Source organism: Candidatus Bathyarchaeota archaeon (assembly GCA_026014735.1).
Taxonomy (GTDB): Archaea; Thermoproteota; Bathyarchaeia; order Bathyarchaeales; family Bathycorpusculaceae; genus Bathycorpusculum.
Genome location: JAOZHT010000005.1, coordinates 1 through 57671, shown reverse-complemented (window position 1 = coordinate 57671; position 57671 = coordinate 1). Strand labels below are relative to the sequence as shown.

The 57671-nt window shown below is 49.4% G+C and carries 59 protein-coding genes and 2 tRNA genes (1 of these 61 running past the window's edge); 25 read left to right on the top strand and 36 right to left on the bottom strand.

The features are described 5' to 3' along the window. Positions 1–17 carry the final stretch of a putative toxin-antitoxin system toxin component, PIN family gene (locus NWE93_14810; protein MCW4001499.1) on the top strand. 412 nt of this gene lie to the left of the window's left edge, so only the last 17 of its 429 coding nucleotides appear in the window; its start codon lies beyond the left edge, outside the window; the stop codon is at positions 15–17. 197 nt (positions 18–214) lie between these two features. Here NWE93_14810 and NWE93_14805 read toward each other — a convergent pair whose 3' ends face one another. After that, positions 215–958, bottom strand: coding sequence for a hypothetical protein (locus NWE93_14805; GenBank protein MCW4001498.1), 744 nt, complete (start codon positions 956–958; stop codon positions 215–217). Between the two features lie 428 nt (positions 959–1386). Here NWE93_14805 and NWE93_14800 point away from each other — a divergent pair, with 428 nt between their 5' ends. The 3 genes from NWE93_14800 to NWE93_14790 all read left to right on the top strand — a co-directional run bounded on the left by NWE93_14800 (position 1387) and on the right by NWE93_14790 (position 3363). Further along, on the top strand, positions 1387–1809 hold the full coding sequence (locus NWE93_14800) for a hypothetical protein (protein ID MCW4001497.1): 423 nt from the start codon (positions 1387–1389) through the stop codon (positions 1807–1809). 187 nt (positions 1810–1996) lie between these two features. After that, positions 1997–2464 (top strand): hypothetical protein, encoded by a 468-nt coding sequence (locus NWE93_14795; GenBank protein MCW4001496.1) that lies wholly within the window; start codon positions 1997–1999, stop codon positions 2462–2464. A gap of 158 nt (positions 2465–2622) precedes the next feature. Next, complete coding sequence (locus tag NWE93_14790) at positions 2623–3363, top strand: toll/interleukin-1 receptor domain-containing protein (protein MCW4001495.1); 741 nt, start codon at positions 2623–2625, stop codon at positions 3361–3363. 290 nt (positions 3364–3653) lie between these two features. Here NWE93_14790 and NWE93_14785 read toward each other — a convergent pair. After that, positions 3654–3776: transfer RNA gene (locus tag NWE93_14785), tRNA-Leu, on the bottom strand. Between the two features lie 890 nt (positions 3777–4666). Between NWE93_14785 and NWE93_14780 the strand changes: the two genes are divergently transcribed. After that, positions 4667–5800, top strand: coding sequence for a citrate synthase (locus NWE93_14780; protein MCW4001494.1), 1134 nt, complete (start codon positions 4667–4669; stop codon positions 5798–5800). A 34-nt stretch (positions 5801–5834) separates the two neighbouring features. Here the strand turns inward: NWE93_14780 and NWE93_14775 are convergent, their stop codons facing one another. The 4 genes from NWE93_14775 to NWE93_14760 form a co-directional block, all read right to left on the bottom strand. Beyond that, positions 5835–6062, bottom strand: coding sequence for a hypothetical protein (locus tag NWE93_14775; protein MCW4001493.1), 228 nt, complete (start codon positions 6060–6062; stop codon positions 5835–5837). Positions 6063–6153: 91 nt separating this feature from the next. Further along, a complete protein-coding gene (locus NWE93_14770) occupies positions 6154–6564 on the bottom strand; it encodes a hypothetical protein (GenBank protein MCW4001492.1) in 411 nt (136 codons plus the stop codon). A gap of 337 nt (positions 6565–6901) precedes the next feature. After that, complete coding sequence (locus tag NWE93_14765) at positions 6902–7249, bottom strand: YhaI family protein (GenBank protein ID MCW4001491.1); 348 nt, start codon at positions 7247–7249, stop codon at positions 6902–6904. Between the two features lie 235 nt (positions 7250–7484). Beyond that, a complete protein-coding gene (locus tag NWE93_14760) occupies positions 7485–7691 on the bottom strand; it encodes a dodecin family protein (protein ID MCW4001490.1) in 207 nt (68 codons plus the stop codon). A 278-nt stretch (positions 7692–7969) separates the two neighbouring features. Between NWE93_14760 and NWE93_14755 the strand changes: the two genes are divergently transcribed. The 8 genes from NWE93_14755 to NWE93_14720 all read left to right on the top strand — a co-directional run bounded on the left by NWE93_14755 (position 7970) and on the right by NWE93_14720 (position 15566). Next, the gene (locus NWE93_14755; GenBank protein ID MCW4001489.1) at positions 7970–8959 is read left to right on the top strand and encodes a hypothetical protein; all 990 of its coding nucleotides are present in this window, start codon (positions 7970–7972) and stop codon (positions 8957–8959) included. Between the two features lie 156 nt (positions 8960–9115). Further along, positions 9116–9985, top strand: a complete 870-nt coding sequence (locus NWE93_14750) for an ABC transporter ATP-binding protein (GenBank protein MCW4001488.1) — start codon at positions 9116–9118, stop codon at positions 9983–9985. After that, entirely contained in the window at positions 9975–10727 is a 753-nt protein-coding gene (locus tag NWE93_14745) for an ABC transporter permease (protein ID MCW4001487.1), read from the top strand. Before NWE93_14750 ends, NWE93_14745 begins: the two co-directional genes overlap by 11 nt. Positions 10728–10860: 133 nt before the next feature. Continuing rightward, positions 10861–12537 carry an ATP-binding protein gene (locus tag NWE93_14740; GenBank protein MCW4001486.1) on the top strand — a complete coding sequence of 559 codons (1677 nt, stop codon included), beginning with the start codon at positions 10861–10863 and terminating at the stop codon, positions 12535–12537. A 442-nt stretch (positions 12538–12979) separates the two neighbouring features. Further along, positions 12980–13234 carry a hypothetical protein gene (locus NWE93_14735; GenBank protein ID MCW4001485.1) on the top strand — a complete coding sequence of 85 codons (255 nt, stop codon included), beginning with the start codon at positions 12980–12982 and terminating at the stop codon, positions 13232–13234. 106 nt (positions 13235–13340) lie between these two features. Next, positions 13341–13583: an AbrB/MazE/SpoVT family DNA-binding domain-containing protein gene (locus NWE93_14730; GenBank protein ID MCW4001484.1), complete on the top strand. Its 243-nt coding sequence runs from the start codon at positions 13341–13343 to the stop codon at positions 13581–13583. Next, entirely contained in the window at positions 13580–14026 is a 447-nt protein-coding gene (locus tag NWE93_14725) for a type II toxin-antitoxin system VapC family toxin (protein MCW4001483.1), read from the top strand. Before NWE93_14730 ends, NWE93_14725 begins: the two co-directional genes overlap by 4 nt. Positions 14027–14207: 181 nt before the next feature. Further along, positions 14208–15566: an ATP-binding protein gene (locus tag NWE93_14720; GenBank protein MCW4001482.1), complete on the top strand. Its 1359-nt coding sequence runs from the start codon at positions 14208–14210 to the stop codon at positions 15564–15566. A 160-nt stretch (positions 15567–15726) separates the two neighbouring features. On the opposite strand, the gene NWE93_14715 is transcribed toward NWE93_14720, so the two are convergent. From NWE93_14715 to NWE93_14695, 5 genes are all read right to left on the bottom strand, one after another. Next, entirely contained in the window at positions 15727–17163 is a 1437-nt protein-coding gene (locus tag NWE93_14715; GenBank protein MCW4001481.1) for a hypothetical protein, read from the bottom strand. Between the two features lie 202 nt (positions 17164–17365). Continuing rightward, positions 17366–17590 carry a type II toxin-antitoxin system HicA family toxin gene (locus tag NWE93_14710; GenBank protein MCW4001480.1) on the bottom strand — a complete coding sequence of 75 codons (225 nt, stop codon included), beginning with the start codon at positions 17588–17590 and terminating at the stop codon, positions 17366–17368. After that, positions 17587–17802 (bottom strand): type II toxin-antitoxin system HicB family antitoxin, encoded by a 216-nt coding sequence (locus NWE93_14705; GenBank protein MCW4001479.1) that lies wholly within the window; start codon positions 17800–17802, stop codon positions 17587–17589. The genes NWE93_14710 and NWE93_14705 overlap by 4 nt, the downstream gene beginning before the upstream one ends. A gap of 61 nt (positions 17803–17863) precedes the next feature. Continuing rightward, positions 17864–17941: transfer RNA gene (locus NWE93_14700), tRNA-Arg, on the bottom strand. Between the two features lie 184 nt (positions 17942–18125). Then, positions 18126–19901, bottom strand: coding sequence for a PQQ-binding-like beta-propeller repeat protein (locus tag NWE93_14695; protein MCW4001478.1), 1776 nt, complete (start codon positions 19899–19901; stop codon positions 18126–18128). 331 nt (positions 19902–20232) lie between these two features. Between NWE93_14695 and NWE93_14690 the strand changes: the two genes are divergently transcribed. The 4 genes from NWE93_14690 to NWE93_14675 all read left to right on the top strand — a co-directional run bounded on the left by NWE93_14690 (position 20233) and on the right by NWE93_14675 (position 23327). After that, complete coding sequence (locus NWE93_14690) at positions 20233–20529, top strand: hypothetical protein (protein MCW4001477.1); 297 nt, start codon at positions 20233–20235, stop codon at positions 20527–20529. A gap of 244 nt (positions 20530–20773) precedes the next feature. Further along, positions 20774–21343: a DUF3795 domain-containing protein gene (locus NWE93_14685; protein ID MCW4001476.1), complete on the top strand. Its 570-nt coding sequence runs from the start codon at positions 20774–20776 to the stop codon at positions 21341–21343. A gap of 135 nt (positions 21344–21478) precedes the next feature. Beyond that, positions 21479–22177, top strand: a complete 699-nt coding sequence (locus tag NWE93_14680) for a hypothetical protein (GenBank protein MCW4001475.1) — start codon at positions 21479–21481, stop codon at positions 22175–22177. Between the two features lie 181 nt (positions 22178–22358). Beyond that, positions 22359–23327 (top strand): PLP-dependent cysteine synthase family protein, encoded by a 969-nt coding sequence (locus tag NWE93_14675; protein ID MCW4001474.1) that lies wholly within the window; start codon positions 22359–22361, stop codon positions 23325–23327. A gap of 51 nt (positions 23328–23378) precedes the next feature. Here the strand turns inward: NWE93_14675 and NWE93_14670 are convergent, their stop codons facing one another. Beyond that, positions 23379–23765 (bottom strand): DUF1801 domain-containing protein, encoded by a 387-nt coding sequence (locus tag NWE93_14670; protein ID MCW4001473.1) that lies wholly within the window; start codon positions 23763–23765, stop codon positions 23379–23381. Positions 23766–24137: 372 nt separating this feature from the next. On the opposite strand from NWE93_14670, the gene NWE93_14665 reads away from it, so the two are divergent. After that, entirely contained in the window at positions 24138–24500 is a 363-nt protein-coding gene (locus tag NWE93_14665) for a PadR family transcriptional regulator (GenBank protein MCW4001472.1), read from the top strand. A 600-nt stretch (positions 24501–25100) separates the two neighbouring features. Here the strand turns inward: NWE93_14665 and NWE93_14660 are convergent. The 6 genes from NWE93_14660 to NWE93_14635 form a co-directional block, all read right to left on the bottom strand. Beyond that, positions 25101–25565 (bottom strand): hypothetical protein, encoded by a 465-nt coding sequence (locus NWE93_14660; protein ID MCW4001471.1) that lies wholly within the window; start codon positions 25563–25565, stop codon positions 25101–25103. A gap of 23 nt (positions 25566–25588) precedes the next feature. Then, on the bottom strand, positions 25589–25900 hold the full coding sequence (locus tag NWE93_14655; GenBank protein ID MCW4001470.1) for a hypothetical protein: 312 nt from the start codon (positions 25898–25900) through the stop codon (positions 25589–25591). 78 nt (positions 25901–25978) lie between these two features. Then, the gene (locus tag NWE93_14650; protein ID MCW4001469.1) at positions 25979–26812 is read right to left on the bottom strand and encodes an energy-coupling factor ABC transporter ATP-binding protein; all 834 of its coding nucleotides are present in this window, start codon (positions 26810–26812) and stop codon (positions 25979–25981) included. An 11-nt stretch (positions 26813–26823) separates the two neighbouring features. After that, complete coding sequence (gene cbiQ / locus NWE93_14645) at positions 26824–27636, bottom strand: cobalt ECF transporter T component CbiQ (protein MCW4001468.1); 813 nt, start codon at positions 27634–27636, stop codon at positions 26824–26826. Positions 27637–27647: 11 nt separating this feature from the next. Next, entirely contained in the window at positions 27648–27932 is a 285-nt protein-coding gene (locus tag NWE93_14640; protein MCW4001467.1) for a cobalamin biosynthesis protein CbiN, read from the bottom strand. A 6-nt stretch (positions 27933–27938) separates the two neighbouring features. After that, the gene (locus tag NWE93_14635) at positions 27939–28628 is read right to left on the bottom strand and encodes an energy-coupling factor ABC transporter permease (GenBank protein ID MCW4001466.1); all 690 of its coding nucleotides are present in this window, start codon (positions 28626–28628) and stop codon (positions 27939–27941) included. A gap of 183 nt (positions 28629–28811) precedes the next feature. Here NWE93_14635 and NWE93_14630 point away from each other — a divergent pair, with 183 nt between their 5' ends. Next, positions 28812–29036, top strand: coding sequence for a hypothetical protein (locus NWE93_14630; protein MCW4001465.1), 225 nt, complete (start codon positions 28812–28814; stop codon positions 29034–29036). Positions 29037–29038: 2 nt separating this feature from the next. On the opposite strand, the gene larB is transcribed toward NWE93_14630, so the two are convergent. Continuing rightward, complete coding sequence (gene larB, locus NWE93_14625; protein ID MCW4001464.1) at positions 29039–29812, bottom strand: nickel pincer cofactor biosynthesis protein LarB; 774 nt, start codon at positions 29810–29812, stop codon at positions 29039–29041. An 85-nt stretch (positions 29813–29897) separates the two neighbouring features. Between larB and larC the strand changes: the two genes are divergently transcribed. Together larC and larE are read left to right on the top strand one after the other, a co-directional pair. Next, the gene (larC, locus tag NWE93_14620) at positions 29898–31154 is read left to right on the top strand and encodes a nickel pincer cofactor biosynthesis protein LarC (protein ID MCW4001463.1); all 1257 of its coding nucleotides are present in this window, start codon (positions 29898–29900) and stop codon (positions 31152–31154) included. 2 nt (positions 31155–31156) lie between these two features. Then, positions 31157–31978, top strand: coding sequence for an ATP-dependent sacrificial sulfur transferase LarE (larE, locus tag NWE93_14615; protein MCW4001462.1), 822 nt, complete (start codon positions 31157–31159; stop codon positions 31976–31978). Positions 31979–32274: 296 nt separating this feature from the next. Here the strand turns inward: larE and NWE93_14610 are convergent, their stop codons facing one another. Continuing rightward, positions 32275–33135: a hypothetical protein gene (locus NWE93_14610; GenBank protein MCW4001461.1), complete on the bottom strand. Its 861-nt coding sequence runs from the start codon at positions 33133–33135 to the stop codon at positions 32275–32277. Between the two features lie 9 nt (positions 33136–33144). On the opposite strand from NWE93_14610, the gene NWE93_14605 reads away from it, so the two are divergent. Then, positions 33145–35514 (top strand): PQQ-binding-like beta-propeller repeat protein, encoded by a 2370-nt coding sequence (locus tag NWE93_14605; protein MCW4001460.1) that lies wholly within the window; start codon positions 33145–33147, stop codon positions 35512–35514. A gap of 138 nt (positions 35515–35652) precedes the next feature. Then, positions 35653–37935, top strand: a complete 2283-nt coding sequence (locus NWE93_14600) for a PQQ-binding-like beta-propeller repeat protein (protein MCW4001459.1) — start codon at positions 35653–35655, stop codon at positions 37933–37935. Here the strand turns inward: NWE93_14600 and NWE93_14595 are convergent. From NWE93_14595 to NWE93_14555, 9 genes are all read right to left on the bottom strand, one after another. Beyond that, positions 37913–38059 (bottom strand): hypothetical protein, encoded by a 147-nt coding sequence (locus NWE93_14595; protein MCW4001458.1) that lies wholly within the window; start codon positions 38057–38059, stop codon positions 37913–37915. The two genes, NWE93_14600 and NWE93_14595, sit on opposite strands and share 23 nt — an antisense overlap. 41 nt (positions 38060–38100) lie before the next feature. Continuing rightward, positions 38101–38385 carry a hypothetical protein gene (locus tag NWE93_14590; GenBank protein ID MCW4001457.1) on the bottom strand — a complete coding sequence of 95 codons (285 nt, stop codon included), beginning with the start codon at positions 38383–38385 and terminating at the stop codon, positions 38101–38103. An 81-nt stretch (positions 38386–38466) separates the two neighbouring features. Beyond that, entirely contained in the window at positions 38467–40875 is a 2409-nt protein-coding gene (locus NWE93_14585) for a hypothetical protein (GenBank protein MCW4001456.1), read from the bottom strand. A gap of 59 nt (positions 40876–40934) precedes the next feature. Then, positions 40935–41825 (bottom strand): glycosyltransferase, encoded by an 891-nt coding sequence (locus NWE93_14580; protein ID MCW4001455.1) that lies wholly within the window; start codon positions 41823–41825, stop codon positions 40935–40937. Further along, a complete protein-coding gene (locus NWE93_14575) occupies positions 41825–42886 on the bottom strand; it encodes a glycosyltransferase family 2 protein (protein MCW4001454.1) in 1062 nt (353 codons plus the stop codon). The genes NWE93_14580 and NWE93_14575 overlap by 1 nt, the downstream gene beginning before the upstream one ends. A gap of 55 nt (positions 42887–42941) precedes the next feature. Beyond that, positions 42942–43745 (bottom strand): glycosyltransferase, encoded by an 804-nt coding sequence (locus NWE93_14570; protein MCW4001453.1) that lies wholly within the window; start codon positions 43743–43745, stop codon positions 42942–42944. A 331-nt stretch (positions 43746–44076) separates the two neighbouring features. Further along, positions 44077–45489, bottom strand: a complete 1413-nt coding sequence (locus tag NWE93_14565; protein ID MCW4001452.1) for a hypothetical protein — start codon at positions 45487–45489, stop codon at positions 44077–44079. Between the two features lie 146 nt (positions 45490–45635). After that, complete coding sequence (locus NWE93_14560) at positions 45636–46784, bottom strand: glycosyltransferase (GenBank protein ID MCW4001451.1); 1149 nt, start codon at positions 46782–46784, stop codon at positions 45636–45638. 215 nt (positions 46785–46999) lie between these two features. Continuing rightward, positions 47000–48247, bottom strand: coding sequence for a glycosyltransferase family 2 protein (locus tag NWE93_14555; protein ID MCW4001450.1), 1248 nt, complete (start codon positions 48245–48247; stop codon positions 47000–47002). Positions 48248–48623: 376 nt separating this feature from the next. Here NWE93_14555 and NWE93_14550 point away from each other — a divergent pair, with 376 nt between their 5' ends. After that, positions 48624–49475 (top strand): matrixin family metalloprotease, encoded by an 852-nt coding sequence (locus NWE93_14550; protein ID MCW4001449.1) that lies wholly within the window; start codon positions 48624–48626, stop codon positions 49473–49475. On the opposite strand, the gene NWE93_14545 is transcribed toward NWE93_14550, so the two are convergent. From NWE93_14545 to ligD (NWE93_14515), 7 genes are all read right to left on the bottom strand, one after another. After that, the gene (locus NWE93_14545) at positions 49459–50073 is read right to left on the bottom strand and encodes an MBL fold metallo-hydrolase (protein ID MCW4001448.1); all 615 of its coding nucleotides are present in this window, start codon (positions 50071–50073) and stop codon (positions 49459–49461) included. The genes NWE93_14550 and NWE93_14545 overlap by 17 nt on opposite strands. Before the next feature lie 2 nt (positions 50074–50075). Beyond that, a complete protein-coding gene (locus tag NWE93_14540) occupies positions 50076–50570 on the bottom strand; it encodes an HD domain-containing protein (protein MCW4001447.1) in 495 nt (164 codons plus the stop codon). A gap of 202 nt (positions 50571–50772) precedes the next feature. Beyond that, positions 50773–51525: a DUF72 domain-containing protein gene (locus tag NWE93_14535; GenBank protein ID MCW4001446.1), complete on the bottom strand. Its 753-nt coding sequence runs from the start codon at positions 51523–51525 to the stop codon at positions 50773–50775. Then, positions 51512–52948, bottom strand: coding sequence for a non-homologous end-joining DNA ligase (ligD, locus tag NWE93_14530; protein ID MCW4001445.1), 1437 nt, complete (start codon positions 52946–52948; stop codon positions 51512–51514). The genes NWE93_14535 and ligD (NWE93_14530) overlap by 14 nt, the downstream gene beginning before the upstream one ends. After that, complete coding sequence (locus NWE93_14525; protein MCW4001444.1) at positions 52945–53787, bottom strand: Ku protein; 843 nt, start codon at positions 53785–53787, stop codon at positions 52945–52947. The genes ligD (NWE93_14530) and NWE93_14525 overlap by 4 nt, the downstream gene beginning before the upstream one ends. Positions 53788–53920: 133 nt before the next feature. Then, the gene (locus tag NWE93_14520; GenBank protein MCW4001443.1) at positions 53921–55060 is read right to left on the bottom strand and encodes an aldo/keto reductase; all 1140 of its coding nucleotides are present in this window, start codon (positions 55058–55060) and stop codon (positions 53921–53923) included. Between the two features lie 68 nt (positions 55061–55128). Then, positions 55129–56010 carry a non-homologous end-joining DNA ligase gene (gene ligD / locus NWE93_14515; GenBank protein ID MCW4001442.1) on the bottom strand — a complete coding sequence of 294 codons (882 nt, stop codon included), beginning with the start codon at positions 56008–56010 and terminating at the stop codon, positions 55129–55131. A gap of 264 nt (positions 56011–56274) precedes the next feature. Between ligD (NWE93_14515) and NWE93_14510 the strand changes: the two genes are divergently transcribed. Further along, on the top strand, positions 56275–56898 hold the full coding sequence (locus tag NWE93_14510; GenBank protein ID MCW4001441.1) for a hypothetical protein: 624 nt from the start codon (positions 56275–56277) through the stop codon (positions 56896–56898). The last annotated feature ends 773 nt before the right edge of the window (positions 56899–57671 follow it).

Genomic DNA, 57671 nt, shown 5'->3' with positions numbered 1-57671 from the left:
CGAATCCTGTGGAGTAGCGAAAGAATGATTGGGTACGCCTCTAGTGGCAAAGACGGATTGGGGCTATTGTTTAACTAAACCGAAATCCATAGACCAGCGAATATAGAAGATACATCAACAGAACAGCTGCCTTTATAGAAACAAAGCATTGCCAAACTGGTAATGGTTAGACGTTCCAAGGTTCACTGATTCTTTTTTCTAATGATTTTTTATATTAAGAGCTTGTTTCATTATTACTTGATATGTTTCCTGTTCGGTGATTAGTGCTGCCTTGTGGTGGTTGATTGATGTGCTGGTCTCTCTTTCTCTTTACACTTTTCTTATTATTTTTACGGTAACGCAGAAAGTTTAGACCTAAAACACCAAAATTAATAGCAACGCTTACAACACTAACTAAGATTGCTATCGAGGCTAAGGTATTAGACCAATCGCTGGAGTTTTGTTGATTCAGATACATCATTTCTGAATTAATCTGCATATTAGCTTCTTGAGCGTTAGTTACAGTCTGGAAGGAGTAAGTGGCAAACATTCTTGTATTATTGGAAGATGCCGTGACGAGCCAAAGACCTGTATAAGAAATAGTTTGGCGTAAGTATCGGTTATATTCGGATTTTGCAGAGATATTTATGTTCTCAGTGTATACTATGTTATCATTGCCAATTATGGATAACTTAACCTCCAAAGTATCATTTGTATAGTTGTATGTGGTAATATCGAACGATGCTTCTTCATTCAAGATAGCTAAATTATTTTGGGGAGAATAGATACTTGGAGAAATGTTGATACCAGAAACATTACATTCAACAGAATTTGAAGAAATCAGTTCGTAATGCTGTTCAGTGGTTTTAAGGTAAAGAAAGGCCGCTATCAGTAAAAAAGAAATTATGACTACTACTGAAAGCGCAATCTTAGCGTTCTCCTTAGTCAAATGCTTTCTAAACTTGTCAGTTTTAATCATAACTAACTAATTGTCATTAAACTGAATTTAAGATTTTTTTAAACAAAAAAATGTACAAAATATTTATCCGATGCCACAAGCATCTTCTACAAAAGCATAGGCAATAAGTCCAGATATAGCGCTACTCTTGTGGGTACGTTATGGCGCGGGGAAATAGCGTAAGAATAGGTCATTATAAAGGCTACAGGGATGGGACATCACTATTTGAGTGGCATGAGGTAGATTCAGTCATTTTGGTAAGGGTATGGTAAAGAAAAACCCTTTTTAAGCTATAGACGAAAAGAGCAGAAGCACATCCAATACGTTTGTGTGGCTTGTTGCGGCATAATTGGGCTATATTTGAGTTGATGGTAAACTGGTAATATAGGATCTTGTAATTATTTATAGGGTACCATATAATCTACCGATTGATGGCTATGGTAGAAATAATGAGTGTTGCACTCATAGACTTGGAAACTGGCAAAAAAACACCTTTAACTCGAAAGAAGAGTTGGAGTGGAAAAAAGGACAGCAGATGTTTCTTTATGGAAGGGATTCATTACAAGAACTATAGTATCCAGTTAAGACTCGACCCTAACGATAACCCAAGTGTTGACCCAGTGTTAGATGCCAACATATATGACCAAGCTGGAAACGAAATCGAAAAAGGCTCATGGCATCATACCGAAAAAGAGTACAACTCTGAAACAAATAGCCGTATCTACACGTTCAAGTTTGAAGAGCTTCAACTATTGTTAAAGTTTGCGATAGGCTATCATCAAGCACTCACTGAAGCAGTTGGTCTGGTTGATAATTTTATTGTGAAAGTAGTCAGAGGTAACTTGCAAGAGAAAAAAGACCCGCCCTCTTGACTTTTTACTATCTTCATCTTAAATTTGTCTGTTAGAGGAAAACTGGATTAAAGGCGCTGCAAGTTCGCGTTAGAGCAAAAAAGAAAACGGCTAGGTAGTAGGTCTGAATCTATAGATAAATTTTTAGAAGTCTATATTCAATAAAGCGATAAATATTCCGCCTTATAGATAATTTGTGGCGATATTATTGACAACTAATGAGGGGTCTCTTGACGTTATTATTGGGTTTGAGACTGACAAAGAAAGCGACGAGTTCAGCCCTTGGAATCAAGGTGCTTTGCGGGAACTTACCTTGGGGGGCGCCATAACCCCTGTAGATTGGACATTTCATGTTACTGGTAATCTTTATGAAGTACCAGACATCGCTAGGGCAAAACATCGGTGTGCGGGTAGCATAAATTTCAACGGAATAGACCCTGTTACAGGTGATAGTTTAAGCCTTTCTCATGTTTTTTATTACGATGAGACATTGCACAACGGCTCTTTGCATTGGAATCATGAAATTTATTTTAAACGAAACGATGGCGATTGGATACTTTATGACAAGTCCAATACTGAACACCATATTATTGACGACGCAAATTGCTTGGTGCTTTGGGCTAGGGATTCCAATAATCGCTCCGAGCGTTGTACAGTACAAATAACCAACCCATGAACAAAGATTTCTTTGTCAGGTTAGGCGTTAGTTCATGTTTACGTAGGCAAAAACTAAAAGCGATAGGTAGTACGTCTGAATCGATAAGATAATTAGGACTTTAAATTAGTGATAAGTTTTTTAGCGCAGTAGAGACTATTAGACAAATTATGCCTAGAATGTCTCTGGAAGATTTTAAGAAGGGTTGGGAGAACCAAATTGCTAAGATTGAGAGTGAAGCAACTGGACTCGATGAAAGGGCCGTTCAGTCTATAAAATTGCAGTTCGACATTGATAGAAGTTACTTTGAAATGGTTGCCGATAGAACAACTGAAACTTCAGATGTTTATATGGAACTAACCATGCTTGATGCTCGATTAAACACCGCTCTTGAAGCTGCTCGCTCTAGAAATCACGCATACAAAAAAGATGATACAACTAAGACACCAAATATCCCGGGTTTCGGAAAAGTGAAATTAATACGAGTGGCTAGTTCAAAAAGATTTTTTATATCCCACAGTTCTAAGGATGAGACACTTATAGGTCTTACAAATCTGGCTTTTAAGAATAATGAACTACAGCCTTATTTTGCAGGCAAAGAGATAGAAGCTAAGAATCCCGTTGAAAAAATTATTCAAGCCATTGATAGTTCTTTTGCTTTGTTTGCCTATATTACTCCAAACGTGGTAAGTGATAAGCACACTAGGGATTGGGTAAATTTTGAATTAGGTGCGGCTAAAATGAAAGGCTTGCCCATTGTTTGTTTAATTGATGAGAACGTTTCTAGTCAAGGTTCATTTCCTGAATTAGTCAAGAACCTCACTGACTATGAGAAGTTTGACTGTACTAATCAAGATAGTTGCATTCGCATTGTTAATATGATTCGTGAAAAAGCAGCTCAATTGAATAGCAAGCAATAGGGATTATGTAACAGCAAAATCATTCACACTCCCTTATACTACTGAAGGGTAGGTTATCGATGATGAGTAAGAAAATAAAACAACAATTGATGAAATACTTCCATCATAGAAACGAAAGCCAAACAAAAGAAGTCTTTCCAGAATTTTGAAAACAGATTGAAAGCAATAGAATTAAGAGCAATGAGAAATGGAAAACGAAAACAGAAAGCACTCAAACAATCTTTCGATAAAGGGTACAGCGAATGGCAATCTAAGAAATACTGGCGATTTTACTTTCGTGGGTTGAGTAGTGGTGGCGGGGGTGGGACTTGAACCCACGAAGGCCTGCGCCAGAGGATCTTAAGTCCTCCTCCATATCTTAGGGGCAAATAGGTTGATCTGGCCCTATTTAGACCTGGCTCGGATACCCCGCCACCAGCACCGATACAGTTCAGCATGGTTCTGTTTAAGTTTTCCGATTCTGTATGCTGCTCCATGACGCCCACATAATATTATATTCGATGTTTGGGCGTGTACTGTTGCAGGTTGAGGAACACGCTTCAACTGGCAGATGTACAGACCAAAAGCAGCTATTAAAGAACCTGACCGAGAGAAATCGAGGATATGGTCTTGATGTGAGCTTCTGGTGAAATACCTACCAATTGAGGTTTAGACTTAACCTGCATGTCGGCTGAGGAACATGCTTCACGTCGACGCCAAACCTGCGTTTGGGTGACCGTAGAAGACCTAATCTGAGATTGCATCAAGGAAAACGGCTTTGAAACGTACCCGGGGCAGACGGTGATCGCGTGGGGTTTAGACTCAGCCGACAACCCCTCTCGAAAAACCTAAACGCCTCCTTGGGATGAGTCTCCGCCGGATGCTCATTGGTGTAAGGCGAAGGCGCAACGTTGTCCTTTCTGTAACGTCAAAATTTTTTGTTTTACTTGTGGCGGGCTCCACAACCAGCCTGCAATGTACCCCTTGGTCCGTTTCCAAAAAGCATTGATTCTGGCAATCCGCAGGTTGTTGTTGTGTAAAGAGGGGTACCCCATACCAACTAACAAAAAGCTCTGCGAAGTCTGCTCTACCGGTAGCAGGGCTAGCTCAAATTTAATATCGGCGGTAGATGTAGCGCCGAATAGGCATTGACGCAGCCAAGTTAGCGGTTTTTTCGATGGTAACCAAACATTTGTAGAGAAAACAGGGGGTTTCCGCTGATATTTTACTGTTTTTTCATCGCTAAACTAAAATAAGATTACCTCTTAAAGGCACTCGGAAGGCTCCTTAGCGGGCTTAGGGGCCTTGTCTGGGGGAGAATATCTTGTGTGAAAAAGAAGAGAAAACTGTAACCCGAGGACTACGCGATGTCCATGCAGCAGAAACAAGAATCAGCTTCGTGGACCCAAAAGGCAAACTCTACTATCTAGGCTACGATATAGATGATTTAGTAGAGAACGTCTGCTACGAAGAAGTCGCCTACCTATTCTTCAACAAGAAACTACCCAACCAAAAAGAACTCGACGAGTTCAGGCAACTGCTGGTCTCCGAGATGACACTGCCCGACACCACCATAGAAACCCTTCAGGCGACCCCAAAAAGCTGCCACCCCATGGATGTTCTACGCACCGAGGTTTCACGGCTCTGCCAAGATGACCCTGACTGCTGCGATAACACACTTGCGGCTAACCAGAAAAGAGCCATTCGCCTAGTTGCGCGTGTTCCAACTTTGGTGGCGGCGCTCTACAGAACCCGCATGAACCTGCAACCCCTCGAATCGCAACCTAACATGGGCGTCGCAGAAAACTTTCTCTACATGTTCCGCGGCTACGAGGCAGACGGCGAAGAGAAAAACGCCATTGACCGCTTCATGACGCTGCATGCCGACCACGGATTTAACGCCTCCACCTTTGCCGCCCGCGTCACCGCCAGCACCAACAGCGACGTGTACTCCGCGGTTACCTCCGCTATAGGTACGCTTAAGGGGCCTCTGCATGGCGGCGCCAGCGAGAAAGTCATGCTTATGCTCGACGACATAAACACCGAGGAAGAAGTGGAAGATTACATCCAAGGCATGCTGGATGACCAGAAAAAAATCATGGGGTTCGGCCACCGCATCTACAAGACCGAGGATCCCCGAACCAAGCATCTGCGGGGAATCGCTGAGCAACTCTGCCACAACAAAAGCAACCTAACCATCTACAACCTTTCCATAAAAATCGAAAACGTTGTCCACGAAAAGAAGAAGATTTTCCCCAACGTGGACTTCTATGCTGCAGTCACCCTTAACTCGCTGGGTGTGCCCTCAGAGTTTTTCACGCCGTTTTTTGCCTCCAGCCGCATCTCAGGATGGGTGGCTCATGTTCTTGAGCAGTATGAGGATGCAGTGCTGCTTAGGCCTTCCTCGCATTACGTTGGAGAATTCGGTAAACCCTTCCTCCCCATTAACCAGAGGTAACACATCTTAAGAGAAATCGGTTAACCGGCAGGTTTTAGCGGTGCCTGTAGAGCTGGGCAAAAATTACGCTGACGACAAGCAAAACCAAGCCGGCTGCCATAAGCACAAGGCCCTCTATTGTCGCTGGAGCAGTGTAGCCTACTCCTGACGTTTTAGGCACGTAGAACTGTGGAAACAGCATATATGGAAGAACAAGAAGACAAAACGCCATGATGCCTGATGCTAACGCTGTTACTCCAAGGGCACGATGTGAAAGCTTCATTTACGTTGAATCCCCAATTGTTTGGAGCTAAAAACGGGTTAGCGCTAATAAATGTTGATCTAAGCTTGACATTAGCCAAGCTAAGAATCTTCTATCCCGTACTTTCTGCCTTGAACTCGATTTTGCCGCAGACCCGACAAACATACACTAGGACAGACAAATCTTTAACATCTAACCCTTCGACGGCAAGTTTGGTTTTGCCACAGTTCATCTCGCCATTGCAGCAAGGACAAACCATCGCTGATGCAGCAGTAGAAACCTCTTTCTCGCCGAGGGGTTTGGGCGTCTGCATTTCTGGTGCAGCCTGATCCGTTTCGATCCGCCCCAGATACCTGCAACTGATGGCGCATGTTGGTCTGGATGGGCAGATATAGCAGCAGGTTGTCTTCTGGGGGTTTTCGCAGTTAAGTTGTCTGCTTTCTTTTGCTTTTTCGCTTTCGAAAACCGCTAAGCACTCTTTATCGGGTGTTAGGTACTCGCAACTGTTGGCTATCGCCGACATTCCTCTTTCCTCTGCTGTCTGAATGTTTGTTTTTGCCTAAGTGTGTTATGGTTAAGCTATTGCTTTGCCACCGTAAGCGTGGGTTTTGAACATATCGAGTTTGGGTTTAGGTATGGTTTGGTTATACTGTTAGTTCTGAAAAAACATTCATATTCAGATTGTGAGTAGTTTGTGGTGGGTTAACAACATGACAGAATGCCCCTACTGCACCAGCAAAAACTGCAAACCAACCGACCAATTCGAAGATGACCCGTTGATACAAGAGTACCTCTGCAAACAATGCAACCACAAATTTATAGTCAAAAGGGAAAAATAGAAAAAAGTAAGCCGCTGAAGTCTAAATCTCTATGCCTTGATCCCTAAACTTCTTGGCGCAGATTAGAAATTTGTGTTCCTTGTTTAACGCCTTTACGATTGATTTAACGAAGTGAGAATCATTCCTTTTTGAGGGCACAATAGTTATGAGTTCTTCCTCAAACTGGTGATAACTCATCTCGTTAGGAGTATTATTGAGGTTTTCAGCTTCACTTATTAAAGCAAGAATTTTGTCCACTTGAGCAAGGTCCAGGTCAGCGTCCAAGCAGGCGCAGATAAATGGATACTTCTCATAGTCCGTCACGGAAACAAGCATAGCTATTTTGCCCTCAAGCTTTTTCAATCTATCTTCAACTGTATAAACAGCCAAACTGCCTACCCAAGGCGTCAAATTTCCCGATCAAGTATATAATTTCTTCCCAAATTTTCCCTAAAAACTTTTTTTATATTGATAATCAAAATATGATAATATTTATTTTCCCAAAAGTTTCCCTTCGGCTTCTGAAATCGAGTGATTCTTCAACCGAGATGCGAGATGGAAAAAATCAACAATATAGTAACTTCTATTATTTCGAAGTATTAAAGAAATCACAAGAAAGGAGCTTTTAGCTGCCTTCGACTACGAACGCAATTTTAACTATAGCATGGTATTCCTTGATTTGGTTGTTTTCGATGGTTGCTTTGCAGCTTTTGACGTAGATGGATTTGATGTTCTTGAGGGTCTTGGCGGCTTGAGCTAATGCGTTTTTGGCGGCGTCTTCCCAGCTAGTCGGCGAAGCACCAATTAACTCTATAATTTTCACAACAGTCATGTTTTTCACGTTAAGAACTATCTTGGGCAGTGGATATGAACGTCTGTGGCTGCAAAAGGATACAACTAGAAAGCCTTGGGGTTTAAGAGGCGTTTAGTAATGGCTGCAAATCTCTGCATCGTTACCACCAAAGTTTAGTCTTTAGGCTGGAGGGATTGGTGGCTGCTGCTTTTGGAGATAACTCGTCGTTTCGTTTAAATTAGCTTTTGCAGTACAGTTTATCTAACTTCTTTTGCCCTTATTAATCGGCGACGCTTCTATTGGATTGGCGAATAGAGATGAACAAGATCATAGCGGCATCTCTTACTATAATACTGCTTTCTTTTATGGTAGCTGCCCCCATGAAACTCGCCGACGCAGTAGGCGCGTTCTCAGACAACTTTTCAAGCGGCAACTTTAACCAATGGAGCCGATCATTCGTGATATCTGGCGCAAGCCAAACCGTCAGCGACCAAACAGCACGCTTCATCGTTCCCCCTCCAGTTGCCGGAGCCAGCACCTACTCCTACCTAGTAAAGGACGGTTTCACCTCAACCGTGAACAGCACCATAGTTGCCTCACAGGATGTCTTAGTCACCAACGTTCCTAACGGCTGCACACAGGGAAACGGCGCAATATTTTTCCTCTACATATGCGATTCCACTAATCTTAACGGTAACTACGGCAACGTCGGCGTAGGTATAGACGGATCAACTGCCTGGTCACTATGGATAGGGGGCAGCGCCGTGTACACCTATATCTTCCAGACCGCGGGTTCTCCCCCAGTCAGCAACACCTGGTACCATCTTGTCTTAACCATCAACAATGACGCAAAAACAGTGTCCTTAGCAGTGAACGGTGCAGTGGTCATAGCTGCGTCTCAGCAGCAGTTCACCGACAAAACACACCCCATTAGCCTCATGTCGGGGCTGGGCGAGAATTGGTGGAGCAACAGCAAGGAACAACTGGAACTTCAAGTTGACAACGTAGTGCTGGATATCTCAGATTCAGATGCATTGCCCACCACAGTGACGACGCCGCAGCCAGCCCAAGCCACCGCGCCTACCCAGGCCCCCTTGCCTCCGCCGACCAAAACCATAACCCAGACACCAACCGCCACCTCCGCCTCACCCATGCCAACCCATGCAACCCCAACTCCCCCCCAAGATTTTACCTTGCCACTCATACAGCCCGTTGATGGAATAACCTGTTACCTCACAGTTCTGCAGGTTACGATTTTGGCGGTGCTGATTGCTCTTTTAGCTGTAATGTTATGGTATAAGCGGTAAGCAGCTTAGTAGGCGGCAAAGGGGTTGCTTCTAGTTGGATGTCTGATGCAATCTGGTTTTGGGATCTTTTGGATTCTTTTTTATTGATTGTTGAAAACTTTATGAGCTTTCAGGTTAAGATAGTAATTCCATCGGTCATCTATGGGGCAAAGGGCGTTGGATGAGGCAATCCTAACCAGCAATCTCACTAAGCAATACAGAGATGTCTGTGCAGTAGAAAACCTAAACCTCAGCGTACATACAGGCGAAATCTTTGGGTTTTTGGGGCCCAACGGCGCAGGCAAAACCACCACCATCCGCGCCCTCACAGGCTTAACAAGGCCCACCTCAGGAGGCATATGGGTCAGAGGGTACGATGTGGAAAAGGAACCTGACAAAGTCAAAAGAGTCATCGGGGTAGTTCAGCAGCATCTCACCTTTGATTTAGACCTGAACCTGCGGGAAAACATGGACCTGCACGCACGCCTACACCACATCAGCGTCGACGAACGCAGGCAACGAATCAGTGAACTGCTGGAATTCGTTGGTTTAACCAAGCAAAGTGAAAAGATGGTTGAGGACCTATCCGGAGGCATGAAGAAGGCGGCGATGATCGCCCGAGCCCTGCTTCACAGACCCCAAGTGCTCTTTTTAGATGAACCCACAGTGGGGTTGGATGTTCAGGTACGACGCAAAATGTGGGATTTGATACGCAACTTAAGACGAGCAGGCACCACCATATTTCTGACCACGCATTACATAGAGGAAGCTGAGGCCCTCTGCCAGCGGGTAGGCATCGTTAATCAGGGGCGCCTGATCGCCTTGGGTTCGCCCTGGGAGCTTAGAGCGGCAGTTGGCATGGTAACGGTGGAGACGGTTGATGAGGGAGAAGTCACCCATTACGAGCACTTTGCGGAACGACAGACGGCTATACGGTATATCGAGGGCTTGCCATCTAATGTTAAGGCGGCGATCCGCGACTCCAACCTGGAGGATGTCTTTGTAAAGTTAACCGGCAAAAAGGTGGGGGCAGAAAATGTTGCTTGAAACCCTGCAGGATATAGGCACAGTTGTATGGGTTGATCTGCGTTTTCTGCGCCGAAACATAGGCAAAACCATGGCCTTAACCCTCATCGCGCCCATACTTTATCTGCTGGCGTTCGGATACGGCTTAGGCAGAGGCACCAGCATCGAAGGCTACAGCTACCTTGACTTCGTAATCCCGGGAATCATAGCTTTAACGGCGATGACCACTGCCTTTAACACCTCAGGACTTAAACTGCATGTTGACCGCCTATTCTACAAATGCTTCGACGAAACCCTGATGGCGCCTGTGAGTGCTTTTTCGATTATCGTGGGTAAATCCCTAATCGGTGTACTGCGGGGGCTCTTAAGCTCCGCTGCGTTGCTGGCGGTAGCGCTGCTGTTTTCGCCGCTGCCCGCGATGAACCTTCTTTTCGTCTTAACGCTTGTGTTAACCTGCTTTGTCTTTGCTTTTCTGGGCGTCACCGTGGCGTTGCAGGCTAAGACCCATCAGGACATGACGTTGTTTATGAGCCTAGTGATTTTGCCCATGTCTTTTCTAAGCGGCACCTTTTTCTCGCTAAACCAGATTCCCCCTGCCCTAAGCGTAGCCCTATATGCTTCACCGCTAACCCATGCCTGCAATTGTCTGCGGGCATCCGCGCTTGGACAAGCCTTCCCCTGGATTTCACTTCTGGTTCTAGCGGCGTTTGGCGTGGTGTTTTTTGCGCTCTGTTTTGTCGCCTTAAAAAAAGCCATCCGATAAGGCCTCTGGGACCGAAAAATTGTGACCAGATTGCTGCCAAGCATGCAGATTATTGGAGTTAAAATCTGTATCTTGGAACACTTAGAGTTATATTCAGTTTCCGAATAGAGCTTTTGGGCTTCCATGGGGACTCATGATGAAGATTAGGACAAAAAGTCTACTGACGATAGGGCTCCTTACGCTATTGGTTTTCGTAGGCTTTCATGCCTTCAGCGTCTACATGAGGCTTCCAAGCTATGAAAAAGTGGATCAAAGAGAAATAGAGAAGAACCTCGCCCAAGTCATTAACGCCTTTGGTTACCAAAAAGAAAACTTGGCAGTAGCTCTTGTTGATTATTCATCGTGGGATGAAACCTACCGTTTTGCCCTGGGGTCCAACCCTCTATATGTTGATGAGAACTTTGGGGAGGGGACATTTCAAAACTTAAAACTCCACTTCATAGCTATAATAGATAACGATCGGAAGATAATGTATTGTCAATTCTATGATCTTGACGAGTCCCAAAAAGTTGACGCCCCCGATGAATTAATACAGCTCTTAGAAACCGATGCAGTCTTCTCTCCACCAACAGTCGATGCCTCCGTAGTTACAGGTTTCGCCACCTTAAACAATGAACCATTCATAATCGCAAGTGCCCCCATACTTACAAGCCAAAACCAAGGTCCAATCGTGGGCAGAATGATTTTTGGAGAATCTTTAAGCGACCAAATCGGCAGATTGGAGAAAATCTTGAACTTTCATGCCTCAATAGTTTCCCTAACTGATTTTGAGGCTGACAACAACGAAATTGCTCAGCGCCTGCTTTCAGACCCCACTCAGAGAGTAGTGAAAAACAACGATGACCTTATACTGTCAGGTTACGTTTTAGTTAATGATATTCACTCTAACCCCCTTCTTGTTTTGCAGGTAACTAATGAGCGAGTTGCATTTCAGGAAGCAAAGAGCCAGAGTTTCCTTTTTTTGGGGGGATCAATCGTTTTGGCGGTTATCTTAGGAATTGGTTTATCGATTCTCATCGAGACATCGGTGATTAGGCCAATCAAAAGACTTGCCTCAGCGGTAAAGTCAACATCGTTGAATGCTAAGCAACCCCAACAATTCAGTAAAGTCGGTTCAGATGAACTAAACCTCGTTTACAGCGCCGTGCATGAGACTCTGGATAAGAAATTCGAAGCCATGAAGGAGGTTTCTGTGATGGTTGCGCATGACCTGCGCAATCCTTTGGCTGGAATCAAAAACGCCGTTTACGTTATCGGCAAAAGAAACACCAATTTAGATGCCGAGAGCAAAGCGATGCTAAAGACCATCAACGAATGCGTCGATTACTCAGACAAAATAGTTTCTGATTTGCTTGATTTCTCCACTGAAATAAAGTTGGAGAAGAAGCGGTACCCGCTTAAGGAGTTAGTTGATACTTCCCTGCGGCAATTCTCACCCCCCGGCAACATCGCGGTTGCTAATATGACCGGCCCCGAGGTTGAAGTGCTTGTTGACCATGAAAAAATCATTCGTGTGTTCTCTAACCTCGTCAAGAATGCTTTTGACGCCATGCCAGATGGTGGAATGTTATCGATATCGAGTAGAAAAGCAAGAAAGCAAGTTGTCGTTGAGTTTGCTGATTCGGGAGTGGGCATGTCAAAGCAGACTTTGGAGAAGCTTTGGACGCCTTTCTTCACCACTAAAGCTAAGGGTATGGGGGTTGGGTTGCCTATTTGTAAAAAGATTGTGGAGGCTCATGGGGGGAGAATTGAGGTTGAGAGCGCCCTGGGTAAAGGCACGATCTTTAGGGTTTTTCTGGCTTCGGATTGATGCTGGCTCTTGCAGAAGTAGCTGTTAGGAGGAAGAGTTAGGTCTTAAGGCTTAAGTCATGTTAATGGTGACATATTTCGTAATTCGAAATATCCCTTTTAAGCAAAAACGCGCTTATCCTATTCTTGTAAGAAAGGAGCACAACTCACACACACGGGATAGCCAAGTTAAGCGGATCTGGCTGTTAGCAGAAAAGAAGGCGAGCCACACCTACTACTTTTACGCCTCTTATCTGCCAACGCAAGGCTAAATCCGCTTATCCAAACCTTCTACGCTTCTAGAAAAAGCCGCCCGCTTGTTTGCGTTAGTTGCCGCTCTTAGTTAAGTGCAGTTCTCTATGCCGCATATTCGCCTTGACTAAAAAGCAAATTAGCGTTCGCAAGAAACGTTATCTAAAATAAAGCCGCCTTTTAAACTGCGCCAGGCAGCATGGGGCTATTGGATGGATAGAACTCAAGCGATTAATCTCTGCAGAGAAATCCAGTCAAGCGTTCCAGAGTTATCTCCCCAAGGCATCTCCTTTTTGGAGTCCGGACCAAACAATTCCATATCCCTGGGCTACACCATCAACCTCACCGGCGTATGTGCTGAATGCCGAAGGAAAATCCGGCAGCTAATCAAAAATTATCCCTTGGAAGTTAACGAGGGAGACAATTACTTAATCATATACACGCCAAGAGCCATCAAAAACATTTGAGTTGGCGAGGGAGAGTTTTTAGGGCTGCAAGCTGGCTTAAGAGGCTCCGAATTTAGACATTTGCGAGAAAGATTATTAAGCGAATCTGTGGCAATGGTAAATGGTGATGCCATTGGAAGTAGCGATTGACAAGCAAGGACGCATAGTCATCCCTAAAGAAATCAGGGAGAAATACGGCCTGTCAGATGACGGCCGCCTAGAATTAGTTGCGAAAGAGGATTCCATCGAGCTGATTCCATTGGTTGAAGAGGACGATTTAGCAACCCGCTCCCTAAGAGAACCCTGCAAAACAGGCAAATCAGAGGCGCGTGATAAGGTTTTCTCGCGGGAAAAGGCTTGGAAAAGATGAGGCTAATCGACGCAGACATCCTTTCCTATGCGCTCTTCCAGAAACATGACGCTCACCCATACTGCTGGCCGCTGCTCCAGGATGCAGTTCATGGAAAATTAAGCGCCGCAGTCACCGCTGCCAACCTGATGGAAGCATATCATGCATTGGTGGAGGATTATGGTGTGGAAAGAGAAGAAGCCCAATACAAACTTGACGGGTTAACCAGAAGCACCAAAATACGTTTTCTACCTCTGACAGTCGATACTGCCCGAAAAGCCCTTGAAATAGCTAAACTCCACAAGGTCCGGTCATTTGATGCAACCCTAATAGCGTCTGCGGAAACAAACAATATCTCTGTGGTTGTAAGTAACGACGCACACATAGCTAGATTATGCAGAGAACGGGGGTTAATCATCGAAAACCCCATACCTAAAGAGGCATCCAAAAGAATGAGGCTTTAAACGAAGAGGGCAAGGTTGCTTGGCGGGTGGACGGGGATTTGGAGTCTTGACCCCTAACTGAGGATATGATGTATGTTCCGCCCTCAGTTATCCTTCACATGTGTTTCAAGGCAGCTGTTATACTTAAAACCTTAAATAGTTAGTGAACCAAAAAAGGTTAGCAGTCAACTCAGGGTCATCTTTGTTTAATAAACCGTTGTTTGGGTTAAATTACTTAGAGGAAAGACAGTACCGAACCTGGTATGCTAAGGAAGACATCAAACTCGCAAGGTATGGGTTGATCATTGCAGTTGCAGCGTGGATTGCTTTTGCCTTCAACGATTACCAAATTCTGGGGTTGTCTCAAGTTTTCTTCTTCTCGCTAGCAATAAGGGTTGCATTGTCTGCAGTAGCCATATCCGTAGCGGTGTACCTGGCTAAAGTGAACAGTTACCAAGTCTACGATAAAGTGCTGTTCGTTTTGGCTTTTGCTTTAATCATTGCTATGTTGACGTTTAATGCCACTCGCCCCCAGAGTTTCCTTACCCATTCCGTGATTACTGCAGCGGTGATTCTGCTTGTGGGGCTTTACATACCAACCAAGCTTGTCAGCCAAATTATTCTGTCGGCAACTGCCTGTGCAGGCGAGATAATTGTGGTTTCTTCAGGGTTGCCTTGGGATTATGGCTTATTTACCGTCGTGTTCAGTTTGGTAACTGCCTTTTTTGTTACTGTGATTTGCTCGTATAATCTGCAGCTCTTTCGCAGAAGAGACTTCAAGAATATGGCTAACCTATCAGAGATGAAAGTTAAGGTTGAAAAACATTCAAAAGAACTGGAGAGGGTTGTGGAGGAAAAAACCTTGCAGCTTAAGAATTCCGAGAGGCTTAGCGCCATAGGCATGACCGCGGGAATGATTGGCCATGACATCCGTAATCCCCTGCAAGCAATAGAGGGCGATATCTACCTTCTTAGGACCGGTTTAGATGAGATGCCCCAAAGCAGCGTAAAAGAGGAATTGCAGGAAAGCATCCAGGGCATCGAAGACAACATTTCGTATATTAACAAAATCGTTGCTGACCTGCAGGATTTTGCTCGCCCCCTCAACCCCAGTTGTGTCCAAGTGGATTTTCGGGAACAGGTTTTCAAAACCATCGGTGGAATAAAGTTTCCTAAAAACATAGAAATACAAACAGACGTCGATATCCATGAACCGGTGGAAGTGGACCCTGAGTTTTTTAGGCGAGTACTCACTAACCTGGTTCTTAACGGGATTCAAGCGATGCCTAACGGGGGAATCTTAACGGTTCGGGCTCTGGAGAAAGACGGAAACGTAGAGGTTTACGTGGGGGACACCGGTTTGGGTATTCCTGAGGAAATCAAGCCCAAGCTGTTTACTCCGATGGTGACAACCAAGTCTAAGGGTCAAGGGTTAGGCTTAGCGGTTGTTAAACGACTCGTTGAAGCGTTAGGTGGAACAATAACCTATACGAGCCAGAAGGGGAAGGGAACCACCTTTGAAGTTAGGATTCCTTTAAAGCAGAAACAAATCATAGCTTAATTATCCAAGTGGCGGAGTGGCGGGCGGGGAGAGATTTGAACCCCTGCTCGGCTCGAGATTTTGCTTGCGGAGATAACATCACTCAACAACTTCCCTCTTTTCTATGTCTTTAATAGGCCTTCAGGTTTTCTTAGCTGAGTGATGTCTATCGGTGTTAAGGTTAACTGAGTGTCAGTGAAGATAACAAGGGGGTAAAGTCTTTGGTAATATCAGCGGCTGATAGTTCATCTGAGCGCATCTTGAGAATCCTATCTAAAACGCTCGTGGTATGAGTGTTTGTTGCGCGTTTTCTCAAGTTGGCACAGATTGCTAAGAATCGAGAGGCGCAAGCAGTATTCTGCATACGCGAAAATACTTCCTTATCCAGTAATAAACGCGCAACTTGTTGGATCTCGACTTCTTGAAAGCGAGAGATTAACTCGTCATAGTAATCGCTTGCAGCCCATGATAATCCATAGAAGTTTCCAATGCGACACAATATCAGAGTCTTAACATATTCAGCCCTTATAGATTTAGGGATTTTTCCAGTCTTTGGAACTTGTTCGGCTAGCATTTTTGCATGCGATGTTTCATTGTAGAAGTTATTCATTCCGTAGTGTGCGGTGAGCAAATTCTGTACCTTTTCCTGCAATTCCCTTGCAAGGGTTTCTGTAGGAAGGTAGGACATACCTTCTGAGATTTCTAGGAACTCCCTTGCTGCGTCGCGGCGCGTAATATCGGCGTTTGCATCAAATGTTGCAAATTTTAATCCTACTTCGTATCTCCGTTCATCTGGTGATACGTCCCATACCGCTTTGGCAATAAGTTTAATGTTATTCTTGGCGGATGCCGTCATTGCCGGATCAGTGTACATTCCGAAAATTGTTCGCAGGAGCGATGAAGCCATTTCTATGGAAAGATTTTGAACATTTGCGATTGTTGCTTTTACATCTGGAGAACTTAAAACTTTTGTTCTAATATTTTCAAGAAGGAGCCGTATTTGTATAGCTGGTCCCGAGGGTTCTTTACCAATTACTTCTTTAATACAAGTCTCTAGCCAAGTAACAACTTGCAGGCCAGTCAATTGATTCTGATTGGGATGAGCCGCACTAGCCCAATTTCTTACATCTCTTATATAATCAAGATGTTTAAACCCAATGTCCGAGAGTATTCCGGTTAATTGGCAACCTCTGACTAGTTCCCAATCTTCAAGTTTCTCAAGATCTTCAGCGGTATGTAGCTTTGAGCGCCGATTTTGATCTGTCACAACACTACTAAAGAAGAACTCTAGATCAAATCGTGAAGCCTTTTCACGAAGGCTTGCGATTGTTTCATCCCATAGAAAATTTAGTGCTGCATCAAATAGTCCGACTGCACATGCTGCCGTAAATTTCGATATGTAGACTGAACTACTCCTAGCTAAAGGATCGAGACGTTCAACAACCGACGGTAAGTTATTAATGACATTTTTCCTTTCCGGTATTGCTACCAAGACATTTGTAGATGGCAAGCCCAAGGTATTGAGATAAGTCGTTAACTCGCTTGTAAATTCATCAACGTTTTTTTGTATTTGCCCAGGCTGATATGTTGTAATATTAGTTTTTTCTTGGTTAGCCAAATGTAACCCTGCTTTGTGTACTGTCTATCGCCTAAACATTTAGGTCTTACGGTTAGAGCATATGCAACGTTGGTTTCCCCAATAAATAGACTAAAGTTATACAAAGATCCTGTGCGCTTTACACATTAAGGAAAGGCGTATGGGATTGTGGGTGGCGGGCGGGGAGGGATTTGAACCCTCGACCCCCAACTCTGGCGACTGGCTATTTGAGTAATTCTAGGAATTCTTCTTTTGAAAGACCCGTATCTTTGATGATTTTTGTTAGCAACCCTGGGCCTATATCTTCGCCTGGATGCACTGGAACAACGGTAACTTGTCCGTCTGCATTTTTGAGAACAACATGGCTGCCATGCTGCCTCACGATTCTAAAACCTATTTTAGAAAGCGCTTTGATGATTTTTGTTGCTGGTTGGGGCTTCAAACTCATTCAGCTGAAACCTCAACGAATTGAACACCGACCAACTCGGTGCGGCTACGTCTTTGGGCGCCTTCAGCCATTAAACAGGCTTCGATTGCTTCCTTGATGCGCTTCATAACTTCATCAAGCGTTTTAGCTTGTGTATGGCAACCCGGTAACTCGGGAACAGAAGCAACATAATAGCCGTATTCGTCTTTTTCCACAACTACTCCAAACTTCACAGTTATGACCTCTGGATTACCTCATGAGAAACTATTACTAAAGTTTTGTTACCGTAAAGGGTGGCGGGCGGGGAGGGATTTGAACCCTCGACCCCCAACTTAGGAGGCTGGTGCTCTATCCGTACTGAGCTACTCGCCCACGCCGAATGCAACTGATAAAGCCACTTAAATATACAAACCCTTCTATGACAAACAAAAAGCCCTCTGCGATAAACGCTCCGGCGCCCCTGGCTGAGGAAAAGAGCGTTCAAGGGAGCAATAACGTTAGGTTTTGTTGGAATAGTCCCGTATTCGTAACAGCTGTTTATAGCTCAATTTTGCGATTATTCTTCTTTATCGGTTCTTTTTGTTTGAGTCTTTTCGCCCCTTCGGATTACAACCACTAACAAAGCAGTAATGATGCCCACAATAACTATGCCAACCGCTGCCCCACCGATTATCTGCGTTAAACTGAATCCCTGCGCCCACGGTACCTCAGGCGACACAGTTGTATTCGCAGAATCCGTTGAGAAGATTATAGATAATTGGTGGCTACTGAAGTGCGTCGTGTACCAAACGTAGTAGTTAACAGCGTCTTGCGCGTAGCCCTGCTGTTCAGCTGGTTGCCCATCGATAAAAACGGCAAGTGAGTTTCCGTAAGAGGCAGCATTTTTTGGAATTGTGATATTGCTAAACCCTATGGTTCCACTCTGACCAGTCAAGTTAAACGACAACTGGGTGGTTTTGGCAGATTGATTTGTGGTTATAACAGCACTTGAAATCTGTGAACCTGTTATGTTTCCTTTAATTGTGAAGTTAAGCAAAGCTCCAGTGTTTGTGGCCACTTGTATTGTGGATGGCTGCGACTGCGGCTTTGGAGTCGGTGTTTGTTTTGGAGTATTTTCTTGTGACGGAGAATTCGTAGCCGCGGTTGTTGGGTTTGTTTTAGGCGTTGGTTCAGGGGAACCAGGGGAACCAACAAAAGCATAGAGCACATCAAACGAATTGGCGTAGACAATTCCGTTGGCAATAGCAGGCGATGTGCCAACATACGTTTGTGTATCGTAACTCCAAATCACCCAGCCTTCATTAGCATTCAAACAGTATATTTTGTGGTCGTATGATCCAATGTAGACTTTACCATTAGCAACCGCAGGCGAAGCCCCCGCAATCGTGTCCCCCGTGGTATAGGTCCAGATCGCCTCGCCAGTTTTTGCATCCAAACAGTATAGTTTGTGGTCCCAGGAGCCAAAGTAAACCTTACCGTCTACCACTGCCGGCGCCCCTGTGATACTGCTGCCGGCGACATGGATCCATACGAAGGTGCCCTTAGAAGCATCTAAGCAGATGAAACTGCCATCTTTTGTTCCGAAGTAAATTTTTCCTTCTGAAAAAGTCGGTGAGCTGTCAACGATGAAACCGGCATTGCGAATCCATATCATTTCACCGCTACTTGCGTTTAACGCATAAAAGTTATAGTCATGGGATCCAAAGTAAACTATATCATTTGCTACAATGGGGGAAGCTATAACGAAGCTGCCTGTTGTAAAGTTCCATATCAGACTTCCTGTGACTGCATCCAAGCAATACATGTTCTTATCGATTGATCCTATGTATACTCTGCCGCTGATAACCGCTGGAGATGACTGAGTTATGCCTGCACCCGTAGTATATTTCCATATTTGGGAACCTTGAGAGGCATTTAAGCAGTAAACACTTTCGCCTGCCCCTATGTACAACTTGCCGTCCACAACAGTGGGAACTACAGCTTGCATGATATTTGTTTTATTCATATAAACGCTCCAGACCAGAGTTCCCGTTAATGCGTTTAGGCAATAGATGTATCCATTTATCGAGGCAATGAAGACACAGCCATTAGCTAAAACTGGACTTGAATAAGAACTGTGAGTTGTGTAGTTCCATAGAGTAACGTTCGTGTATGGCGCATTTGAAGAGGAATACCCCGAATGAGTTACGTCATGCTGAAGCATTTTCCACTCATCATCAGCCACGGCGTCCGCCACCCCAAAATCTACATCAGGTAAGGTTCCAATTGCCACCAAAAGAAGGAACGCTGAAGCAAACATCACTCTGAACATCGTTTTCTTCATTGCACTCATCTGCGTCTTAAACTTAATTGTTTGGAGAGTAAAAAGCTTATTTGTAGGTTTTTTGACCGAAAATACTCAAAGAAACCTACGAATATATTCAATGATACACTGAAGATCGAGAAAGGGGGAAACCCAATTTTCCGCCCAGTATCTCAGTAAGTTTATCGGAAGTAATAACTCTAAGGTTTAAGTCAGCAAGCAATTGAGAATACAATTCAAGATAACGACTTGTAGTGACTATAACTACTTCAAGGTTTAGCTAGATAATGACCATTAGAAGAAGTTCTGTATGGTCAAGTTTTTTTAATGTATAGTTTGATTTGATATTGGGGACTTAGATATGCATGAGTTTAGGCAAGTCTTCTTGTTGGGTTTGATAGCGGGAGTCAGTATTGAAATATTTGGTGTTGCTGCCCTATCTATCTACTTTAGCGGCAATCAAACAGCTGCATATCTAACAGGAGGAGTTTGCTCTGTTGTTGTAGGCATCATGTTTCTAGCAAAAAGCGTCCCCGTGTTTATTCCAATCAAAAAGCAACCATTTACCCCAAACATTTGCCCTAATTGTGGCTCCATTCAAAATGCAAATGCAACCATCTGTGATATATGTAAACAACAGCTTGAGCAGGATTGTTAGCTGGTGCAGCTGCCTAGCTCTTACAGTATATGCTGTATAGAGTAATCTTTGTACTGGGTCAAATTGGGCAACTTAGAGGCTGATGCTCTATCCGTACTGAGCAACTCGCCAACAATCGGCCACTTGTAGAAGCCCCATAAATAAACAAACTCTTCTATGTCAAAGAGCATCTCGGCGGCGCTCTAAAGGGCAAGCTATGCTAAGTAATTTAAGCCCACTCTGCCAAATAGTTTAGCGAAAGAAGTTGAATCCGAAATATGTTGAGGTGGGCGTCTGCGGGTTATCCTGCAGGCTCTGCCCTTCCTATAACTCGCAAGCTCAAAGCCGCTGTGGAGGCTGCAAATCCCCCGAGAGGATGCAGGTGGGTTGCCCATTCATCACTTGCGCAGTTAAGAAAAAAGGGCTGGATTTCTGCTGGGAATGCAAAGAGAGCTCTTCATGTGAGAAGTGGAGAGCGCATCGCGATGCAAGCAGGGCGGCGGATTCTTTTAAGTGCTATCAAACCTTAGAAGCAGATATCAAATTTGTCCTGCAGCATGGAATTGACTGCTTTGAGGAGCAGCAGAAAGTCAGATGGCGACTACTCAATGAGATGCTATGCGAGTTTAATGAGGGGCGCTCCAAGAGCCTTTTTTGTGTTGTGGCAACGGTGTTTTCCGTTGAGGAGTTAGAGCAAATCCTCACTGCGGCGAGGGGTAACTCGAAGGGGTTGCAGATAAAAGAGAAAGCTAGGGTTATGCATTCGATCATCCAAGGGGTTGCCGATAAGAGAGGTTACTGCTTAAAGCTCAGAAAAAACACAACTACGCTTTAGGTAATTAACGAGGTTGGTTGCCTAAGACGCCGCTGGGCAGATAGTCAAAAAAGTTTGACCCCCATCGGTTTGTTAGTCAAGGTTCCTTGACGAAAACCAATTTAAAACCGCAAAATCCCCTCCAAAGCGATACCCATGAAGAGACTCGCCGCCATACTCTTAGTAGCCGCTATCCTTGTCTGCGCGGTTGCCGCTCCCAAACCCGCACATGGCAAGGTTGCGGTTGGCGTCAAAGAGGGCGACTGGATTGAATACTCCCTGAGCATGAGGGGGCCGCCTCTGGATGTGGAAAGGAACCTGACGTGGTATCGAATGGAGATTTTAAGCGTGGAGGGTGCGGTGTTGGAGGTGAACAAGACGGCGTTGTCGGTGAATGGGACGTTTTCGAGTTCGGTTTGGAGCTTTAACTTGGCTGAGGGGCTAACTTTTGGGTGGGTGATTATTCCCGCTGGTCTTGGCATGGGGGATGTGTTTTTTGATGCCTCAAAATCCGCCAACGTAACCGTCGAGGGCGAAACACAACGGACCCTGCTGGGCGTAAGCCGCACCGTGACTTATGCAAGTGACCCCGGAAGGCTCTACCGGGAATGGGATAAAGCCACAGGCGTCTACGTGTACTCCTTGGAAAACACAACAAGCTACACGGTGCAAGCAAACCTTGTTGCCACCAACCTGTGGAGCCTGCCTAGCCAAGAGCAAACCCAAACCCAGGTCTGGCTGATAGCTGCAGTTGCTGGCGTGGTGACAGCGGCGGCTATGGCTTTAGCGGTAATTCTTGCACGCAAAAAAGAAAAAGCAAACCCCTCTGCGGCAAGTGTCCACAGAAAAACCTGAATACAGCACATCCAAAAACAAAACACCGCTAAACCCCAACAGACGCATCTAGCCAGCAGCTAGGTCTCTGCAGTTGCCTAGACTATAAATAGAGGGGGGGTAGAGAGAGAAGCGCGCATCAGACATCGAGAATTTTATAAGCTCAGCGCTGCATTGCTACAGTTGCTTAGGCGGCATAGCGTTGAGTAGAAGCATCCTTGATTTAATCGGCAACACTCCGCTGGTGAAGATACAGCGTTTAAATCCCAATCCGGATGTGGAGATTTACCTGAAACTGGAGAAGGCCAATCCTGGCGGCAGCAGCAAGGACCGCATAGCCAAATACATGATTGAGCAAGCTGAGGTTTCGGGGCAGCTTTCGGCGGGTAAAACCGTGATTGAAGCCACCTCAGGCAACACGGGAATCGGCATCGCTTTGGTGTGCCGCGCCAAGGGCTATGATGCAGTCATCGTGATGCCGGAAAGCATGAGTATGGAGCGCCGCCAAATCCTCATCGCGCTCGGCGCCAAGGTGCTGCTCAGCGACGCCAAACTGGGGATGGATGGCGCAGAGGACCTTGCCCGCCAAATCGCCGCCCAGAACCCCCAGCGGTACTTTTTAACTAACCAGTTCGCTAACCAAGCCAACGTGCAAGCCCACTACGAAACCACGGCACAGGAGATTTGGCACGACACAGAGGGCAAAGTCACCCATGTCGTCGCAGGTTTAGGCACCACAGGCACGCTTATGGGCATCGCTAAACGCCTCAAAGAACAAAACCCTGCCGTGCAAGCCATTGGGGTGCAGCCGCAGACCGGCACACAGATTCAGGGACTCAAGGACCTAAGCACCCAGCATGTGCCAAAGATCTGGAATCCAGCGCTGGTAGATGAGGTTGCCAGGGTGCATCCGAAGGTAGCTGACGAAAACGCAAGGCTGCTGGCGCTGCAGGAAGGGTTGTTTGTGGGTCCAAGCTCTGGCGCAGCATTCTATGTTGCCCACGAGAAAGCCAAGACGCTTAAGCAGGGCGTAATCGTGTGTATCGCGCCTGATGGCGGCGAACGTTACCTGAGCACGACGCTGTGTGATCCGGCGCTGTGCCTTGAGTGCGTCAAGAAGCACGGCATCAAATGCAGCTACCGAGATGGCGATCCCATGCAGAAAGCCTAAGGCGCCCCAACAGCGGCTAATCATCCATGGCTTCTTCATCCTGTGTTTTTCTTACCGGGTTTGGCAATGCTCAAAACCCAGCGCCGCCGCATCCCGCAAAAGCCGCGTCAACTCCGCCTTTTCCCCACTGAAATCCGCGACGGAGGCATGCCGCACCATCTCGCTCTTCTCGGCGACGCCACGGTTTCTAAGCAGATTCGAACTTAGGCTTGCCCCCATCGCAAACTCCAAATCCACATGATCCACAAAGGCGTCAATCCAAACGAAATCCTTCTCCGCTAGCTTGTAGACGATTCTGCCTTGCTTAATCAGCTCGACGGTTTCGGGAACGGTGTCTTGGATGAGTTTGCGTAGGTTCTGCACGGTTTTTCGCTGGCGGGGTTGTAGGCTGCCTAGGACTTCCTCGAGGGTTTGATGCTTCTCTTTTGGTCGTAACATAGTAAATACTGGGGTCTGGATTTTATATTGCTGTTGACGCATAAGCGCTTGCCCCGGTTTGCTGCTGCCATGCCTCCTAAGGCGCACTTAACCCTCTCTATGCCCTTTTAGGCGCCTGAAATGCGTTTCGCCGCGTTTATGCGGGCAGCTGGCCGGAAAAAGCGGGGTATTTGGGGTTTGGTGTAGTATTGTTCTACAGGTTGTTTAGGATTATTTCCTGAGTGGAAATACTGTTTTTTAATCCATCAGGCATGTTGCGTGGCTGTATTTGTGTTGTACAGGACCTGTTTTGGGTATGCTTTGGTTATGTAAGAGGCTTTATCTACTAAAATAGCGATAAAGAAGACACAAGACTAACTGGTGAAATCGGAAATGAACGCAAAAAACCAAAAAGAAGCGCAGACAAAACTCACAAAAGGCCTGCTAGACATGATTATCCTGCAGTACCTAGAAAAAGAGGGCATGCACGGCTACCAATTAATCACAAGCATCCGCAAAGGCTACGGCATCTACTTTGGCCCCAGCACCGTTTACCCGCTGCTTGGTCAACTAGAAAAGAAGGGCTATGTGAAGAGCGCATGGAACATGACTTCTGAGAGGCCACGCAAAGTCTATCAGCTAACCGAGCAGGGAAAAGAGCTCCTCAACGCAACCCAGAACTCGCTGCTTATGATCTGCCAGAGAATCAGCCCAGAACTCACCGTCAAAACCCCACAGGCACTCATTTTAGCGTAACCCAAAAAAGGGTTCATCCCTAAATCCCTTGAACGATAGATTCCTAAGCCGCAGCAAAGTTATCGTCTAGGCGCAGCTTTTGTATGTGTGTAGCCAAAGAGCGCAGCGGCAGCCAACCAGATCCAGCCCAGAGTTTGTTTGCGAAAAAGCGCGAAGGCACCTGCTAACCCAACCTGCCAAAACCAGGCCTTTTGCAGCTCTTCCCTTTCTATCCCTCTATTGCAGAGACACAGCACAGGACTCTGTTGCTCCACCAACCTATACCCCCCTCTATTTATACCCTCAACAAACGCGGACACCCCGCCAATCCAGCAACACACCTGCCCAGCTGCAGCAAGAAAAAAAGGGCAACCGCACATAAAACAACCTCTCCACTAGGCATCTGAAACACAAACCCTCACCGGCAGACCGGCCACTGCTGCTCTCAAAGATCCCTCTCTAAAGAAAACAAGCCGTTATCTGCCAGGCTTTAAAGACACAGCGATCAGCAAAATTCGCCCATCAGAAAGTTAATGATGTTTAGTTCTCAGGATTTTTTTAGAGCCTCTTTGCCCTCCGCTACCATAAACGGCACCGAGTCAATCAGCCGGCTGGTGATCTTTAGGCATGTCTTTGGCTCCTTATTAGAATCAGCGCCGCAGCAGCAATCAGCCCCAAGGCAGCCACAACCAAAACCACAACAATGCCGCTTACTGTCCAATCCTGAAATGAAGGAGGGGGTGTCGGGGTTGGAGGCTGAGGTGTGGGGGTAGGAGGGGTTGTGGGTGTTGGTGATGGGGACGGCGTGGGCGCAACAGGGTAGTCCAGCACGGTTGCGCTGGAAGCGGGGGCGGGTACAGTTATGCTTTGCGGGTCGCTCCATGCGCTTTCAGTGCCAATGAAACCGGGTACGTCACCATTTTCTGTGCCTATCATTGCTTTTACCTCAATAAACTCTTCGTTACCAATCGACAGCCACATTTCCTTTCCCGTCACACAGCCTGGAAGGTAACTTTGGGGTCTTAAACGGAAAGAAACAACGGTTTGGTTGCCCTCAGAGGCATTAAAGTAGACTGGATGGTACATTTTGTGCCACTCTTTTTCGCTTATCATTTTGTATTGAAAAGTGTATCCCAGTAACTCGAGTAGGCGCTGTCGATTTGGGGATTTGTTATGGTTATCTCGATTGTTTTCCATTCGTAGTGCATAGCTGGCATGCCAGCGTATCCGGGCTCATCGTAGGCATGGTTGGCAGTTTTCAGGGTAAATTCCGGCACGGGTGGAATGGGAAGGGGCTCTGGAGTTGGCGTGGGTGTGGGTTCCGGGGGAAGGGACTGTTCATTAACGCTTAAAAGCCACGCCGCTGTAGCCAACAAAACGATGGCGCATATGCATAGTGGAAGAGCCAGGGCTTTATTCAATTGACATCAAACTATCGGCGATTTTTGCAGATATTAAATTTACGGAATAACAATGGGTCAAAAAACTTGTCGGAGAGACTACTGCTTTTTCAAAAGCTTAGCCAGCGCCGCTTTACCCTCGGCAAGCGTCAGGGGCACCTCGTCCACTAGACCCCGTGCCTTGAGTTCCCCAAACAGGTCCACAATCGTAGGCGGCTCCAAACCTGACGCCTCCAGCATCTTCTTATCCTGCAGCACCTCGGCGGTTTTGCCTTCGCAGAGTTTGCCGCCGTGGCTAATGACGACGATGCGGTCGGCAAGTTCAGGGATGGCTTCGGCGTCATGGGTGGAGACGATGATGGTTGTGCCGGAGCGGCTGAGCTCGTTTAGGGTATCGATTAAGCCGCGGCGACTGACCAAATCAAGGTTGGCGGTGGGTTCGTCGAGGATTAGCAGCTCGGGTTTTAGCACCAGCGCCGTTGCCAGAGAAACTTTCTTTTTCTCGCCAAAACTCAAGCGGTGCGGCGGACGATCCTTAAGATGCATGATCCCCATCTGCTCGAGCACATGAGTACTTCGGGCTTTGATGTCTCCGTCGGGCAGCTTGAGGTTTTTGGGACCGTACTCGATGTCCTCGATTACGCTGGGGGTGAAGAGTTGGTCGTCAGGGTCCTGAAAAACTATACCGATGCGGCTGCGCAGCTTTTGAAAGTTTTTGCTGGTTGTTTTTTCGCCGAAAACCGTGATTTCTCCCGCGGTAGGTGTCAGTAACCCCGCGATGAGTAGAATCAGGGTGGATTTGCCTGAGCCGTTGGGGCCCAATAGTGCCAGTCGCTGGCCCGGCTCAACCTGCAGCGAGACGCCCTTGAGTGCGGAGACGCCTGCGGGATAAGTAAATTTAACATCAACGACGGAAACGATGGGTTGAGCCATGCTGCAGCCTTCTATAGCAACGCAAGATACGCAAACGCCACTATTAATGATGCCGCAAACGCGACATCCCAAACATGCATCTTAGGTATGGCAAGCCGCGTGTCGCTGCTGACTTCAAAGCCCCGGGCTTTCATCGCCAAATACACGCGCTCGGATCGCTCATAGGTGCGGATGAAAAGCGAGGAGAGCACGGAGCCGAGGTCGCGGAGGGATTGAAGGTTAAAGGTTTTCTTATGTACGTAGGTGCGGGCTTCCTTGCCTATGAGCACGCTCTGCGCCTCGTGGAGGGACACGAAGAAGTAGCGGTAGGTTAAACTGAAAAGCTGAATGACCACAGCAGGCACTCTTAGCGAGGAAAGAAGCTTGAGAGTGCGGTCAAAGCCCATCGAGAGCACCATGGTAATCAGGGAGGCAACACAGAACCAAACGCGAACCACGAAAACCGCGAAGCTCATCAACCCCCCGGAGGTTACGGCAAGATGCCAGCCGCCGACGGTTGCTGACCACACCGCTGTGCCTTCACCCCCAAATATCCAGGGCACCGCGATGAAGGCGGAAAACAGCGTTACCATAGCAGTTCGGGAAAGCATCTGTTTTAGCGGAATCCGTGAAGCCACCGCCAAAAACAACGGGACCACACATATCAGAAGCAGAATGGAGAGATTAAAAATGCAGAGGGAAGCCACAATCATCGCGACTGTGGCAACCAGCTTTGCGAGGGGATTTATGGTTTGCAGGAGCCCTTTTTTGTTGCTTAAGTCTTCAAGATACACTAACGATTCGGCTGCTTCGATTAAGTCACGGAGGGACTGCGGAACCTTCATGCTGGCCTTCTCTATTTTTTCTTTTTCAGGAGCACAGCGGCGCCTAAGCCCACCCCGAACAGCAACAGCGTACTTGTAATCCCGAGCAGCAAAGCGCCCCATTCATTTTCCAGACCGGGTATGGTGTAGTCAGGTAGCGGCGGTTCATAGACGGGCTGTTCTTCTGCGCCGAGTTCTTCTGCTTTCACATCAAGCGTCTCCATCGCATAGGAGAAGCAGAAGACTCCCAGAATAACAAAGATTATGGCAACGGTTAAGCCGACGAGCAGGGTTTTTTTGTTTTTACTTGACATCATGTTTTATCACTCCGGAACCTCTTTTTTGCTTTTGAACATGGCGAGTTTTCCCAAGACGGGGCTATTCTCCAATACGTCGGGACGCAGCTTTAGCAGGGTAGCGACGAGGATGACGGTGACTATGCCTTCTGCAACGCCGATTACTGAATGGTTAATTGCCATGGCGGGAACGGTGATGCTTAAGCCATACTGGAAAACCGGCTGGGACAAACCTAACTCGGTGCCAGCAGAAATAGCCGCAAGCACATCTCCAAGGAACGCAGCGACGAAAACCGTCACGAACAGCGAAGTGGTAGTTTTGATTTTGAAGGCTTTGTTAGCCAAGAGGAACACCAACACGGGTACGAAGACGCCGATTACACCCATGTTTAAGACGTTGGCGCCAAGCGCGGTTAATCCGCCGTCTCCAAAGAGAAGCGCCTGCAGCACCAGAATTATCGTCATGGAGATGCAGCCTGCGAAGGGTCCAAGGATTAGGCCGATTGCTGCGCCGCCTAGCAGGTGCGCGGTGGTTCCGCCCATGATTGGGTAGTTCATCATCATGGCTGCGAAGAATAGCGCTGTTAGAAGTCCCATCATGGGGACTTGATGTTCGGTGAGTTTGATTTTTTTGAGCGATAGTAACCAGAAGAGTATGGTTATTGTAAACGCGGGGATAATTACGTATAGACTTAGGAATCCATCAGGTATGTGCATATGTTTCTCCCAACTCCAAGTAATACGAATATTTACTGCGGTGTTACCCAGTATTAAAGCCTTGCGATTTGTTGCTACCAAACCACCATACCAAACCTAAAAAACCCAAATTTTCCCCACAAACAGCCCACCAGCAAAACTAATAAACCAGTATTACGCTTACTAACAATGGTGCTACTGAGCATGAACGCTAAACCACAAACCATCAAACAACGCGAACACCAACGCATCTTCGACTCAATAGACGACGAACTAGAACTCATAACCGCCAACACCAAATACCACTATACCACATGCAAAATCAACCAAACAACCCTAAACCTAACCCTAAGCTACATCGAAGACACCAAAAAAATCCTCAACCTCCTCAAAGCCCGCATCAACATCCTCCAAGAAACCGCCATCTAAGGTTACATACGATATTTTGCAGCGCGATTCGCAATCAGCGCAGCCACCGCACCTGCCGCCACGCCGCCATCGATGTTAACCACCGCCAGCCCCAGCGAGCAAGACTGCAGCATAGCCATAAGCGTACCCACCCCGCCCGCGCCAAAGCCGTAGCTGTTGGAGGTAGGCACCGCAATCACGGGTACATCAACCAAACCAGAAACCACCGACGCCAACGCGCCCTCACGGCCCGCCACCACCACAACCACATCGCAGTCGTGGTCGATGATTTGTTTTATGGGTTCAAGCAACCTGTGGATGCCCGCCACGCCCACGTCAAAGAAGCAAAAGACGCTGCAGCCCATTTCCTGCGCGACGATTTGGGCTTCCTGCGCGATGGGGATGTCGCTGGTGCCAGCAGTCAAAATTGCGACGCGTCCCCCGTTTGTGGAGGCAACGAAGGCTTTAGTTCTAAGAACCGCCATCCGCGCTTTTTCGTTGACTTCCACAACTGCGTCTTCGGAGGCAAGGGCACGTATGGCTTGGATGTGCTCGCTGCCTGCTCGGCTCACAATTACCCTGCCGCCGGCAAGAAGCATTCTTCTGCAGATCTCAGCGACATCGGAGGCGGTTTTGCCTTCTGCCATGATCACTTCGGGGACGCCCTTGCGCAATTCGCGGTTACCATCGAGCCTTGCGATGCAGCCCAGTTCATCCACGGCTAGGAGCTTGAGTTTTTTTTCTGCTTCCGCTACCGAAATTTCCCCACAAGAAACCTTTTCTAGGATTTCACGCAGCGTCTGCATAAACAGACATACTTAAAAAAGCACTTGCAATATATCTATTATGCCTGCTTGGTTAAACATGCTTTTGTGAGGGAAAATGACTAAAAAGATTCTGATCGTGGACTGCAATGCCTCAGGAATCGCCGGAGACATGCTTTTGGGGGCGCTGCTGGATTTAGGCGCCAACGTGGAGCGGGTGATCTCCGCAATAAAAACCCTCCAAGCACCCGAGTTCGGCTACGGGCACATCGATGTAGCCATCGAGGAGGTGATGCGGGGCGAATTCCGCGCAACCCAAATCGACGTAACCTCAACCGCCACCCAAAAACGCCACGGCAGCCAACTAATCGAAGTCGTGGAGAAAGCCGCCGCAGGCATCTACATGACAGAGAAAGCCCGGCTGTTCGCCTCCAAAGTTATCCGTTCCCTGATTGAGGCAGAAGCCGACCTGCACCAAACCAGCTTTGATGAGGCGCATCTCCATGAGGTGGCGCTGGTGGATACGGCGGCGGAAATCATCGGTTGCGCGGTAGCTCTGGATGATTTGCATCTCTTCGAGGAGAACGCGGAGGTTTATTCGACTCCGCTGGCGGTGGGCGGCGGCGTAATCAAGTTTTCCCACGGCATCGTCTCGGTTCCTGCACCGGCTACACTGGCTATTTTGAAATCCAAAAGTTTCCCGTTCCACGGGGGCCCCATAGAGCAGGAACTCGCCACCCCCACGGGTGCGGCGTTGCTGGTTAATTTGGCTGCGGAGGCAGGGAGCTTTTATCCTTCGATGGCGCCGTTGAAGGTGGGTTATGGCGCGGGGACACGGGAGTTCAAGGAGTTGCCTGCGGTGCTGCGGTTGACTCTGGGCAGGTCAGTTGAGTCGGAGGCTTTAGGCGAGCAAGTTGCGGTTTTGGAAACCAACATCGACGACGTGTCAGGCGAGGTGTTAGGCTACACCATAGATAAGCTGCTTTCGGAGGGCGCAAAAGACGTCACCGTAATCCCCGCCGTCACCAAGAAGAGCCGCCCCGCCCACGTCGTCAAAGTCATCGCTGACCAAAAAGACGCGGCGCATCTCTCAGAGGTGCTCATTGCGGAAACAGGCACTTTGGGCGTGAGGGTGTACTTTTGCCAGCGCCACATCATCAATCGCGAGGTGGCTTCGGTGGATTTGACGTTGCTGGGTAACCGCGAATCCGTGCAGGTTAAAATCTCAAGAGACGCCAGGGGCAAGGTGGTTCGGGTTAAACCTGAGTTTGAGGACCTTAAGCGGCTTGCAGAGAAAACTAATCGGCCGCTGCGTGAACTCTTAGATCTTGCCACTTCTAAAGCACAGGAACTGTACCTTAAAGGGGAGGATTAGGCATGGGTGAAAACTTAAAACGTAAACTCGACGAACTTAAAGCCTACATAGCAGACAAGGGCAAAGACGGCGTAGTAATCGCTTTTTCAGGCGGCGTAGACAGCACCACGTTGGCGGCGGTTACGCATCAGGTGCTGGGCAAAAAAGCCGTCGCCGTCATCGCGCATTCCCCCACCTACACCGAGGAGGAGATGCGTAGCGCCAAACGAACCGCGCTCTCGATAGGCATAAAACTCTATGTCACCTTAACCCATGAACTGCAAAACGAGGACTTCGCCAAAAACCCCGAGAACCGCTGCTACTTCTGCAAAAGAGAACTCCTCGAAAAACTCTCAGTGTTTGCCCGCGACCACGGCTTTGGCGCGGTTTTCGACGGCACCAACTACAGTGACCTTGGCGAGCACCGACCCGGCTTTAAAGCCATCCAGGAAGCCAAGGGAGTCTATACGCCCTGGGTGTTCTGTAAATTCAGCAAAAACGAAATCCGAGCACTCGCCAAACAGATGGGCCTCAGCGTGCATGATCGACCCGCTTCGCCGTGCCTTGCCTCGCGGATTCCCTACAACGAACGCATAACCGCCGAGAAGCTGGCGCGCATCGAGAAGGCTGAGGAGGCAATTCGGCAAATCGTAAATGTACAGGAGCTGAGGGTCCGCGACCACGAAGGCTTGGCCCGAATCGAGGTGGCTGCGCTTGAGCGGAAACTGTTCTTTGACCAAGATGTGCTCGACAGGGTTGCCGCTGCCCTCAAGAAGCTGGGGTACCGGTATGTGGCGTTGGATCTGGAGGGCTACCAAAGAGGCAACATGCTAAGGGCGCTCTAGCCGCGGCTGTTTCTATTTCGCCCCTTGTTTTCGGGTAGATAATCCTGCGTGACTGTTATTGTTTAGTTGTGGTTGTGGGGGACCCCTCTTTACACAACAACTACCCTCGGACTGAGAAAAACAAAGGGTTTCTGCGTCAGGCGTTTTGGCGCATTGCAAGCTGGTTGTGGAGCCCCCACAAGCAGAACCAAAATTTATTCCACTGCCAAGACAAACGCACAAATTCCCAAGACAGCCCTCCCACTTCCATGCTGCCCAAGAAAGCCCCGGCAATAGGGGCACAGCAGCAACCCGCCCTAGCCCACGCGGCGCTTCCCCAAAAACACAACCAACAACACCAACAACACCACAACCACACAAAGCAGCACAAGGATAGCCATACCTACCCAATCCAGACCAGACAACACCGACGTGCCAACGTTAGGCTCCAGAGGCGTCTGCGTAGGAGATAGCGGCGAATCAGATGGATTCAGAGTTGCAGACGAAGGAGCGGGCGTAGACGATGCCTCAATTATTGTTAAGGTGTGGGTGGCACTCCAGCCGCTTGTTTCACCATCAAAAACCCACGGAAACTTGTCGAGTATGTTTGTTGCGCTGCCGTTCGATATCCTGTGGACATAACCTACAAGCGCTTGGACTTGAAAATCAATTTTAGAGTTCGAAGAAAACTCCCCAAAAGATATCACTGTATATTCAGAGTTTTCTTGAGCGTAATAGGGAGTAACTGTCGGATTGTAAAGGGTTACCCAGTCATCACCATAATGCCCCTTCATACGAACATTATAGAAGAAAGAAGTATTCCAGCCGTCGCTATTTGTAGAGACAAAGGGTTGATTCTTTATCACCAATTCAACGGTTCTGTTTGTAACATGGTGACCAGGATGAGTTACAGTAACTCCTGTGTAAGGGTCTATTGAGTAAGTCGTGGGTACATCATACGAATTATCTACTTGTTTTATGGTGAATTCTGGAACGGACGGCCGTGGAATAGCGGTTGCTGATCCAGCCATGGCAAAACTTGGTAGCGCCAAGCAAACGGCAAGCAGCAACACGACTAAGCCGCGCATAACAACCTCTCTATCGCAGGCAGATATATAATTTCCCAAAAAAGCCCCGCCTAAACCAGCGATGCCAAATTTAATATCTACCCTAAACAATGGAGAACTATGCCTGCGCAAAAATGCATGCTTCTGCTTCTTCTAATCGGAATTCTAGTCCTATCCTCCACAGTTGCCGCCGCATCAGCTGAGGATTGGCTGATGTTTCGCCATGACCTAAACCGCAGCGGAGATGCGGAGGGCACGGTGGGCAACGCAGCGGGGCTACGGTGGGCGGCGAACATGTCGGCGTCGGTGTTGTCTTCCCCCGCGGTTTCCGAAGGCTGCGTGGTGGTGGGCTGCAGAGATAACGTTACCTACTGCTTTAACGCATCCAGCAGCAGGATGATTTGGAGTTTTAGGATGGGTTGGGAAGTGGATTCTTCGCCCGCCATCGCCTACGGCTGCGTTTTTGTCGGCTGCGAGGACGGCTGGCTTTACTGCTTAAACTTCAGCTCTGGCTACCCGGTATGGATTTCCAAGGTCGGAGGATATGTCCATTCAAGCCCCGCAGTCGCCGATGGACGAGTCTATGTGGGCTCGATGGATTACGATTTTTTCTGCTACAACGCCGCCGACGGGGCGTTGCTCTGGAGCTTTCCGACGCGCGCTCGCATCAACGCCTCACCCGCCATCGATAACGGAACAGTCTATGTTGCCAGCCACGACGGATTTGTCTATGCCCTCAACTGCAGCAGCGGCGAAGAAATCTGGCGCAACAAAGCCTCAGCGGGCGACAGTTCCCCCTGCATAAGCGGCGGCTGCCTCTACATCGGCGGATTCAACGGCTACCTCTACTGCCTAAACGCCTCTACGGGAGAGGAAAACTGGAGGACGCTGACGGGGGACACGGTTGGTTCCTCGCCGGCGGCTGCGGACGGGCGGGTTTATGTGGGTTCAGACGACTGCAACGTCTACTGCTTCAACGCTTCTTCAGGTGAGATAATTTGGCGGTTTAAGACGGGGTTTTGGGTTTGGTCCTCCCCCGCCGTGGCTGACGGCAGAGTATATGTGGGCTCGCAGGACTACCGCATCTGGTGCCTCGACGCCGCCTCGGGCGAAGAAGTGTGGAGTTACCAGACCGGAGGCATCGTGGAGTCATCCCCCGCCGTGGCAGACAACATGCTCTACGTGGGCTCCCATGACCGCAACCTCTACGCCTTCAGCCTAAATGAAACCGCATATTCGCTGCCCCAAACCGCCCAGAACCTGCCATGGGGAACAATCGTTTTTGACGCCTTAGCCTGCTTGGTTGCCGCCATAATCGCTGTTACGGGTGCACGCTATATCCAAGCATTCCGGCAGAACCAGAGAACCCAAACGCCCAAAACACAGAGAAGCCTCAAGCGCCTCTTAACCAACCAACAACTGCTCTGCGGCCTGCTCATCTTAGCCTTCATCATTTTATTCTACCAAAACCTCAACCTGGGCCCCCTCTGGTCAGCGGACGAGAAAACCTATTCCCAGATCGCCTACAGCATGGTCAAGCGGGGCGATTACCTGGTGCCCTACACGTATGGGGAAAGCGGGTTGTGGACGGGGAAGCCGCCTCTGCTGATGTGGATGATGGCGCTGGGCTACCAGATGTTTGGCTTTAGCATTTTCGCCGCAAGGTTCTGGCTGCCACTTTTTGGCGGCTTATCGTTGGCTGCAGTGTTCTTTTTAGGCAAAAAACTCTACGGCGCCAACGCGGGGTTGCTGTCGGTTCTGGTTCTGGGGACGATGGCGACGTTTTGGGCTTTTTCAAGTCACGCCATGACTGATGTTCCCCTGCTGTTCTTTATGCTCTCAAGCCTCTACTTCATGATAGAGGCGCAGCAAAAGCAGCAAAGCAGCAGCCGCTACGCCGTGCTGGGCGGACTCTTCTTTGGGCTGGCGTTTCTAACTAAGCAGGTGGAAGCCCTGCTTATCCCAATCCTAGTCATAGCCTACTTTGTCATTAAAGGCAAAAGCGTCAGGGCCATCTTGACTAAGGAGCTTGCGGTTTTCTCGGCGTCGGCGCTGGCGGTTTTCGGTCCCTACCTGGCATATATGGGCTTCTCGTTTAGGGAGTTCTGGAGCTACTATTTTGGCTACTGCGTCTATACCCGCTCTGTTACACCCATCGAGGGACATGTGGGGGATTGGCTGTTTTACTTTAACTATCTGTCCTCAAAGGAGACTCAGCTCTGGATGCTTCTGCTTGTCCCCGCGGCGGCGCTGTGTGTTTACAAGGCACTCAGACGCTCCAAGTCGGACCTGTTGATTATTGTATGGATTGTGGTTGTGCTGGGGATTTTCACGTTAGCTCAAACCAAACTGTACTGGTACATATTACCCGCCATGCCAGCGTTTGCCCTTGCATTAGGCAGCCTCTTAGCCCAAACAGGAAACGCCGTTTGGACTCTGCTAAAGAAAACCGTGGGCTGGTATCGGGGACGCAGGTTACCGATGCGTTAGGCTATAGGCGCCAAATTTAATATCAGACGCCGCTCAATGGAGCCTCATGCGTGCATTTAAGTGGCTGCTGATGGCGTTTACAGTCGGTATCTTGGTCCAATCATGTGCAGCTGCCCCCGCTACGGCGGATAGCTGGAGATGTTCCGCCATGACGCCGCCCATAGCGGAGTTGTATCGGAGGAAAACGGAGGCGACTCGATGCGGCTTTGTTGGGCAGCGCCAACCTATGCATCGGTTATGTCCTCTCCGGCGGTTACGGACGGCTGGGTGGTGTTCGGAAGCAAAAACGGCGCCGTCTACTGCCTCAACAGTAGCAGCGGCGAAGAAAAATGGAGTTTTAAGACATGCGGCGAAGTGGATTCTTCCCCCGCAGTCGCCTATGGCTGCGTGTTTGTGGGCAGCGACGATGGCTGGCTCTACTGCCTAAACTTCACCTCGGGCTATCCGCAATGGATCTCTTGGGTCGGCGGGCTAGTGCGCTCCAGCCCCGCAGTTGATGATGACCGCGTCTTTGTGGGCAGCCGCAACCATGACCTGCTCTGCTTTAACGCCTCCGACGGCGCCCAACTCTGGACTTTCCCCACCGAGCATGCCGTGGAATCTTCGCCGGCAGTACACAACGGCGTGGTTTACTTTGCCAGCACAAGCGAATTCATCTACGCCCTAAACGGCACCAGCGGAACGGAAATCTGGCGTCACCCAGCTATAACGGAGCTCAGCTCGCCCTGTATAAGCGGCGGTTTACTCTACATCGGCTCATACAACGGTTTAGTGCACTGTATCAACGCTTCGAGTGGCGAGGGAATCTGGGTTTATCAGACGCAGGACACCGTCGGCTCTTCACCTGCGGTGGCGTATGGACGGGTTTATGTGGGCTCGCAGGACTGCAACGTCTACTGTTTTAACGCTTCCAGCGGCGAAAAGCTATGGCAGTTCACCACAGGCTATTGGGTGTGGTCTTCGCCTGCAGTGGCAAACGGGAACGTGTATGTGGGTTCGCAAGACTACAGCCTCTACTGCCTCGACGCCGCCACGGGCGCAGAGAATTGGCGCTATACAACCGGGTGCATAATCGAATCTTCACCGGCCATCGCAGACGACATGCTCTATGTGGGCTCCTCTGACTACCACCTCTACGCCTTGAGCCTAAACGCCACCGAGCCACCGCCTGCCGCCGCCACCGAATCTGCGCCGCTAGGCACAATCGTCTTTGACGCACTTGCCATCCTCATCTTCGCAGCTTCAGTTATCATTGTCGCACGTCACCTTCAAGCAGCACGGAAAAAGCGAGGGCCAAATCAGCTCCCGGCGAAACAGCCCCTTAACCTAAACTGGCTTCTATCCCAAACGGGCATCTTTTGCGCTCTGCTGATTGTAGCCTTCATGATCTTGTGGTACCTGAATTTGGGGGCGGGTCAGCTTTGGAACGCCGACGAAAAAGCCTACGCCCAAATTGCCTACAGCATGCTAAAACGCGGTGACTACCTTTACCCGTGGGCATACGGTGAACAAGCCATCTGGGCAGGCAAGCCGCCTCTGATGATGTGGTTTACCTCGCTGTCCTATCAGGCACTGGGACCCACATGCTTTGCGGCGCGGTTTTGGAGCCCCGTTTTTGGCGCTTTATCGCTGGTTGCGGTGTACTTTATCGGTAAAAAACTGTTAGGCGCCCACGTGGGATTGCTGTCCGTTCTGGTTTTGGGCTCGTTTGCGACGTTTGGAGCGTTTGCGTCGCATGCCATGACGGATATTTACCTGCTGTTCTTCATGCTGGCAAGCATGTACTGTATGCTGCTTAGCACTGAAAACCCAAGCGGCACCCGATATGCAGTGTTTGCAGGGCTGTTTTTTGGGTTAGCGCTGATGACAAAGCAGCTGGAAGCTCTGCTTATACCCCTAATATTGGTTCCCTACCTCGTCGTCTCTAAACGCAGCCTCCGATTCCTTATTACACGGCGTTTTCTGCTTTTCGCCGCCGTTGCCCTCGCAATCTTCTTGCCCTACGTTATCTACATGGGTTTGAACTTCAAGGATTTCTGGGACTGCTACTTCGGCTACGCCATTTTGCAGCGGACGATTTCGACGGTGGAGGGACACACGGGGAACCTGCTGTTCTACTTTAACTACTTAGCCCAAAACGAAAGCTTGCTCTGGATGACGCTGCTGGTCCCCGCCACGGCTCTATGCCTATTTAGGGCGGCAACTAAGCGTTCAAAACCGGATATGCTGGTTGCATGGTGGATACTTGCTGTGCTAGGCTTCTTCACTGCCGCGCAGACTAAACTTTACTGGTATATTCTACCCGCCATGCCCGCCTTCGCCTTCGCCATCGCCAGCCTCCTCCACCAAGCCCTCCACACAGCAAACCACATAGTCAGATGCAAACTGCCAAAGCAGGCTAGTTTAGGTGGCGGTGGCTAACTGCGGCGCCGCCGATTTGCATGTTGACAAGGCAAGCCATGAAGGCAGGATGCAGAAGCTCTAAATGAACCATTAATCCCTCGGCGGAGGCGAATTGTTCAAGGCAGCAAAAACAGAGAAACATCTAGACTCCAAACCCCTGGGGCTATGCGCTGTTTTCGGCGGCTATGCGGGGCTGGCGGCATTTATCGCCTGAGGCGTCTTCATGGGGCGGTAAACGATTACCGTCCATTTGTCTTCGCTGACGTGGACTTTGCAGCCGTACTGCTCCGCAACGATCTGCAGGCACTTTAGGCGCTGGGGCGTAGCCTTCATTACCAGATGCACTTGGTAGCCCTTTGACAGCGGATTCTTCTTGGTGGGCTCCATAAGCATGATGGATGTGCCGCGGATGTCCTGACATTCATCATTGATTTCCCGGATAAGATTCACCGCTTCGGTTCTATTCAACGCAAACGCCACATAGATTAGGCATAGACGGCTTTATTTTCGCTTGTTGGAAACAACCCGCGACAATAGGCTAATCCATGGTCAAACAGGTTTTTTGCGTATCAACGGCAAAGATAGCAGCGCAACCGCAAAGGGCACCAGGGCAGCGAAGTAAACGGGCAGCAGATAGTAGCCTTCCCCACGTGCAGACAGCGCAAGCTGGTTAAGCTGCAGCGAGAAGCCATAGACTCCCGAGGATAATTTGCCGAAAGCCACCCAATCCGCCCCCGCCGAGGTGTAGGTGTGTTTCTGGTAAGTTACCGTGCAGTTTTGGGCGGTCCCGATGAAGGAGAAGTTTATGCTGCCGCTGCCCAGAGCGGCCGAGAACCCGCTGCCCGAGTCGTCCTCAACAAAGAAAACCCGAGAGGACTCATCTGGCTTAGAGGGGCCACTGTAGAGCTGTGTGACGTTGCCGCCCAGCCAAAAATCTTCCTGACCCTCAGCTGATGTCACCGTCAAGCTTGTGGTTTCGGAGCGGAAAAAGCCGCCGGGCAGGCTAAGCGACTGATTGTTTATCCAGCAGTATAAGCCGTTGAAGGCGGGGGTGAATTTGAGCAGGTTGTAGCCTTCGAGGCGACTGTAGGTGGTGGAGGCTGAGGTGACGCTTTGGGCGGCGAAGTCGTAGCTGGATAGGGTGGCGTGGCTGCCGCTGAGGCTAAGCTGCAGTAGGCACTGAGGGTTTCTAAAATAGAGCATGATGCGCTCGGTGGAGCTGGCGTTTTGGAGTTTGAAGGCTAAAACGTAGGTTTCCCCAGTTGAGGAGCCGTTGAGGTTGTAATTGATGTATGTGCCGGCGCCGACGGGGTAGATGGGAACCGGCGAATCAAGCAATGAAAGTTCATGGCTGGAGGGGGCGCTGCTGCTGGAGACTACGGTAGCCGCCGTCAAATCGGAGAGTTGGAGCCGCGGCGCAACCGACACCCCCACCGTCAAATTATCAGCTTTTAGCAGCGGATAACTGCCGTAGTAGTTGGTCTGCAAATCAAAACTCAAATCTAAATTCAGGTTCTGCTGGCTTAAGCTATGGTTAAAGGCAATGGGACGGGACCAGTCGTTGAAGCCCACTTTGCCTGCCCAAGCAAGATAGTAGGTGCTAAACATCGGCGAGGAATCATACGTGTCTGAGGGGGGAAAGATGCCGAGGGGAAAAACCGCGCTGTCCGAGGCAACAATCGGCTCAGCATAGGAGGCGTCAAAGACAAAACCCAGACCAAGCAGCAGCAGAACCGCCGCGGTAAGCAGCGCCGACATTTTTGCATTAAGCCGCTTGGGCCAGCGCCATAGACGCGGCGGATCAGATGGGGGGGCGCCTGTGCGGGGTGATTTGGCTAAGCAGTAGGCTGCGGCAGCCGCCACTGAGGCAAGCAAAAACACGTTGAAGACCCAGAGCCAAGCGGAGTAGGTTTCCCAGGTTGAGAAGAACACAATGTTTTGCTGCAGCATCGGATAGGTGAAGTAGAAGATGCCGGCTTGCTCGCCGGTTCCGATGATGAAGCTGATGAAGAATAAGCCCACAAAGATAGGCAGGTTTGTGAGCAGCAGCCACCTGTTAAACTGGCGCCTAGAAGTAGCCGTCAACGCCAACAACACGCCCAGCGGGTAAAGCCACAGGTAATAATCGGGCAACTGCACCATCGCCGTGTAGATGAAGAGTAGCAGAACAAAAAACAGCACCGCCGATTCGTCCAGACGCATATGCTTGAAAAGCAGGGGAGCAGCAACCGCCAACGTAACCAGCAAGGCAAGGTAAGGCAACTGGGGCAGCTGCATCCAGTACTGGAAACCCTCCCACGCGGAATTATCGATAACTGAACCCGACAAGGCACCCAGAAAATCGTAGAATCCCCCGCGGAAAAACATGAACTCGAACCCGAAGAAAACAGCGACCATGCCGACGGCTATGGCAAAACCGGAGAGTTTGCTGCGCAGCGAGGCGGCGTCGAAGAAGAGCAAGGTGGGTATGAGGATAAGGGTGTAGCGGTAGATGAAGGCGCTGATAACAATGGGTAATAGCGCGATGAAGTAGCGCTTTTGGTTGTTGCCGCCGAAGTCCACGTTACGCAGCAACGTGTAGCCTAAAACAAAAAAGAAAACGGGCAGAATGTCGACTTGCGCCCAGAAGTAGTTGACGTAGAGCACCGCGGGGTTAAGCAGCGTAAAAAGCAGCACTGCCTCCGCGTAGGCCGGCTTAATCTTCTGTGCTATACGGTAGAGCAGAAGCGCAGTGAGCAAGGTGAAGAAGAACAGAATCACCTTGAGTGTCACCACCGAGAAGTAGAGGTTAAACCCAGAGGAGAGGTAGGCGAAGTGGAGAGGAACAAAGAACATAAACGAGAAGAAGCCGCCGGGCCAGGGGCTATGCGCCATCGTGGGTACAGCACCGTTTATGGAGCTGCCAACCGATACCCAGCAGCGGATATTCATCGAGTCGTAGGTGGGAAGAAGAGCCAACGCTATGTTTACAGCTACCGCGACAAGCAACAGGACAAGGAATCTCTGTTTTATTCACTTCAACTCCGAGTTGGATAAAGGATTTCTCTGCGCAGAACCCGCGAGAGAAAAACGTGTTGAAACAGAATCATAAGCAACCGAAAACGCGAATCACCCATGCCGGCCTGCCGAAGCGACCAAACCCCGTTGTCGCTTAAGCTGCGGTAGCGGGAAGGGGAATACAGCGAATACGCCGTGGTGAACGTGTTGGATTTATTGAGTTTTAGGCTTATCAGGGAATAGGATTTTACTGCTGCGTTTATGATGCGGCTGAGGAAGCCTCCGCTGAGGCTGCGCCCAAAATCCTGATGGATAAGCACCTCGTTGAGGCGCACGACAAGGTAGCCGCCGTTTCTGATTCTTCGGTTAAACTCTAGGTCCGCCCAATCTACAAAGTATGCGGGGTCATAGCCGCCGCAGCGATTAAACACCGAGGTCGTGGTGAAGAACCCCGAAGTGATGCCCCAGGAGATGACGGAGTAGGGGGTTTTTATGCCCAAGTTTGAGTTAACGTATTTTTCGTCGTTGGAGATTATGGGAACTAAAAGCCCCACAGGCACCCCTGATGCCTCAAGCCATCGCCAGGCGGCTTGGGCTTTAATCAGCCACTCTGCGTCGAAGTGGGCGTCGTCGTCGAAGAAGTAGAGCCAATAAGCGCCCAGCGCCGCCGCATAGGAGACGGCTTTGTTGTAGGCTTTGGAGATACCGAGGTTTTCATGGTTTTTTATCAACACAAACTGGGGGTGGCAGCGGCAGTACTCGTCTAGGCGAGAGGTTACTTGCTTGTCGGTGCTGTTGTCGCAGATAACTACATAATCCACCATCGGCGATGCAGCTTCAAAGCATGAGAAGTCAGGCACCTTATTGTAGGTCACCGTGATGATGGCGCTTTTACCTGAAGCATCAGACACTAAAGTAGCAGCCTCCTCAGTATGCCTAAAGCGTAAGCTAAATCCAGCAGCGCCACATAGGCGCCTGAATCCAATGCCGCAGCTAACTTCCTGCTGTGCCGCCAAAACCGCCAAAACCCAATCCTAAACAGAACCACCTGTGTGTAGAGCAAACCAAAAACCAGCATCGCAGCCAGTATCGGAGCCATCAATGCGCCCCCGACCAAGAAATTAAGCAGCAACGCCGCCAACGCCACTGCCTCAAAGAACAGAAAGAGCACCCGGTAAAGTTTTTCTTTGAAGTACGCGGTGGATTTTAGCCAGTTCTTGTTGGAGTATCGCCAGGCATCCAGCACGGATTTGCCATAGAGGAATTCCTTTTTGAGGAAAAAAGACAGCGTGTCAGGGTCACTTAGTCCCACCTCGCAGGCTGTTGCGTCGCTGGTTACGAGTTTACCGTTTGTCTGCGCGATGGAGGTTAAGATTATGTCTTGAGCGGTGAAGGAGTTGGCGGAGCCTTGGGAAAACAATTCGCTGAGGACTTGTTTGCTGAGTAAGTCGGCTTTTGTGAAGGCAATCTCGGCTTCTACTGCATGATTTGGCTCTGAGTCAGGGCTGACTGCGGGGTCAAAGACTTCAAGGTTAGCGATGCGACGCTTATAGAACACATATTTTTTGTAGTCGGTTTCGGCGTCGATAACCAGCTTGGAGGTAACGATGTTGGAGGGAGAAGCATCTAAAAGCTCCATAAGCCGCATCAAATATTTTCTGCTCAGCGGAACAATATCCTGCTCCAACACCAAGATGTCGTCGTATAGGCAGTACTTGAGGTTCTCTTTGATGGAGTTGTAGAGTCCCAGCTGAGAGGGGTTATTTCTGAACAGAAAGGGCACCTCGCCGAAGGGCACCATACCGGAGATTTCATCGTAAAAGTCGACGCCGTCGTTGGCGATTATAACCTCGAAGCGGCGGTATTCCTGGTTGGCAAGAGCACCTAGAATCTGGCGTATATCCTCTATATCGGGGTTATACGTGGGGATCAGGACCGATATTCCCCTTTCTAAACCAGGTTTCTCGCTCATCCAGTTTATCTCCTAACTAACTCGCCTAAACTACACCGAACCGCAAAATTTTCCATCAACTTTTTGACCACATATAAAACAGCGCAAACAACCAACTGAACCGCCGGGAATACAGAACCCGCCGGGCACGGCTATAGTAGAGTCTAAGCCGCAGCAACGAAAAAGCCATAACCACAGAGTGCTTGCCAAAAGAGCCTGACATTTTGCTGCCGTCGCGTTCCATCCAGCTTATGCCGACTTCTTTTACTTTAAAACCGCAGCTCAGCGCCGAATAGATGAAGTTCACGTCGAAGGCAAAGCCCGTTATCAAGAAATCGTTTTTTATGGCGTCGATTAGGCGGCGGCTGAACACTTTGACGCCGCATTGGGTATCTTTGATGGGATGCAGGTTCCAAAACATCAGTTTCGCAACTACATTGAAGGCGCGGCTAAGCAGCGTGCGCTTAAGTGACCGCTTCTTAGGCAGCCTCGAGTCGCTGCTGTAGCGTGAACCAATCACTAAGTCGTAGTCATCTGCCATCTTGATTAGCCGCCGCAGCTCCGAGGCAGGAATAGAGCCGTCTGCATCGACAAAAGCAATCACGTCGCCTTGGGTGTGCTTTAGGGCTTCCATGATTGCTCCGCCCTTACCCAGCCGAGAAGGAAAAACCAGCGCCGCCGCGCAGGGGTTGGCGCCGATTATCTCCTTAACGATTTTGGGGGTGTCATCGGTGCAGCCGTCCATCACCACCAGCACCTCGCATGGGCGATCAAAGAGGGAGGGGTCCTTGAGGATTAGCTCATTTAATGTGAGCCCTATACGTTCGGCTTCGTTATAAGCTGGAACAACCACTGAAAGCTGAGGCTTAACATCTAACATCAAAAAGGGCATCCGTAAAAGTATTCACTCTAAAACCGTGGATTAAACAGGCAATCTTGACGCTGAAAAACAATGGCAAGAACTTAAAATTCACCTTCACAGAACGGGGTAGCTCAAAACACGGGGAGCTACATTAAATGAAAGCGTTTACGAAAACATAAAGGCTTTGATTGGGCACCCTAGGGGTTTACATCAAAACCTCCTTGGGCAGCATCAAGATTTTGCTAAATATGCACTCCGAGCCTTTTTTGAATCCTATACAACCCACGAAATCGGCGCATGGAAAAGAGATGAACCCATTAATGGAGCGTCAATGTAGAAAACGCTGCAGCTAGGGCGTGTATGTGTAAACCGCTATGTCGCCGCTACGGTAGACTTCACTGAACATGGGGGGCACCGATGGTAGTCCATACCAACCTTCATTGGGCACCCACCAAATCAAGAAAACTTTTCCGCTTTGCGTATCCGCCACGGAGGGCGCCACATCGGCGGGGTTATCGTACTCGTAGAGGTGAACCTGATCAGGGCTCAGCTCAGTGAGTGCCCAGCCATAGAAAGCCCGATGCGTCAACAAAACATCGCCCTCACCCATATTTGTTTTAAGCCAATGTACCGCGTCGGCGGCGCCGGGGCAGTCGCTGATAGAGACGGTGTTTTGAAGCATAGAGGAGGGAATCTGGTAGATGTGACTGTTAAATCCGCTTCCAGACGAGAAATAGGTGAAAGGTGTCTCAGGTGGCAATACCATGAAGCCTAAACTGAAAACTGCAGTGACCACCGCCAAATAAACCAGTCCAACCCTCATCAAGCTGCCCTTGAAGCGCCAGAAGCGGCGGGTTTTAAGCAGGCTTAAAGCATCAGTGACGTAGAACGCTAACGGATAAACCAGTAGCATAAGCAGACGCAGGTTGCTGGGGCTAACCATAGGAATAAAAAACGCAGCTAAAACCACTATTGCCCACGCCTGCATTTGGAAGTTTTGGAAGCGGCGAATACTCAGAACCGCTAGGGGCAGAAGCGGCAGGAAACAGAACAGCAGAAAAATGGCTTCGCTTCCGAGCATTTCGGGGTAGGAGGCGTAACCGAATAGGGCAAGCCAACCGTCAGGCGAACTGGGGAAGCCGAAGATTAATCGGTACTCGGGGACGGCGGGGCTGAAGAAGAAAACCGCCAGGAAAAACAGGATGCTAGGCAGCATAAACGCACCTAAACGTAAGGATGCGGAGCGGTTGCCCCGCAGAAACATGTAGATTAAGCTGAAGAATACCACTGCTAACGCAAGAACCGCCACCACCTGATTTGACAGCACAACTGCAAGCAGCGCCAAAGAAAACAGCAGGGTGTTCTTCCAGGAATGTTTGGCTTGGGCTTGAAGGAGCAGAGTGAGGGCTAAGAAGAGGAAAATTACAGCGACTTCTTCTCGCAGGGCATCCCAGGAGATGCGTAACGCCACAAAATACAGCGTCCCCAGCAGGGCGGGTGCGAGGCTTTTAATCTGTGACCACCCAAGGCCTCTTCGGGCAAACAGGTAGCTGGATAAGCCTAAAAACCCAAGCAGCAGCGGCGAAAGCACCTTTAACGCAAGCACCACTGAGCCTAAAGCGTAGCTTAAACCCGTTGAGAACACGTAAAGCAGGGGCGCTGTAGCGATGAAGCCCACGAAAGTTACGTCGCCACGCATCCAATGCATGGTCGTGGGCAAGTAATGGGCCAGGGTGTCAAAGCCAACAAGGTAGGGCCCCATAAGTATCTCCGGGATAAACCTCACTAGAAGCGGAACCAGAAAGGCAAGTAGCGGATAGAGATGTTTCTTGGGAATCAACTTGGAACTAAACAACGAGTCCGAGCGGTTAAAGATTACCCTAAAACCACCCGAGAACAGATGCTGCCTCAGCGGGGTTTTTTGCGCAGCAGCGAGAGGTAAACATCCACATAAGCCTTCGAAACAACACTCCAGCTTTCCCTTTGAGCAAAATGCAGGTTCTGCTGGCTCATTGCTAAAGCGAATTTGGGGTTGCACATAACCTTCAAAATCGCATCTACCAAGCTATCCACGTTTCCCGGGGGAACCAGCACCGCGCAGGCGCCGTCGTTAACCATTTCTCTTAGCTCAGGCAAATCCGAAGCCACGACGGGTCGAGCGTAGCCGCAGGCTAAATGGAAGACGCCGCTGGTTCCGGGGGCTGCAAGATAGGGCAAAACAACCACCTTTGCCCGCAGAAAAACCGAAGCTAACCTGTCAGCTGGAACGTAACCTGTGAATTCAACGTTGGGGAGGCGGGCGCGTATGAACTGGTAGAGGTAGAGGGGGTAGTTGGGGTGGTTTGTACCCGCTACGATGAGCTTGACGGAAGGGTCTTTTTGGCGTATCTTCTTTAGGGCATGGAGCATAATGGGGAGTCCCTTATGGGGCCCCATGTGTCCGAAGAGCAAAATGGCGTTTTCGCTACCATCAAGCGCCGGGGTTGCCTCCACGGTTGCGCCATGGGGAATGTAGATGACGCCGTTGTGGGTGTAGCGTTGGGTTAGATATTCGCTGTAGGTTTTCACCAGCACAACCACTCGCTGAGCGGAAAGGATAATTTTGGTGGCGACTAAAATGCCGATTTTGTTAATCAGGGTTGCCTTCATATCGTACTGCGTTAAATCAGCCTTATCGCCTAAAGTGTGAAGGGCAGCGACGACTTTGAAGCCTAAGAGGCGGCTCCACAAAATCAGAGATAACCCGCATAGGTTGGTGATTTTGGATTTACCAAAGCTCTGATAAGAAATGTTAAAGTGAACGACGTTGGGTCTAATCCGCAGTACATAATACATTATGGCAAAAATAGAAAAGAGCCCGTCGGCTTTCCAGACCCGGTGGATATGGACTTTTCCATTTTCATATGCTGGTCGAGGAAGAAGGGTTTGGTCAGCTATAACATGGAGTTCATCTACTTCTGGTCGGCTGGCTATGGCGGCAACTAAGATTTGGGCGTACTCGCTGAGTCTAGCCCGGTTAGGTGGATACGATGAGATAAAGCAAACCTTCAGCCCCAATCTTCACACAGCCTGCTTAACCCCGAAGCGTCTAGGGTCTTCTAAAATACGTTGCTGCAGTAGCTCCCCTGGTGTTACGGTGTCTAAGCCGCTTAAAACGCTCATCAGTGTAGTCAGCATTCTTTTTAGAATAGGTTAGCTTCCAAATAAAGTTTACAATCAAACCCTGAATAGCAAAGCCGCTAAACAGTTCAAACTGGCTTAAATTTGCATCTCTAGGATAGAACGCTTGATGCGCGGACCTCATTTGGCACCAAAGAGCCGTCTTTAGCGGTTTTTGTCCAGTCACGCCTACGCCGGAAAACCAGTTTCAGAAATGCCCAGCCTGCGATGACCATTTGGATAAGCCAGTAAGCGTAGATGGATGGTATCCAGAGGATGTTGCGGAGTCTTATTGGCTTCTCAGAGGCGGTTACGCCTATACCGATGGAGATCAAAGAAGCCGCGGTTAACGCGATAACTAACCCTGTGAAGTTCAAGACGGGGGTGCTTTGGGAAAAAAATACGGCTACCAAAAACCAGTTTATGTAACTCAGCAGCGAAACCACCATCATAAAGGGTCCGGCAAGCGAAATTTCCGCATCCACCGTTCGCTTGTTTACCCTGTTTAGGAGGCGGCCATATTTGAGGGCGGTTTCCATGTATCCGCGGTACCAGCGGACCCGCTGAGTAATTAGGCTATGCAATGCATTGGGGGTTTCCTGCTCTGAGCATACGTCGGGAGCATATTTTATGATGTGGTTCTTCTCGACTAAACGCAGCGCCAACTCGACGTCCTCAGTTAAAGAGTTCGCATCCCAGCCGCCCATCTCATCGAGTACGCCACGGCGTACAAACTGGCAAGTCCCCGCCAGTGGAACAAACAGCTGCAGCTTCTCGCGTCCACTCATCAGCATCTGGAACCACGCCCGCTCCTCCATGGCGATAACCCGGGTTAGAATGTTTTTTCTCTCGTTAATCGAGGTGGTCCTGCCCTGAATCGCCACTACTTTCTCGTCGTTGAAGTAGCCAGCTACCCGTCTAAGCACGTCTTTCTGGGGGAGGCTGTCAGCGTCGAAAACAGCCACGATGTCCCCTCGGACGTGTGGAAGCGCAAAGTTGAGGGCGGCGGGTTTACCTTTTGCTTTTTCCTCTCGGAGCACCGTGACAGTTGATGGGTATTTCTGCTGGAATTCAAGGCTTATTTTGCAGGTTTCATCAGATGAGTTTCCATCGACAACAATGATTTGCAGTTTATCTTTGGGGTAATCTACACCAAGGATGCCGTCTAGGCAGCGTCGGATAACTGAGTCCTCGTTTTTTGTGGGAACAATAATCGAGAAAGTCGGTGATTGCTGCCCGTTCTGCAGGGCAAGGGTTCTCCGCTTGTTTTTTATTCCCACGTAGATTATGGATCCGTTATATATGGTCCAAAAGAGAAGAACGGCAAGTAGAACCGTTGATATTATGTCAACAACAAGCATACAGACCCAAACCTAACCGACAGAGGGAAACATGCGGTAGTCTATAGTAACGATACAAACTTGAAGCTTTAAAACTCTCCAGCCGAGCCCACTTAGGAGAGGAAGATAAATTCCTCATCATGTTCACTATACTTTTTTAATCTTTTTAACCTTTGTTTTTTGCCCCTATTTTACCTGCTTAGAGTTAGGCTTACTTGCATGATTTATATATAAATAAATATCTGAAGAAACCCAGAATCTCAACCTGCAAAAGGGACTGCTTGTAAGAAGACTTAAACAGGCAACATTGCTTTTTCATTTGGTAATCATGAAGCGGTTTTTGTTAGTTCTCCTGTCTAGCTTTTGCCTTGTCGCCGCATCTTTCGGGACGGTATTTGTGCAGGCGCAGAATTCGTATTCGCTTCAGATAAGCAGCTTTGTTTGGGACCATACAACTCTAAAAGCACTCATATTTCCAGCGGATAATGAATCCTGGTGGGACCCTGCCGATTTAAACAGCACTCTGCGTGCAATGGGGCAGTGGAACGAGGCAGTGGCGGGGTTTGCAGATAACTATTCAGAGTTTTCCTACTTATCCAGCATAAAGTTTGAGCCCGAGGTTTCCAGCCAATGGCAAGCGGGATATGACGTCTACGTCAACTATACGGAGTCGCCGCTAAGCGACAGCTCCGACGAGGTGGGGTTAGCGCAGCTCTACGCGGACAACCAAAACGTGTTAACAAACTGCACGATTAGCCTTGCCACTCATACCGCCCACGGCGTCGAACTGTCAGGTATGGATATGCAGAATATCGCGGTTCATGAGTTAGGGCACGGTTTAGGTTTAGGGCACTGCAACTACTCAGGCGATATGATGTATGCATTCTACACCGTAGGCAGCACTGCCCAGGAGATCTCAACTCTTGATGCATACGGAGTCGCGACGCTGTTTGCATGGATGGAAAACCCCTCGAGCTTCTACCCCGTCGGCGAGTGGCTGAAAGAGAACACGGTGACCCTGCCCGACTCCATAGCCTACCAGGGGCTGCCTATGTCAGAGCAAAACATGCCGCCGCAATCGTTGACGGATAATCCATTAGGACGGTTTTTTGTCTCAATATACGAGTGGCTGCTGCATCCCGAAATCGCCGTTATAGTGATTGCGATGATTGCGTTTTTGGTGGCGGTGGGGGTTTTTGCCCACTACACTCGACCACGCACTCGAGCGGCAATTACGGCTGATTCATAAACTCAAGGAACTCTTTGAGGCCACGGGGTCGCAGGACATAGTTGGTTCTTCGCTGGATGCCTATGGTAGATGAGGGGGAAGCGCCGTAGTCGTGGCCCGGATAAACCTCGATTGAGTCATCTAACAAGAGCAGCTTATGGAATAAGCTATCATAGAGTTGCCTTGCGTTGCCGCCGGGCAAATCTGTTCTGCCGCATTCCCCCACAAACAACGTGTCACCCGTCAGCAGCTTCTGCTCATCAACAAGCAAGCAGATGCCGTCGGGGGTGTGACCGGGAGTATAGAGCACCTTAAGGGGAACATCGCCGACCCTCAGTACGTCGCCGTCGTCAACCGCCAAGTCGCAGGGCAACCGTGACTGTTTATGCGCAACCAATTTTGCCCCGAAGATTTGATGTAGCTCCATGTTGCCTGCGGTGTGGTCGGAGTGGCCATGCGTGCTTATGATGTATTTCAAGGTGAAGCCATTTTCTTTGATGACTCCGATTATCGCGTCGGCGTTGTAGCTGGAGTCCACAGCGGCGGCTTCTTTGGTTTTTGGGTCAGCTATGAGGTAGCTGAAGTTGTCGCCGTGCCGCTGGATCTGCCGGAAAAACACAGCTATGTCCCCAACATGGTTTCTTTTCTGCGTTGCCGCAGGCTCAACCTCGCCAGCTCCTGGCCCTGCTCAGAATAAATCAGCGCCACGATTTTGTCCCAGTCAAATCCTTCACGAGCATTGTAGTGTGGATACTCTTCCTGCGAAAACATTACGAGCTTATCTGAATCGTAGAGGACACGGAAGGCTTCAGAGGGACAGGCAGGGTGCTCATGGTGGGTGCCCACGATGGCGCAGACCTCCATTATGAACTCGTCGGGGGAACCTATCTGTTTTAGGATCTCGGCTGAAATTTGGGGTCCCTTCTCATATTGGTCTTTTATGCTGCTGCCGCCGATGTCATGCAGGATTATCGATGCAAACGTGAGTTCCTCAAGTTGCGCTTTAACGGGGAAGTTCTGTTTTGCTATCTCAAAAACGCGTCGGGTATGGGCTACGCCGAAGTCGTTTTTGCTCAGGTAGGGTGTTGCCAGCTGCCATAGTTTATCCAAATCCAAATTGACGGCCTCCGCTGCAAAAGGTGGGAAAAGAAGCTATTTAGTATTTTTCTAAAAGATACAGTTTAATCCGCTCAAAAACATGGGCTTGATTTCGGCTATCGCCTCTTCCCGCCTCAGCGCCCAAGTGTATCGGATAACTGCGAATTTGCCAATCCATGCATTCAGAAACTCTTAACCAAAACAGCTGTGCAGCAACCATTCACTGTTGAAATGATTTTTGAAATGCCAGAATATCGTTTGGTGGATAGCCTGAGTAGTACTTGCCGAAGTACCCAAAAACCTCCATGCCCCGCTCCAGGTAGGGCCTCAGCTTATCTGCCCACAGATGCAAGTCCGCGGTTTGATCAACCTCGATTCTGCCTAATGTCCCCACAACGGCGGCGCGGTTGCCTTCCCAGCGGACATAGAGGAAATCCGAGGTTACCTCAGCTGTTTCCGGCACATATTGGCTGTCAGTCCAGGCATAAGCCACATGATGCATGCGTAGAAGGGAAAAGAAGTCAGGGGTCAACCAGGACCTGTGGCGCACCTCCACCACATAGCGGTATCCATCGGGTAGGCTATGCAGGTACTCGGCTAGGTCGGCCTGATGCTTTGCGGTGAAGCTGGGCGGAAACTGCAGCAGAAGAGCCCCTACCCTATCGCCCAGCGGCTCGAGGCGGGAGAGGAAAGAGGCGGTTTGGACTTGGCAGTCCCGGAGCTGTCTGATGTGGGTTATCAGTTGGGGGAACTTGAAGGAGAACAAAAACCCCTTGGGCGTCTGGCTGCCCCAACTGCGGATGGTTTGCTCGGTGGGGATGCGGTAGAAGGTGCTGTCCACCTCGACGGTGCCGAATTGGCCTGCGTAGTAGCCCAGGAAGTCTTTGGAGGCGGTTTTGGCGGGGTAGAAGTTGCCCTTCCAGAAGGTGTAGCTCCAGCCGATTGTGCCCAGATGCAGCTTAGGCGGAGTCATCTTTACCCTTCAGCAGCAGCCAATCCTTCTGGTCCTCGGATTTCTTAAGCCGCACCAGCACATAGCGTCCATGCAGCCGGGTGCCATCGAGGGTGACTTCGATTTTGTCGGGTTCCCAAAGCTTAACGGTGTAGTGGCCGCTGTCCCAGATTTTCACGGTTCCCGCGCCGTATTGGCCCTTGGGGATGGTGCCTTCAAAGCTGGCGTAGTCGTAGGGGTGGTCTTCGGTTTCTACGGCTAAGTGGCGTACCTTGGCGGCTTCGGGGATGCCTTTGGGGACCGCCCAGCTTTTGAGCACGCCGTCACGTTCCAGCCGTAGGTCATAATGCAGGCGTCTTGCATTGTGCTCCTGAACCACAAAGATTAGGGCGTCGCCTTTTTTGTTGCCTCCGCTGGGCTCCGGGGTTTGCCCGAAGTTGCGTTTCGACTGGTACTCAGAGAGTTTTTCCTGTTTCACATCCAACGTCTTTTCCTCCAATAACTGATCGATCGTGCATTGTTGGGGGGGTTTATCTTCCCTTAACCGTTTAAAACGAGGCATCCTCAGTCTACCATCCCGTGTCACTACCTGATAAACGATTTCGCAGACAAGCCTAGGCTCCAGCCACGTGACGACATCGCCGCTTTCGGATTTGAAGGGTGCCTGTGTGGTTTTGATTTTCTCGAATTTCCCCACCAGAAGCCGCAGGGTCTGCTCCGAAAAGCCCGTGCCGACTTTACCCACATAAACAGGCTGCCCCCCCGCATCGTAGAGGCCTAAAAGCAGCGCCCCGAAGGTTTCCGCCCTGACGTTGCCGCCTTGGGTGTACCCGAAGATGACGCAGTCGCAGGTTTTTAGCATCTTGATTTTAAGCCAGCTGCCCGTGCGCAGGCCTTCCTCGTAGGCGCTGTCTTTGCATTTAGCCATTATGCCCTCGAGTCCCCGCTCCAGTACCAGCCGATAGTAGGCTTCGCCTTTCTCCTCGATGTAGTCTGAGAGCAGCACATGGGGGCCCTCCCGGAGGCTTTCACGGAGCAGTCTTTTGCGTTCCAGCAGCGGCAACCCAGTTAGCGATTCGCCGTCTTTTTCAAGCAGGTCAAAGACGACGTATAGGGCCGGGGAGCGCTGCATTTGCCGCCTGATTTCGCCCTCGGAAACCGCCTGGCCCCGCTCCAGCAGCGTCTGAAAGTCAGGTTTGCCATCCCGCATAACAACGATTTCGCCATCCACCACCAAGCCGCTGCCCAGACCCGTCAACTCAGAGAGCTCAGGAAAGTTACTTTTCAGTTCCTTGCCGCGGCGGCTACGCAGGCTAAAGGGCTCCTCGATGTAGGCGACGGCGCGGAATCCATCCCATTTAATCTCGAAAATCCAGTTCTTATCAGTGAAGGCTTGCTCAGCGATTTTAGCGAGCATCGGCTGGTAGTAGTGGCTGCGGCTCATTTCTGTGTTTCCAGCTGCTTGAGGGTCTCGCGGAGCGCAACCATGAGTCCACGGGCGGCTTCCTCAGGGGGCTTCTGGACGGTGATTTTTTCACCCTTCATTTTCTGGGCAACCAACGCCTCAACGCGTTCCTGGTAGGTGTCTTTGAATTCGGCGATGTCGAATTCTCCTGAGAGGTCAGTGACGATTTTCACTGCCAAATCCAACTCGGCTTTTTGTGGCTCAGAGAGCTTGTGAAGCGCCTCGAAGTCCTGTGGATCCACCACATCGTAGGAATAGCGCAGGGTCGTTAGCACCAGGGCGCCCTTGTAGGGGTGCAGTAGCGCCGGGTACTCTTTGGTGCGAAGGGTGATGCGTGCGGCGCCGGCTTTGTTGGTGCGTTGCAGCGCGTTTAGAAGTAGGCTGTAGGCGTCTTTGCTTTTGTCGGGTAACAGCGCGTAGGTGCGGTCGAAGTAGACGGGGTCAACTGAGAAGTAGTCGACGAATTTGCTTATGCGGATGCGTTTGTCGGATTCGGGTTTGGCGGCGTCGAGTTCCGCCTTATCAAAGATGATGAACTCGTTTTTGGCGACTTCGTAGCCGCGGGCAACCTCGTTCCATGGCACGATCTGGTCGTCTTTGGTGCACATCTTCACGTACTTAAGCGGGTGACCATCGGTTTTATGGAGGAAATGAAACGATATCCCCTTATCATAAATCATCGAGTAAAGCTTAACGGGCACATTAACTAAGCCAATCGTTATGCTGCCTGACCAAATCGAGCGGCTTGGCGCGGCGGCACTGGCTTTCTCGCTTGGCGTTTGCTCAGCGCTTTGTTGGTTTTCCTGCTCTAAACCCAAAAACCATACCTTCCAAAAAGCTAAATTATCCACTAATTCTGTGGAGCTACTAGAGTTTAACCTTTTTCCGAGTTCAAACCTGGGGCTTGTTTTTGTTTTGCTTCAATGCCGCCAGGGCATCTTGGGCTTTGGGTCACCCAAGTTCGTTGGCGACTTCTTTAAGTTTCTCAGGGATGTTAATGTGCTGTGGGCAGCGCTCGACGCATTGCTGGCACTGCTTGCAGAGGCTCGCGTCAACCCGTACACCCGTAAGCGCCCCCATCAGAAACGTTGCGTACATGGCGCGGGCTTGCTGTTCGTCGCCGCTGAGGTAGTATTCGTTGAGGGCTTGGAAGTTACGGGGGATATCTACGCCGTTTATGCAGGGCATACAGTACTGGCATCCCGTGCAGGGCACTTTAAGCATCTCTCGGTAGGCTTCAGCGGCGCCTTTTACTGCTGCCAGGTCTTGGGGCGTTAAGGAGTGGGGCAACGCATTTTCGGCTACAGCAACGTTTTCCAGAATTTGGCGGGTCTCATTCATGCCGGAGAGCACAACGGTTACTTCGGGGTGATTCCAGACCCAACGTAGCGCCCACTCAGCGGGAGTCCGCTTAACGGGGGCTTTCTGGTAGAATGCTTTTGCCGAAGCTGGAAGCTGCGTTGCCAGGTTGCCTCCGCGCAGGGGCTCCATAACAGCAACCGCCAGTTTCTGCGCCGTAGCATACATCATCCCCTCTGTGCCTGCCTGAAGCTTCTCGTCAAGGTAGTTATACTGGATTTGGCACATAGCCCAATCGTTAGCATCGATGATTTCCTTAAAGGTAGGCAGCGAACCATGGAAAGAGAACGCCATATTCACGATTTTGCCCTCTGCCTTGGCCTTCTCCAGAAATCTAATGGCTCCAAAACCCTGCAGTTTTCTCCAGGACTCCGCTTCCAGTGCATGCAGCAGGTAGTAGTCTATGTGGTCGGTTTGAAGCTTCCGCAGGGAGGTGTTGAGCATTTTCTCCATATCTTGGGGTTTATGGAGCATGAAGGGCGTGAGTTTGGTGGCGACTTTGACTTTGCCGCGGTAGCCATCTTGAAGGGCTTTGCCGACTAAGGTTTCGCTTTCGCCGTCATGGTAGGGCGGCGCTGTATCCACATAGTTTACGCCGTGGTCTATGGCTAAGCGTATCTGTTTGATCGCCGCTTCCTCATCGATGGCTTGTCCCTTCATGGGCAGACGCATACATCCAAAGCCAAGGACAGAAAGTTTATCGCCGTTTTTAGGCACAATTCTGTACTGCAAAAACATCCACACCAAAAACAAGTTCAGGTAGTAGACGGCAACCTTTAAAGATTAACTAAACCGCAGTGCTACAAGGTGAGGTGGCATCTTTTCTTGAAAATGCCCCTCCAGGGGTCGCCGGCCCGCTTAGAAACAGACTCAACCGTAAAGTCAGCAGGGTCGATTCCTGCTTTGACCTCGCTCCAATCAAGCGGCGATGAAACCGTAGCGTTCGGAGTGGGGCGGAGGCTGTAGGGAATCACCATCGTACGCATAGGTGAGTTCTGCAGGTAATCCGCGAAGACTTTGCCGGGTTTCTTGGTGTCCTTAAACTCGGAAACCACCAAATCGTTTTCGTTGGCCAATGCGATGCCGATTTTATGGACAAACCCTCTTGCCGCTTCAAAGCTATGCTCGGGCTCTATGGGGATAACCACATGCAAGCCCTTCTTGCCCGATGTCTTCACAAACGGGGTGAGACCTAAATCAAGAAGCTTCTCTCTGAGTTGAAGCGCAACTTCGGCGGCGTCGCTTAGGTTAGCGGGCGGCTCGGGGTCGATGTCGAAGAAGAGCAGGTCGGGTTTGCTGAGGCTGTGGGTGGTTGAGAAGGGCATGTGGATTTCCAGCGCCGCCAGGTTAGCCAGCCAAATCAGCGTGTCAAGGTCGTTGCATACGATGTAGTGGACATCGCGTTTGGAGGTGGGGGAATAGATGGTGTGGCGCTTCACCCAGCTGGGGGTGCCCTCCGGAGCGTTTTTTTCAAAGAACGCCATGGTGTTGCCGTCTACGCCGTCGGGGTAGCGGGTTAAAACCAGTGGGCGATCGGCGATGACGGGGAGGATTTTGGGGGCCATCTTGATGTAGTACTCGATGACTTGACCTTTGCTGAGGGGAACCTTTGGGTAAAAGATTTTTTCGAGGTTCTTGAGGTGAACCTTGGTGAGCTGCCGATATTCTTCAGTATTCTCCATTGCTGCCACATCAAAACGGCTAATATAAAAACCATAAGAACAGTATGTATAATGTTGGCTTTGTGCTTTATGGCGAACGCCAAAAATAAACTCGACAAATGCAAAGTTTATCGGGAAAAAACATTTTTTTGCACAGTTACACCTAAATAGGAAAGCCTCGCATAGTTATATTTGCAGAATTTAATCAAGAAAAAGTAAAATTTAGCTGACGGCTTGCTTTTTTCAAGATAATTCGCTACAAAAAAAAGGGAGAAGATCATGTAAATGAAGCCAAAGAAACCAACATTAGAGGACCAGCTTGCCTTCATTTCAGCCCAGAACGAGGTGTACCCCACTGAACTCTTCGAGGGATTAGTCAGGGCAAAAGAAGAGGGCAAAAGCGAAGTTGAAGAGTTAACGGTCGAGTACCGGGGGAACGTAGCGGACCAATCTATCTTTCTAATCACCAAAGAGGGAAAAGTGATTGCTCAGTTCCGTGTGCCAGACGAGACTCTAGGCCGCACCGACGTGTCCTTTGATAGTTCCATGGAAACAGGCAGAGTCCGCAAAGAAATTGCTAGGCAAAACCCGTCGCCAAGCCACCTGAAAATCGAGGACCTGCGGGTTGGCATGAAAAAAATCAACGCTGCCGCACAAGTTGTAGAGGTAGCTGAACCATCGAAGGTGCATACCCAATTCCGCGACAACGCAGTGGTTTCCAACGCTGTAATCGAGGATGAAACAGGTAGGATGCTGCTTTGTCTTTGGGACCAGCAAGTTAACACTGTACATGTTGGCGATTGCATCGAGGTTCGCAATGCACATGTCGCTATGTTTAAGGGCGAAAGGCAACTGCGGTTGGGAAAGAATGGCTCAATCACCATCCTTGAGAAGCCGCTGGAAAACTAACCTTTTTTAATTTTATCGTTTTTTCCTTCAAGTAATATTTTTGATTAATGATGCCGGAGAGGCTGTGTCAGAGAAGCGGTAGCCACAGTCTTAATCCCGCATGCTTCCAGCAGATGCAACCCAAAAATGGTCGCTCGCATCTGGATATCAAGGGTTTGCCGCCGCGCCCGCGCATTTTTTGGTTTTGGAGCGGTGTTTTTTGTGGGGGGCGAGACGGTTTGGGGTTAGTTTTGGCTGGTTAGCGCTTTTGTGGGGGCTTGGGGGCTTTTTTTTCTTTGGGCGGTTTCGGTGCGGCTGCAAAATTACAGGGTGGTTATGGCATAATCGGTGTGGCTGGGGAGGTTTTTTGTTTGTATTACATGTATATTGTGGGGGTTATGCGTGTTGGCGGCTGTGACAAGGTTTATGTCACTGGAAACGGAATCTTTATATTAGCTGAGGTTACTTCTGTAAGAATTCAGCTACAATTGCTAGCCCCGCAATTTTCACATGGCGGCGGCTCAACCCGTACCGACGGCGATTGCCTAATGGGATGATGGAGTTGGCCTCCAATTGCGGGGACACGTATGTGGACCTGACTAATTGCTCAGTTAGGTCTGAAATGGGCTTTGACGTATAGAGTGGAATGTTTCTCCCTCCAAATCCAGTTAAGTAGAAACTGAATGCGAGAGAAAGTGTCAATATATTCGTACCACACAAAAAACAAATGATCCGACAGACAATTGGAGTGCATAACTCCGGTTGATCCTGCCGGACCCCACTGCTATCGGGAT

Bases quoted from the DNA above. Each gene is read 5' to 3' on its own strand.
- NWE93_14805 (MCW4001498.1), bottom strand. From the start codon at position 958: ATGATTAAAACTGACAAGTTTAGAAAGCATTTGACTAAGGAGAACGCT.
- NWE93_14800 (MCW4001497.1), top strand. From the start codon at position 1,387: ATGAGTGTTGCACTCATAGACTTGGAAACTGGCAAAAAAACACCTTTA.
- NWE93_14790 (MCW4001495.1), top strand. From the start codon at position 2,623: ATGTCTCTGGAAGATTTTAAGAAGGGTTGGGAGAACCAAATTGCTAAG.
- NWE93_14775 (MCW4001493.1), bottom strand. From the start codon at position 6,062: ATGAAGCTTTCACATCGTGCCCTTGGAGTAACAGCGTTAGCATCAGGC.
- NWE93_14770 (MCW4001492.1), bottom strand. From the start codon at position 6,564: ATGTCGGCGATAGCCAACAGTTGCGAGTACCTAACACCCGATAAAGAG.
- NWE93_14760 (MCW4001490.1), bottom strand. From the start codon at position 7,691: ATGACTGTTGTGAAAATTATAGAGTTAATTGGTGCTTCGCCGACTAGC.
- NWE93_14755 (MCW4001489.1), top strand. From the start codon at position 7,970: ATGAACAAGATCATAGCGGCATCTCTTACTATAATACTGCTTTCTTTT.
- NWE93_14745 (MCW4001487.1), top strand. From the start codon at position 9,975: ATGTTGCTTGAAACCCTGCAGGATATAGGCACAGTTGTATGGGTTGAT.
- NWE93_14740 (MCW4001486.1), top strand. From the start codon at position 10,861: ATGATGAAGATTAGGACAAAAAGTCTACTGACGATAGGGCTCCTTACG.
- NWE93_14735 (MCW4001485.1), top strand. From the start codon at position 12,980: ATGGATAGAACTCAAGCGATTAATCTCTGCAGAGAAATCCAGTCAAGC.
- NWE93_14730 (MCW4001484.1), top strand. From the start codon at position 13,341: ATGCCATTGGAAGTAGCGATTGACAAGCAAGGACGCATAGTCATCCCT.
- NWE93_14725 (MCW4001483.1), top strand. From the start codon at position 13,580: ATGAGGCTAATCGACGCAGACATCCTTTCCTATGCGCTCTTCCAGAAA.
- NWE93_14710 (MCW4001480.1), bottom strand. From the start codon at position 17,590: ATGAGTTTGAAGCCCCAACCAGCAACAAAAATCATCAAAGCGCTTTCT.
- NWE93_14695 (MCW4001478.1), bottom strand. From the start codon at position 19,901: ATGAGTGCAATGAAGAAAACGATGTTCAGAGTGATGTTTGCTTCAGCG.
- NWE93_14690 (MCW4001477.1), top strand. From the start codon at position 20,233: ATGCATGAGTTTAGGCAAGTCTTCTTGTTGGGTTTGATAGCGGGAGTC.
- NWE93_14680 (MCW4001475.1), top strand. From the start codon at position 21,479: ATGAAGAGACTCGCCGCCATACTCTTAGTAGCCGCTATCCTTGTCTGC.
- NWE93_14670 (MCW4001473.1), bottom strand. From the start codon at position 23,765: ATGTTACGACCAAAAGAGAAGCATCAAACCCTCGAGGAAGTCCTAGGC.
- NWE93_14665 (MCW4001472.1), top strand. From the start codon at position 24,138: ATGAACGCAAAAAACCAAAAAGAAGCGCAGACAAAACTCACAAAAGGC.
- NWE93_14660 (MCW4001471.1), bottom strand. From the start codon at position 25,565: ATGTACCATCCAGTCTACTTTAATGCCTCTGAGGGCAACCAAACCGTT.
- NWE93_14650 (MCW4001469.1), bottom strand. From the start codon at position 26,812: ATGGCTCAACCCATCGTTTCCGTCGTTGATGTTAAATTTACTTATCCC.
- cbiQ (MCW4001468.1), bottom strand. From the start codon at position 27,636: ATGAAGGTTCCGCAGTCCCTCCGTGACTTAATCGAAGCAGCCGAATCG.
- NWE93_14640 (MCW4001467.1), bottom strand. From the start codon at position 27,932: ATGATGTCAAGTAAAAACAAAAAAACCCTGCTCGTCGGCTTAACCGTT.
- NWE93_14635 (MCW4001466.1), bottom strand. From the start codon at position 28,628: ATGCACATACCTGATGGATTCCTAAGTCTATACGTAATTATCCCCGCG.
- NWE93_14630 (MCW4001465.1), top strand. From the start codon at position 28,812: ATGAACGCTAAACCACAAACCATCAAACAACGCGAACACCAACGCATC.
- larC (MCW4001463.1), top strand. From the start codon at position 29,898: ATGACTAAAAAGATTCTGATCGTGGACTGCAATGCCTCAGGAATCGCC.
- larE (MCW4001462.1), top strand. From the start codon at position 31,157: ATGGGTGAAAACTTAAAACGTAAACTCGACGAACTTAAAGCCTACATA.
- NWE93_14605 (MCW4001460.1), top strand. From the start codon at position 33,145: ATGCCTGCGCAAAAATGCATGCTTCTGCTTCTTCTAATCGGAATTCTA.
- NWE93_14600 (MCW4001459.1), top strand. From the start codon at position 35,653: ATGTTCCGCCATGACGCCGCCCATAGCGGAGTTGTATCGGAGGAAAAC.
- NWE93_14595 (MCW4001458.1), bottom strand. From the start codon at position 38,059: ATGTTTCTCTGTTTTTGCTGCCTTGAACAATTCGCCTCCGCCGAGGGA.
- NWE93_14575 (MCW4001454.1), bottom strand. From the start codon at position 42,886: ATGAGCGAGAAACCTGGTTTAGAAAGGGGAATATCGGTCCTGATCCCC.
- NWE93_14570 (MCW4001453.1), bottom strand. From the start codon at position 43,745: ATGTTAGATGTTAAGCCTCAGCTTTCAGTGGTTGTTCCAGCTTATAAC.
- NWE93_14565 (MCW4001452.1), bottom strand. From the start codon at position 45,489: ATGGGGCCCTACCTTGTTGGCTTTGACACCCTGGCCCATTACTTGCCC.
- NWE93_14555 (MCW4001450.1), bottom strand. From the start codon at position 48,247: ATGCTTGTTGTTGACATAATATCAACGGTTCTACTTGCCGTTCTTCTC.
- NWE93_14535 (MCW4001446.1), bottom strand. From the start codon at position 51,525: ATGACTCCGCCTAAGCTGCATCTGGGCACAATCGGCTGGAGCTACACC.
- ligD (MCW4001445.1), bottom strand. From the start codon at position 52,948: ATGAGCCGCAGCCACTACTACCAGCCGATGCTCGCTAAAATCGCTGAG.
- ligD (MCW4001442.1), bottom strand. From the start codon at position 56,010: ATGGAGAATACTGAAGAATATCGGCAGCTCACCAAGGTTCACCTCAAG.
- NWE93_14510 (MCW4001441.1), top strand. From the start codon at position 56,275: ATGAAGCCAAAGAAACCAACATTAGAGGACCAGCTTGCCTTCATTTCA.